The 57,671-nt window shown below is 35.3% G+C and carries 52 protein-coding genes; 34 read left to right on the top strand and 18 right to left on the bottom strand.

All coding sequences use genetic code 11. The features are described 5' to 3' along the window. Positions 1-332: 332 nt before the first annotated feature. From AAC073_RS23320 to AAC073_RS23305, 4 genes are all read right to left on the bottom strand, one after another. Entirely contained in the window at positions 333-3,080 is a 2,748-nt protein-coding gene (locus AAC073_RS23320; RefSeq protein ID WP_339926194.1) for a substrate-binding domain-containing protein, read from the bottom strand. 508 nt (positions 3,081-3,588) lie between these two features. After that, positions 3,589-4,845, bottom strand: coding sequence for a site-specific integrase (locus AAC073_RS23315; protein ID WP_339926193.1), 1,257 nt, complete (start codon positions 4,843-4,845; stop codon positions 3,589-3,591). A 445-nt stretch (positions 4,846-5,290) separates the two neighbouring features. Next, positions 5,291-6,184, bottom strand: a complete 894-nt coding sequence (locus AAC073_RS23310; RefSeq protein ID WP_225604105.1) for a nucleotidyl transferase AbiEii/AbiGii toxin family protein — start codon at positions 6,182-6,184, stop codon at positions 5,291-5,293. After that, positions 6,177-6,941, bottom strand: coding sequence for a type IV toxin-antitoxin system AbiEi family antitoxin domain-containing protein (locus AAC073_RS23305; protein WP_339926192.1), 765 nt, complete (start codon positions 6,939-6,941; stop codon positions 6,177-6,179). Before AAC073_RS23305 ends, AAC073_RS23310 begins: the two co-directional genes overlap by 8 nt. A gap of 213 nt (positions 6,942-7,154) precedes the next feature. Between AAC073_RS23305 and AAC073_RS23300 the strand changes: the two genes are divergently transcribed. The 6 genes from AAC073_RS23300 to AAC073_RS23275 are packed head-to-tail and all read left to right on the top strand — an operon-like array spanning position 7,155 to position 17,661. Next, a complete protein-coding gene (locus AAC073_RS23300) occupies positions 7,155-8,621 on the top strand; it encodes a DUF3375 domain-containing protein (RefSeq protein WP_225604103.1) in 1,467 nt (488 codons plus the stop codon). Further along, entirely contained in the window at positions 8,618-9,202 is a 585-nt protein-coding gene (locus AAC073_RS23295) for a DUF4194 domain-containing protein (protein ID WP_225604102.1), read from the top strand. Before AAC073_RS23300 ends, AAC073_RS23295 begins: the two co-directional genes overlap by 4 nt. Further along, positions 9,180-12,581, top strand: a complete 3,402-nt coding sequence (locus AAC073_RS23290) for an ATP-binding protein (RefSeq protein ID WP_339714913.1) — start codon at positions 9,180-9,182, stop codon at positions 12,579-12,581. Before AAC073_RS23295 ends, AAC073_RS23290 begins: the two co-directional genes overlap by 23 nt. Beyond that, entirely contained in the window at positions 12,578-13,729 is a 1,152-nt protein-coding gene (locus AAC073_RS23285) for a Wadjet anti-phage system protein JetD domain-containing protein (protein ID WP_225604100.1), read from the top strand. The genes AAC073_RS23290 and AAC073_RS23285 overlap by 4 nt, the downstream gene beginning before the upstream one ends. A 6-nt stretch (positions 13,730-13,735) precedes the next feature. Next, positions 13,736-15,865 carry an AAA family ATPase gene (locus AAC073_RS23280; protein WP_225604099.1) on the top strand — a complete coding sequence of 710 codons (2,130 nt, stop codon included), beginning with the start codon at positions 13,736-13,738 and terminating at the stop codon, positions 15,863-15,865. Between the two features lie 2 nt (positions 15,866-15,867). Then, a complete protein-coding gene (locus tag AAC073_RS23275; protein ID WP_225604098.1) occupies positions 15,868-17,661 on the top strand; it encodes an ATP-dependent helicase in 1,794 nt (597 codons plus the stop codon). Between the two features lie 581 nt (positions 17,662-18,242). Here AAC073_RS23275 and AAC073_RS23270 read toward each other — a convergent pair. Continuing rightward, positions 18,243-18,443, bottom strand: a complete 201-nt coding sequence (locus AAC073_RS23270) for a hypothetical protein (RefSeq protein WP_225604097.1) — start codon at positions 18,441-18,443, stop codon at positions 18,243-18,245. Between the two features lie 86 nt (positions 18,444-18,529). Here AAC073_RS23270 and ssb point away from each other — a divergent pair, with 86 nt between their 5' ends. The 14 genes from ssb (at position 18,530) to AAC073_RS23200 (ending at position 30,012) form a co-directional block, all read left to right on the top strand. After that, positions 18,530-18,865: a single-stranded DNA-binding protein gene (gene ssb, locus AAC073_RS23265; RefSeq protein ID WP_225604096.1), complete on the top strand. Its 336-nt coding sequence runs from the start codon at positions 18,530-18,532 to the stop codon at positions 18,863-18,865. Positions 18,866-18,935: 70 nt separating this feature from the next. Next, on the top strand, positions 18,936-19,385 hold the full coding sequence (locus AAC073_RS23260; RefSeq protein ID WP_225604095.1) for a JAB domain-containing protein: 450 nt from the start codon (positions 18,936-18,938) through the stop codon (positions 19,383-19,385). A 124-nt stretch (positions 19,386-19,509) separates the two neighbouring features. Further along, positions 19,510-19,707, top strand: a complete 198-nt coding sequence (locus tag AAC073_RS23255; RefSeq protein WP_225604094.1) for a hypothetical protein — start codon at positions 19,510-19,512, stop codon at positions 19,705-19,707. Positions 19,708-20,213: 506 nt separating this feature from the next. Next, positions 20,214-20,750 carry a BfmA/BtgA family mobilization protein gene (locus AAC073_RS23250; protein ID WP_094998145.1) on the top strand — a complete coding sequence of 179 codons (537 nt, stop codon included), beginning with the start codon at positions 20,214-20,216 and terminating at the stop codon, positions 20,748-20,750. Position 20,751: 1 nt separating this feature from the next. After that, entirely contained in the window at positions 20,752-21,786 is a 1,035-nt protein-coding gene (mobB, locus tag AAC073_RS23245) for a MobB family relaxase (protein ID WP_094999274.1), read from the top strand. Beyond that, entirely contained in the window at positions 21,783-23,222 is a 1,440-nt protein-coding gene (locus AAC073_RS23240) for a type IV secretion system DNA-binding domain-containing protein (protein WP_094998144.1), read from the top strand. The genes mobB and AAC073_RS23240 overlap by 4 nt, the downstream gene beginning before the upstream one ends. Before the next feature lie 88 nt (positions 23,223-23,310). Continuing rightward, a complete protein-coding gene (locus tag AAC073_RS23235) occupies positions 23,311-23,907 on the top strand; it encodes a TetR/AcrR family transcriptional regulator (RefSeq protein WP_339926191.1) in 597 nt (198 codons plus the stop codon). Between the two features lie 2 nt (positions 23,908-23,909). Further along, the gene (locus AAC073_RS23230; protein ID WP_225604091.1) at positions 23,910-24,650 is read left to right on the top strand and encodes an outer membrane lipoprotein-sorting protein; all 741 of its coding nucleotides are present in this window, start codon (positions 23,910-23,912) and stop codon (positions 24,648-24,650) included. A 17-nt stretch (positions 24,651-24,667) separates the two neighbouring features. After that, a complete protein-coding gene (locus AAC073_RS23225; protein WP_225604090.1) occupies positions 24,668-25,879 on the top strand; it encodes an FtsX-like permease family protein in 1,212 nt (403 codons plus the stop codon). A gap of 17 nt (positions 25,880-25,896) precedes the next feature. Then, complete coding sequence (locus AAC073_RS23220; RefSeq protein WP_339917123.1) at positions 25,897-27,108, top strand: FtsX-like permease family protein; 1,212 nt, start codon at positions 25,897-25,899, stop codon at positions 27,106-27,108. A 22-nt stretch (positions 27,109-27,130) separates the two neighbouring features. Continuing rightward, positions 27,131-27,814 (top strand): ABC transporter ATP-binding protein, encoded by a 684-nt coding sequence (locus tag AAC073_RS23215; protein ID WP_094998139.1) that lies wholly within the window; start codon positions 27,131-27,133, stop codon positions 27,812-27,814. Positions 27,815-27,876: 62 nt separating this feature from the next. Next, positions 27,877-28,995 (top strand): hypothetical protein, encoded by a 1,119-nt coding sequence (locus AAC073_RS23210; protein ID WP_339926190.1) that lies wholly within the window; start codon positions 27,877-27,879, stop codon positions 28,993-28,995. A gap of 87 nt (positions 28,996-29,082) precedes the next feature. Beyond that, positions 29,083-29,574 (top strand): SRPBCC domain-containing protein, encoded by a 492-nt coding sequence (locus tag AAC073_RS23205; RefSeq protein WP_339714946.1) that lies wholly within the window; start codon positions 29,083-29,085, stop codon positions 29,572-29,574. A 15-nt stretch (positions 29,575-29,589) separates the two neighbouring features. Beyond that, entirely contained in the window at positions 29,590-30,012 is a 423-nt protein-coding gene (locus AAC073_RS23200) for a hypothetical protein (protein WP_339714949.1), read from the top strand. 168 nt (positions 30,013-30,180) lie between these two features. Here AAC073_RS23200 and AAC073_RS23195 read toward each other — a convergent pair whose 3' ends face one another. From AAC073_RS23195 to AAC073_RS23155, 9 genes are all read right to left on the bottom strand, one after another. Then, positions 30,181-30,384 carry a hypothetical protein gene (locus AAC073_RS23195; RefSeq protein ID WP_094998135.1) on the bottom strand — a complete coding sequence of 68 codons (204 nt, stop codon included), beginning with the start codon at positions 30,382-30,384 and terminating at the stop codon, positions 30,181-30,183. 118 nt (positions 30,385-30,502) lie between these two features. Next, positions 30,503-32,869, bottom strand: coding sequence for a TonB-dependent receptor (locus AAC073_RS23190; protein WP_094998134.1), 2,367 nt, complete (start codon positions 32,867-32,869; stop codon positions 30,503-30,505). A gap of 9 nt (positions 32,870-32,878) precedes the next feature. Further along, positions 32,879-33,211, bottom strand: a complete 333-nt coding sequence (locus AAC073_RS23185) for a hypothetical protein (RefSeq protein WP_158657180.1) — start codon at positions 33,209-33,211, stop codon at positions 32,879-32,881. A gap of 5 nt (positions 33,212-33,216) precedes the next feature. Then, complete coding sequence (locus AAC073_RS23180; RefSeq protein WP_094998132.1) at positions 33,217-35,415, bottom strand: peptidase domain-containing ABC transporter; 2,199 nt, start codon at positions 35,413-35,415, stop codon at positions 33,217-33,219. Between the two features lie 9 nt (positions 35,416-35,424). Then, positions 35,425-35,928, bottom strand: a complete 504-nt coding sequence (locus AAC073_RS23175) for a hypothetical protein (protein ID WP_094998131.1) — start codon at positions 35,926-35,928, stop codon at positions 35,425-35,427. Beyond that, complete coding sequence (locus AAC073_RS23170) at positions 35,928-37,226, bottom strand: hypothetical protein (RefSeq protein ID WP_094998130.1); 1,299 nt, start codon at positions 37,224-37,226, stop codon at positions 35,928-35,930. The genes AAC073_RS23175 and AAC073_RS23170 overlap by 1 nt, the downstream gene beginning before the upstream one ends. Positions 37,227-37,474: 248 nt before the next feature. Next, complete coding sequence (locus tag AAC073_RS23165) at positions 37,475-37,615, bottom strand: hypothetical protein (RefSeq protein WP_188669484.1); 141 nt, start codon at positions 37,613-37,615, stop codon at positions 37,475-37,477. 24 nt (positions 37,616-37,639) lie between these two features. After that, complete coding sequence (locus tag AAC073_RS23160) at positions 37,640-37,771, bottom strand: hypothetical protein (protein WP_262494254.1); 132 nt, start codon at positions 37,769-37,771, stop codon at positions 37,640-37,642. Positions 37,772-37,919: 148 nt separating this feature from the next. Beyond that, positions 37,920-38,603, bottom strand: a complete 684-nt coding sequence (locus tag AAC073_RS23155; RefSeq protein ID WP_094998129.1) for a hypothetical protein — start codon at positions 38,601-38,603, stop codon at positions 37,920-37,922. Positions 38,604-38,764: 161 nt separating this feature from the next. Here AAC073_RS23155 and AAC073_RS23150 point away from each other — a divergent pair, with 161 nt between their 5' ends. Continuing rightward, positions 38,765-39,523, top strand: coding sequence for a LuxR C-terminal-related transcriptional regulator (locus tag AAC073_RS23150; protein WP_094998128.1), 759 nt, complete (start codon positions 38,765-38,767; stop codon positions 39,521-39,523). 45 nt (positions 39,524-39,568) lie between these two features. Here the strand turns inward: AAC073_RS23150 and AAC073_RS23145 are convergent, their stop codons facing one another. Beyond that, complete coding sequence (locus AAC073_RS23145) at positions 39,569-40,324, bottom strand: ThiF family adenylyltransferase (RefSeq protein WP_094998127.1); 756 nt, start codon at positions 40,322-40,324, stop codon at positions 39,569-39,571. 118 nt (positions 40,325-40,442) lie between these two features. Here AAC073_RS23145 and AAC073_RS23140 point away from each other — a divergent pair, with 118 nt between their 5' ends. The 6 genes from AAC073_RS23140 (at position 40,443) to AAC073_RS23115 (ending at position 50,418) form a co-directional block, all read left to right on the top strand. Continuing rightward, on the top strand, positions 40,443-41,267 hold the full coding sequence (locus AAC073_RS23140) for an RteC domain-containing protein (RefSeq protein ID WP_158657179.1): 825 nt from the start codon (positions 40,443-40,445) through the stop codon (positions 41,265-41,267). A gap of 276 nt (positions 41,268-41,543) precedes the next feature. Further along, complete coding sequence (locus AAC073_RS23135; protein ID WP_094998125.1) at positions 41,544-41,822, top strand: helix-turn-helix domain-containing protein; 279 nt, start codon at positions 41,544-41,546, stop codon at positions 41,820-41,822. Between the two features lie 7 nt (positions 41,823-41,829). Further along, a complete protein-coding gene (locus AAC073_RS23130) occupies positions 41,830-42,516 on the top strand; it encodes a hypothetical protein (RefSeq protein WP_188669483.1) in 687 nt (228 codons plus the stop codon). Then, a complete protein-coding gene (locus tag AAC073_RS23125; protein ID WP_339714971.1) occupies positions 42,513-43,175 on the top strand; it encodes an ATPase in 663 nt (220 codons plus the stop codon). The genes AAC073_RS23130 and AAC073_RS23125 overlap by 4 nt, the downstream gene beginning before the upstream one ends. Before the next feature lie 156 nt (positions 43,176-43,331). After that, entirely contained in the window at positions 43,332-49,784 is a 6,453-nt protein-coding gene (locus AAC073_RS23120; RefSeq protein ID WP_339714973.1) for an ATP-binding protein, read from the top strand. Next, positions 49,738-50,418, top strand: coding sequence for a hypothetical protein (locus tag AAC073_RS23115; protein ID WP_339714976.1), 681 nt, complete (start codon positions 49,738-49,740; stop codon positions 50,416-50,418). Before AAC073_RS23120 ends, AAC073_RS23115 begins: the two co-directional genes overlap by 47 nt. A 16-nt stretch (positions 50,419-50,434) precedes the next feature. On the opposite strand, the gene AAC073_RS23110 is transcribed toward AAC073_RS23115, so the two are convergent. Beyond that, positions 50,435-50,983, bottom strand: coding sequence for an N-acetylmuramoyl-L-alanine amidase (locus tag AAC073_RS23110; protein WP_225604069.1), 549 nt, complete (start codon positions 50,981-50,983; stop codon positions 50,435-50,437). Positions 50,984-51,247: 264 nt separating this feature from the next. On the opposite strand from AAC073_RS23110, the gene AAC073_RS23105 reads away from it, so the two are divergent. From AAC073_RS23105 to AAC073_RS23075, 7 genes are all read left to right on the top strand, one after another. Next, positions 51,248-51,535 carry a hypothetical protein gene (locus tag AAC073_RS23105; protein ID WP_225604068.1) on the top strand — a complete coding sequence of 96 codons (288 nt, stop codon included), beginning with the start codon at positions 51,248-51,250 and terminating at the stop codon, positions 51,533-51,535. After that, positions 51,535-51,819, top strand: coding sequence for a hypothetical protein (locus AAC073_RS23100; protein WP_225604067.1), 285 nt, complete (start codon positions 51,535-51,537; stop codon positions 51,817-51,819). Before AAC073_RS23105 ends, AAC073_RS23100 begins: the two co-directional genes overlap by 1 nt. Then, the gene (locus AAC073_RS23095) at positions 51,806-52,021 is read left to right on the top strand and encodes a DUF3875 domain-containing protein (RefSeq protein WP_339926189.1); all 216 of its coding nucleotides are present in this window, start codon (positions 51,806-51,808) and stop codon (positions 52,019-52,021) included. Before AAC073_RS23100 ends, AAC073_RS23095 begins: the two co-directional genes overlap by 14 nt. Before the next feature lie 27 nt (positions 52,022-52,048). Beyond that, positions 52,049-52,870: a hypothetical protein gene (locus tag AAC073_RS23090; RefSeq protein WP_339926188.1), complete on the top strand. Its 822-nt coding sequence runs from the start codon at positions 52,049-52,051 to the stop codon at positions 52,868-52,870. A gap of 329 nt (positions 52,871-53,199) precedes the next feature. Further along, the gene (locus AAC073_RS23085; protein WP_339926187.1) at positions 53,200-53,709 is read left to right on the top strand and encodes a hypothetical protein; all 510 of its coding nucleotides are present in this window, start codon (positions 53,200-53,202) and stop codon (positions 53,707-53,709) included. A gap of 12 nt (positions 53,710-53,721) precedes the next feature. Beyond that, on the top strand, positions 53,722-54,699 hold the full coding sequence (gene traM / locus AAC073_RS23080) for a conjugative transposon protein TraM (RefSeq protein ID WP_225604065.1): 978 nt from the start codon (positions 53,722-53,724) through the stop codon (positions 54,697-54,699). A 10-nt stretch (positions 54,700-54,709) separates the two neighbouring features. Beyond that, positions 54,710-55,510, top strand: coding sequence for a DUF4138 domain-containing protein (locus tag AAC073_RS23075; RefSeq protein ID WP_225604064.1), 801 nt, complete (start codon positions 54,710-54,712; stop codon positions 55,508-55,510). Between the two features lie 37 nt (positions 55,511-55,547). Here AAC073_RS23075 and AAC073_RS23070 read toward each other — a convergent pair whose 3' ends face one another. Together AAC073_RS23070 and AAC073_RS23065 are read right to left on the bottom strand one after the other, a co-directional pair. Beyond that, a complete protein-coding gene (locus tag AAC073_RS23070; protein ID WP_225604063.1) occupies positions 55,548-56,081 on the bottom strand; it encodes an ORF6N domain-containing protein in 534 nt (177 codons plus the stop codon). 29 nt (positions 56,082-56,110) lie between these two features. After that, complete coding sequence (locus AAC073_RS23065) at positions 56,111-57,370, bottom strand: site-specific integrase (protein WP_225604062.1); 1,260 nt, start codon at positions 57,368-57,370, stop codon at positions 56,111-56,113. Positions 57,371-57,671: the final 301 nt, after the last annotated feature.

Genomic DNA, 57,671 nt, shown 5'->3' with positions numbered 1-57,671 from the left:
GTTCACAAGATATATTGAAAGACTGCTTCTGTATTTTAGATTTGTATCAAATAAATATGAAATTGTTAAGCCTATGTTAATTATTGTATAACTAATTGTTTATCAATAGTTTAAAATATATATTATTATTGTAAAAATATTACATTTCAATATTGTTACATTTTTTGTATAAAATTGTTACACGAATAGGTGAGTCTGTTTGTTGAATTGACAAAAAGAAGATTGTTAATTGTATAACTAAACAAAAAATGGGGTTGAATTCAACAATTAAGCAATAAACATTCGTAAATATTACGAAAATGCTAATAAAAAATTGTGGTTTTTATTTGAATTTACTCTTCTCTAAATTCTTTGGGTGATTTTTTGAATTTAGATTTAAAGCTAGTAGAAAAGTAATTTGGAGATGAATAACCAGTAGCATAGGCAATTTCAGAAATTGTTAGATGCGTTTCTTGTAGCAATGCTTTAGCTTTTTCAAGTCGTATACTTTGAATATAATCACTCACATTTACCCCCATAATTGCCTTCATTTTTCTATAAAGTTGAACTCGGGAAATATTAAGATTAATGGCTAAATTTTCTACTGAAAATTTAGAATTATCAATATTTTCATCGATTATTTTATTCACTTTTGAAATAAACTCTTGCTCAAAAGAACCAAAATTGTTGGTAGAATCTATATTATGAACATTGTTTACGAAATAATAGCGAAGTTTTTCTCTATTATAAATAAGAGTTTTTATTGACTGTGATAAAATTGCGAAACTAAACGGTTTCGTTAAGAATAAATCTGCTCCAACTTCCAGGCTTTTTATATAAGATTCTTTATTATTTAATGCTGTAAGAATAATGGTTGGAATGTGAGATGTTCTTAAATCCTTCTTCAAAATTTCACATATTTCAAAGCCACTTTTTTCTGGCAAACTAATGTCACATAATATAATATCAGGGATTATCTCAATAGCCTTTTCAATTCCATCTGTACCATCAGAAACATATACACTATATTCTGGAGATAATTTACCTTTCAAATATTTTACCAAATCAGGATTATCTTCAATTATTAAAACTGAATAATGTTCATCATCATTTAAAATTAATTGTTCGCTAAAAGCATCGTCTTCATAATCTAAATTGGAATGTAAAATGTCGTTATCAATAATGTCTGCTTCATATATGATTTCGTCTGCATTTAAATGAACATTATCCTTGTAGAGCGTTACAATAAATTCGGTACCATGTTTTGAACTCACTTCAATGCTTCCTTTGTGCATTTCTATAAATTCTTTAGACATATGTAACCCTATTCCTGAACTTGCTTTATTATTATTTGACCCTTGATAAAAAGCTTGAAACACATTATTCATTTCTTTTTTTGGGATACCTATTCCTGAATCCTTAAAATATATTTTTACATAATTACTGTCAAAATCATCTTGTATATCTATAGAAATCACGCCGTTGTTGGGCGTAAACTTAAAGGCGTTAGATAGCAAATTAAAATACACTTTGTCCATTAAATTTCTATCTAAAAAAATAGATAAATCTTTGTTATTGGAGTTTATTGTAAAATTAATATTCCGTTTTTGTGCTTCTCTCTCAAAATCTTTAAAAATTTCATTTGAAAATTGAAATAAATTAGTTTTTGAAGCTCTCAATACAAACTTACGGTCTTCTATTTTTCTGAAATCTAGCAACTGATTAATTAAACGAAGTAACCGTTTAGAGTTGTTAAAAATTAAACCAACCTCATTCAATAATTTATTATCTCGTATTACTTTATTTTCTGTTAATGACTCTGTTGAAGACAAAATAAGTGTAATAGGCGTTTTAAATTCGTGCGACAACCCAGTGAAAAAATTAACTCTGGCTTCGTTACTAATTTTAACTTCTTCAGCTATCTTTTTAATTTGATTTCTTTGAATAGTAATTTTTTGATTTCGTAGTTCAAGTTCGCGTTTTTTCTTTCTTATGTTGTATACCGAATAGATACTAAAGGCAGCTAAAAGCAAACTTGTAATTAACAACGCTAAAAGAACCTTTAGAATGTTTCTTTGGGTTGAATAGGTTTCTTCCTGTTTTTTGATTTTTATATGTTGATAATCTATATCTTGTTGTTGATAGTATATTTTATCAAATTGTTTACTCATAATATCGGCATTACGAGCATCTATAACAATGGTACTTAAAATATTGTTTTTTGCAACTCTCTCTCCATTTAATATTTTTAAAGCTAACCGAATAGCTTCATCACCACCTGTTGGATATAAAATGGTGGCTAGTAATTTTTGGTCTTTAACCAATTGAATACCTCCATTTGGTCCATTTAATCCATCAACGCCAACTATTTTTATCTGGTTTAAAAGTTTTTTTTCCTTGACAATTTCCCAAGCACCTAAAGCCATTCTATCGTTATGCACAAATATATAATCAACGTCTTTTATATCATCTAATGTTATGCGCAAACTATCTTTTATAGAATAACTTTCCCAATTTCCTTCAATGGTTTTAACAACTTCTAAATTAGTATCAGAATTAATTACATCATTAAAACCTAAACTTCGCTCTAAAGCAGGTGAAGAACCAGTTAACCCTTTAATTTCAATTATTTTTTTATCTTCATTTGATAATGACGCTAAATAATTGGCTGCATTCGTTCCCACTTCATAATTATCTGCACCTAAATAAGCTGTGTAATTATCTCCATCGGTTTTTCTATCCACAATTAAAACCGGAATACCACTTTTAAATACTTTTTCAACTATTGGAGTAATGGGTTTTGATTTTATTGGTGAAACAATTAAAATATCGACCTTTTCTGAAATTAGTTGTTCTATATCTTTTATCTGGTTATCAATATTATCTTCACTATCAAGAATTATTAGTTCTAATTTTGGATAAAACCCAACTTGAATCTTCATCGCTTCATTCATCGATTTTCTCCAGTCGTCATTAATTCCCGTTTGAGAAAAGCCTATTTTGTACTTTTTAGTTTCAGAATTATTGGAGCATCCATAAGCAATAAAAAGGCTTATTAGTAAAATAGACTTTAAAAAATAGTAAATACGAATCTTTATCATTACTTATATTATAGTGTAAATTTCTAAAGTATAAATTTTTCTGATTAGATACTATTATATTATTCCAAAGTTTTCCCCAATATAAAATTACTTATTACGAGTACTTACTATCATATATACTTCTCTATGTAAAGCGTGTTCGCTAAACTAAGAGGAAGAGCAAGAGGGTAACACGCTGCGCGATGTTACTGATTTGTATTTGATTGATTTATAACAAGTTAACATACTAATAGATTTCGTTTTTCCGTGAATTTTACTAAAAAAGCTTCGAACACCCAGTAAAATCAAGGAGTTTTTTAGTAAAAATCACGGAAATCTTAAAATTTGACTCAATTTGATAGAATTTGTTAATAGGGATTTTCGTGTAAATTAAGTCCTTACTACCGCGCTCGCTTGGGGCGAGCTTGGTTCATTTTTAAAGCAATGGATTCCCCGCGCACACTTCTGAACTGTTAAAAAAACATTTTTAAATACCCAGCCTCTGAATCCATCCCTTTAAAAACGTTTTTCAGCCCTCTAAAACTTCAATTGCATTTTTCTTTTTTGTTTCAAACCTTATGAGAAGGTTTTGTATATCCTCGCTTATCTTGGTCTCCACTACCCGCGCATAGAGCTGAGTGGTGGATAGTTTAGTATGTCCCAGCAGTTTGGATACTGTTTCGATGGGAACGCCGTTGGATAGCATCACCGTAGTGGCAAAAGTATGCCTAGCAACGTGGAAAGTAATGTTCTTGTGTATGCCACAGTCCTTGGCTATTTCCTTTAGGTAACTGTTTGCCTTTTGGTTTGAGCAAAGGGGTAACAGTGGGCTGTTTTCTTTCTTTTCACTGGCATCCCTGTATTTATCGATAATAGCCATGGCTTGGGGCAGGATGGGTATCTTTACCCTTTCGTTCGTTTTTTCCCGTTTGGTGAATATCCAATGGGTCGCATCTATTCCTATGGTGATTTGGTTTAATGTCAGTTCCTTGACATCGACATAGGACAGTCCCGTATAGCAAGAAAATATGAAACAGTCTTTTATTCGCTCTAGCCTAAAGTTGTTGTAATAGGTGTTTTCAATTTGCTCTAGTTCCCTATCCGTTAGGTATGCCCTATCATATTTATCAAACTTCATTTGGAATTGGGCAAATGGATTTTTCAATATCCATTCCAGTTTTACCGCTAGGTTTATCATTTTCTTAAAGCGTTCCAAATGTTTCATGACACCATTGTTAGATAAGGACAATTTCTTTTTATTGTTCTTATAGTGTCTCAAATACTGTTCGAAGTCAATGATAAAGCGATAATTCAATTGTTTTAAATGAATGTCGTTTGTGTTTAGTTTGTGGTTTAAGAATTTTTCTAAATATTTTTCTGTAGTAGCATAGTTTTTCATCGTACCATGTTTCAAAACGGTAACCATATTAGTGTTATGGTAAGCAATTAATTCTTTTAAAGTCTTATGGTTATCGTCCTCTCCCAAGTACCTTGCTTTTATGGCATTGGCTGTAATCATCTTGGATTCTTCCAACAGTTGTTTGTGGCAATCCAATAATTGGCTATAAACTTGATCTAGATAGGCGTTCAAAACTCTTATTTTATAAGTGCTTCCTCGTCCTCTGTTTTTGGAACTGTCCCATTCTTTAAACAGAATCGTTCGTTTTAGACTAATTTCTGAACGTTGTCCAGATACGGTAATGCGAACATAGATGGATAACTCGTTCGCAGTACTTCTTGATTTTCTTGTATAGAAAATAATTGAAAAGGTGCTGTTTGTCTGCATTTTAAATCGCTTTAGTTTGACATTTTTTTGTAAAAACGAAAGTCAAATTGCTTTTAAATGCTCTTTAAATTTACAACAATTCTGGTGAGAAAGTGCACACCTGATTGTACACCTTTTTATTGAGTTTAATTGCTTTTATTTGGCATCAAATAAAATGCCTAAAAACAAAAAACACTGATAATCATACGATTAACAGTGTTTTGATACTTCCTATTACTAGGTTCGTCGGGGTGGCAGAGTTTGAACCCTACTACACAATGCTTTATATATCAATCAGTTACAGCTTTCAAGAAACAACTGTTATCCGATTTGTTGACGATACTTAAATGAACTCAAAGTAAATTGCTTTACTTTCTGACCCTACAAATATAAAATTTGTTAAATATTAAATCAACCCATTTAGTAACAAAATTTTATAATAACCCATGTACTTTATATATTATAATCAATACAATACTTTCTTCAGTGAAGCAACAAAACTTTCATGCTTCTCTGGATTGCCATTTTTTAGTTTTGTAAGGTTCTGTAGTTTCCATTGGACGGCAGGAAACCGTTCAAAATCATAAATATCCCAATTGGGTGTTCCTTCTCCAAAACTCAATAAGAACTCCTTGTCTTTGTCTGTTAGATTTTGATGGATTGTTTTTATCAATTCCCCTCTGGTCTTTTCAAAATCTTCATAGGTAAAGGGTTCCTCACTCATACCTTCAAATTGATTGACCAAGGTTTCTCTTTGGTCGATAAAATTGGGATGCAACATTTCGTGAAGGGGGCGATTACTGCACAAAAGGAACAATATGAAACCTTTTTTGATTTCTTCGGTAAATCCTTCATTTTCCAACAGATATTTTACATCGAACAAATCCCTAGGATGCTGACGGTCCAATGCAGCACAGATTTTTCCACCATACAACTGACCTAAAGGAACCACAGGTATGGCACAAAAAGCATCAAATTCCTCTTGGGTCTTTTCGCATAGTGGTAGCGTTACTGTATCATCCATAATTCCTCTGTTGATTTGGTTCACTTCCAATTTTATCTGTGCGTTTACGGTCGTGATTTGAAGCTTCAATGTTTCCTCTTTAAGGGTAATTGTAGCTTCCAGCAGAATTTTTTCGAGTTTAGTTTTTATCTGGCCAAGACTTTCAATAATGTTCTTAAAAGATGTCTTTCTGTCCTCAATGGGAATGTAGGTCAAATCGATGTCCACAGATAATCTGGGCATATCCCGTACAAACAGATTGATGGCCGTACCTCCATGCAATGCGAAAACTGGTTCTTTTGCCACTTCCGGCAACACTTGTAACAATAGGGAAACCTGTTGCTTATAGTTACTCATAATTCTCCAATGCTTTAGGGACAGTAATTTGATATTTGGATATATAAACACCATCCTTTACCAAGGAGCGCTTTCCTTTTCCAATATCTATATTTTCCAAACTCATATATTTAAACCAATCGTGTCCGGCTTTTTCTGCCATGTATAGGAATAATCGTTTTACCTTTATTGAATTGCATGCCTCCAAAAGTTCACGTACCTGGTTTGGCCTAAGGTTGTTTAACCCCTCCATGATTTCATAACACTCGACCAATTCTTGTTTTTTTGGCGTTAGGTAGAGGCATTCCATCAAAGCCCTCGCCGGGTTGGACACCAACAAATTAAAAGCTCCCTGTTCTATAGCTTGCATCCCTATATTGGGTGGAAGAAAGGAGGAACTAAAGTAATTTACTTTTACCTCCCAATCGTATTTTGAAAACCAAGCGGGCAATTTTTCTTCGCTACCCCCGAATAACGTTACTTGTTTTGTGGATAGCTCCAAATAATGGGCCTTTCCTATTAAGGATAAGGCTGTTTTACCTCCTGGATGTATATTCAGGTCAGCTTGTTCTTGCAATGCAAACAATGCTCCCTGATAAGTAGGCATATCACCCACTCTCATCCAAGCTCCAGGACCTACGGAATATATCCAATTGCTCTTTTTATATCGATTAAGCAATTGTGTGGAGAACCCATTTTCCGTTAACCATGAGCTTAAATAGACAACTCCCGGAGGCTGTAAATTAAGAAGGTGGTTTATTTTTTGTTCTTTTTCCAAACTAATAGTTTCTGTTTTTAACTTTTTTTAAACCACACAAAGTTATCGTAGTTTATTTTTTTTCAAATATACAAACTATTAGTTTGTGATTTTATATTTTTATAAACTTTAATATTCAACAAAATTCAGCTATATTTAAACCAACTTTAACACAACCATTATTCGGCACAATTAATTTTATTTTTTGGATAATTTGAAAGTGCTTTACCTATTTTGAGAACTTTTGAGTTAGAAGAAATAAAAAGAATTCTTGAACACGCACCTAGTGTCAAGATTTTAAAATCCCGAAATCGGGAATTAATACTGCTGTTTCTACTATCGACTTTCCCAGATACCGGCAAAAGCCATTCTTACGATTTTATTCATACCAAACTTGCAGACCACCTTGAAAGTATTGAACTGGAAGAAGATGAGGAAAACGACCTTCAATTTGCAGATACGTATGAGGTAAAAGCCAAAAAACTCATTAAACGATGGACACAACTGGGTTTCTTGACCAGTTTTAGAAATGAGAGTGGCACACCGCATTATCAGCTTACCAATCACACCACTAAAACCCTTATTTGGTTGGAAAGTCTTAAGAAAAAAGAGTTTGTAGGAACCGAATCAAAATTCAAGGAAGTCTTTAATCAGCTCAAAGAACTTGTTGAATGGACCAATGACGATGTTGAAAAACGTATCGAAATCCTTGAAGTGAAAAAGCGTGAACTTGAGAATGAAATCAACGAGTTAAAAATTAGCGGTAAGGTAGATACCTATCAGGAATATGAAATTATTCCAAGGTTTCAGAATATCAATGATACTGCAAAAGAATTACTTTCAGATTTCAAAGAAGTTGAAATCAACTTCAAAGAAATTTCAAAAGAAATTTATCTTAAGCATACCGATTCAGACCTGTCCAAAAAAGAAGTACTGTCATTTACATTTGATGCCATTGACAAGCTCAAAAAAAGCCATCAGGGAAAAAGTTTCTATGCGTTTTGGCAATTCCTCATAGACAGAGGCCTAAAAACCGAGTGGAACAGTTTAATAGATGAATTGTTAAGCAAGCTAAAGGAAAAGGAAATCGAGGTCGATGATGACTTTCTCATAGGTATAAAAAACAATCTTTTTGAGACTGGCCAGCACGTCTATAGGGCAAATGATAAAATGGCTGAAAAAATCAGTCAAATCATTAGGGAGAGCGACTCTTTACAAAGAGAAAGCCTCAAAAGACTTTTGGCGGAAATAAAGAACCTGTTAATACAAACCAGTAGGGTTTCAAAATCACCAGATATATCCATAGAACTAGAAAATGAACCGGAAATCAATCTGGATTTTGATAAGAAGCTCACGCTAGAAAAGAAGAAAGATAGAACATACAGCCAACGACCGCTGGTCGTCCCGAAAGACATTGAACAATCTTCGCAGTTTGAGAAAATAGCTGCAAAACGAAAAATTAGTAAAAAGGTTTTGAATGCGAATATCCTTCGAACCCTTGAAGAGAAAGGACAGGCTTCTTTGGCCGAAATTATTGATGACAATGGTGGCGTTACCCAAGGACTGCCCGAAGTGTTTGGATATTTCAGCATTCTGAAAAACTTCAAGCATACCTTCAATAGTGATAAAGAAACACAAATCCTGTTCGATGGTACAGCGAATAAAATAATAAGAATTCCAGAAATAATAATCACAAAATGAACAGTTTGAGTTCCAATCTAAAAGAATATTCCTTGGCAATTGTACGATTGTTAAAGGGCACGATAAATAGTGACGACAAGGTTTGGGACGACGTGCTGTTGTATAGAAAACCCATTCAAGAATATGTTAATGTAATAGGGTTAGAGCTCATCATTAAGGAAAATGATGGCTATGCTTTTTTAAAACAATTTCCCATTGATGATGATGACAATACCATAGGATTGGTCTCACGAAAACAACTAGGTTTTGAAACCTCTGTACTCTTGGTGGTATTACGACAGATTTTGGAAGATTTTGAAACAAACCCATTGGATTTCACCGGGTCGGAAAAATTTATTGATAATGAGGAATTAATCAACCAGATAGAACTTTTTCTTCCCGAAAAATACGATAAGGTTGGCTATTTAAAGAAGCTTGAAGATTACATCAAGCGGATAGAAAAACTGGGGTACATAAAAAGAGTGGATTCCGATGACCCCAATACCCGATACCGAATCCATAAAATCATTAAAGAAAAAGTGAACATAGATGCACTAGAAGAATTTAAAAACAAATTGAATGAATATGTTGAGTCTATTTAGTACACGGTCAGATACCTCTGGATTTAGGCTCAACTATCTTGAGGTCTATAATTGGGGAACATTTGATGACGAAATTATAAGGATTGAGCCTAAAGGAAATAATTCACTACTTACAGGTGCCAACGGTTCCGGTAAGACAACTTTTATAGATGCGCTATTGACTCTTTTGGTACCACAGAAAAAGGACAGGTTTTACAATCAGTCATCAGGCTCAGAGAAGAAAGGCGACCGTACCGAGGAAAGCTATGTATTGGGTGCGTATGGTACAATATTGAAAGAAGGTGCCAGTAGCGCAACAGCCCAACGGCTACGGAATAAAGACACTTATTCTATATTATTGGCTTCCTTTGGGAACGAAGACCAAAAAACGGTAACCCTCTTTCAATTAAGATGGTTCTCAGGCAACGAGATGAGACGTAGTTATGGTATAGCCCACATACCCTTGACCATTGAGAATCACTTTCCAAAATTTGATGACAAAAACCTTTGGAAACATCGGTTAGAGCAAGAGTTCAATAGCAATACCCAGAAAAAAAGAGTTGAATTTTTTGACGATTACCCTACTCGTTATGCAAAGCGTTTGATAGCTGTATTGGGGATGAAATCATTAAAGGCTCTGAAGCTCTTTAATCAAACTGTTGGTATTAAGGTATTAGAGGATTTGGATGGCTTTATCAGGATTAATATGCTTGAGGATAAAAAGCCTGAAGCAACTTATGTTGAACTTCGAAATAGTTTCGTAACTCTTAGTAGCGCCAAAAACAAAATCGATAAAACGCAAGAGCAACTCAATCAGCTTGAGCCCATCAATAATCTAGCTGAAAAGCTTAAAGAAAAAACTAGCAGAAAGGAAAAACTAATCCATTCCAGAGATCTTGCAGTACTATGGTTTTCCAAAAAAGGAAAAGAGCTTTTTGATACCGAGAAAGAGAATTTGGAAGGCGAAAAGGAAAAAGTTGAGACTCAATTAAAGGAACTTGATGCCCAGGAAGAAACGCTTAGTGAAGATTTGAACGAGGTAAATAATCAAATAAAAAATGATGAAGTAAGTGCCCAAATCGATAAGCTTACCAAGAATGTAAAAGAATTGGAAGTCAAAAAGTCGCAACGGCAAACCAGGCTGGATTTGTACAATGCTTTCGCTAGAAAATTAACCCTCGAAGAAAACCCGACAGAAAGTGATTTTGATGAAAACAGAAACAATGCTATCAAAAGAGCTAAAGAAACAGATGATGAACGAACTCAAAAAATCGAAGGAAAAACAGCTGTTGAAATTAACATAGCAGAAAACAAAAAGGCAATTGACTCAATTGTTGATACGATAGAAACGCTTCGTAAAAACGATAACAACATTTCTGGCCGAGTGGCATCCATTAGGGAAGACATCTTAACTGTAACTGGTGCTTCAAAAAAGGAAATTCCTTTTGTTGGTGAACTCATTATGGTGAAAGACGAGCAATTAAAATGGCAATCTTCTATTGAAAAGGTGCTACATTCATTTGCCCTTCGATTGATTGTTCCCGAGAAATATTACAAAAAAGTAAATACCTATGTAAACGACACGAATTTACGTGGTAAAATCACATATCTGCGCCATACCGATTCCTTGTTGAGTGGTTTCAACACACCATTCCAAGATGATGATAAATTGATCGGTAAATTGGAATTTAAGAAAGATTCTCCCTATTCAGACTTCATCGAAGACAATATAGTATCGCGTTACAATTATCTGTGCGTTGAGGACTTGAACACTTTCGCGAAAGCTGAAAAAGCAATTACCATCAACGGGCTTATCAAAAGAGGGAAGGGAAACCACGAGAAAGATGATAGAGCTAAAATTAATTCTAGAAATAACTATGTTTTGGGATGGGATAACAAGGTCAAGATAAATGCACTAAAGGATAACTACACTAAACTTCGGGAAAATGGCGACAAACTTTTAGAAGACAAAAAACAACTAGATGCTGGTATAAGTACACTCGCAGATTTGAATAAAAATTACAATACATTTTTAACGAGTTTTGAGGATTACGACCTTATAAATTGGAAGAAGTATGCGCTGGAAATACAAGAGTTGAACGACATAATCAAAGAACTGGAAGAGGGAAACGATACCGCCAAAACTTTAAGAAAGCGGAAAAAAAGTCTGGAAGACAAGATTGCTGAAAATAAGGCGGAAAAGAAACCCAAATCTGAAAGGATATTCAATATCAATAGGATATTGGGTGAAATTCAAGGGGAACTTAAAACCTTTGAATCTCAACTCAAAATACTATCTGAGAACAATATTGATATATCAGATTTTGATGCCGAAAATCCATTGTTGAGCAATTTGTCCTATCAGAATTTCAAGCAGGTACGGTCAACATTTCAAGAGGATAACCAGAGTAATTTAAAGAAGGTTGAAGAATCAATTTATAAGACCAGAGATAAGCTTACACCGAGAATATCAAAATTCAAGAACCCAGATATGGATACCCTTGAACGATTTCCTGATTGGGGCTCAGATGTTAGCGAACTGACGAGCAATCTTGACCATCTTTACCAATACCAAGACCTTTACAAAAAACTCAAAGAAGATGATTTGCCAAGCTTTCAGGCCAAGTTTGATACCTACTTAGAGGATACTATTATCGATAAGGTAGGTGCTTTTAATTTTTTCTTTGAAAAATGGATTGAAGAAATCAAGAATACCATAAAGACCCTTAATGCGTCCTTACAAGCCATAGACTTTGAAGTTGCACCTAGAAGCACATACATTCAATTGTCAGAGCGAATGGCTCTGTCCGAGCAAGCTGACGATTTCAGAAAACTGCTTCACGAAGCCTTACCTGACGTTGCGCAAATAACAACTACCGAATCTAAAAGAATTCATTTTGAAAGCTACATAGCACCTTTAATCGAACAACTCGATAATGAAAAGTGGCGTAAACAGGCTCTTGATGTTAGGTATTGGTTTCAATATAGAGCAGAAGAATTTGTTAGGGAAGACGACCAGAAAATTGCCACATTTGAAAGTATGAGCCATAGGTCTGGTGGTCAAAAAGCCCAACTTACCTATACCATCTTGGGTGCGGCGATTGCCTACCAATTCAATCTGACTTCGCAGGGGTTAGAAGCCAATTCATTTAGGTTCGTGGCCATTGATGAAGCATTCAAGGCTCAGGACCAAGACAAATCAGAATATTTGTTGAAGTTATGCGAACAACTTCACTTACAGGTGTTGGTAGTGACCCCAAGTGATAATATAGAGATAGTTGAACCTTATATTTCCTTTGTGCATTTTACGGAAATTGAAAATGGCAAAAAGAGTTCGTTATACGATATGCCAATCGAGCAGTTTCAAAAGGAAAGCGAAAAATACTTAATGACCAGTTGATATCATCTTCAGAAATAAAGAAAAAAGCACTTAGAGCATACGCTTCATTTTTGTCCTCTCTGGTCAATCAAGAAGAGCTTTTTCCTATGGAAATTAGAGGGAATAAATCGCCAGGAAAGTCGCTTGAGGTTTACAGGAAGGAAATGGATGATTTATTAAGCGATTCAAATGACGACAACAAATACGGCTACACTATCGAGTGTGTAAAGACCAAAACCCGTTTTATAGGTTCACAGAGTTTGCCTAAACGAATTTACTTCGAAAATGAGCTTGACTACGTTGGCTATCTGGGAAAGATTAACGAGGTCAAGACCTTCAAACGATTAAAGGATGAAACGTTAAGCCTCTATCCAGAGCTCAAAAGTTGGCTCTGTGCCAACCCTCTGAAATTGGTTGCCATGATAGAACATTGGCAAGATATCCTAAAAGTGGTCGGCTATTTTAAATCCAATCCCAAACCAGACCTTTACATTCGGGAACTTCCAATAAAAGTTCACACCAAATTTATAGAACTGAACAAATCACTACTTCGGGAATTGTTGGATATAATACTTGCCCAATCTCTAAATTTTGACGAACACAATCACTTTGAGACACGATTCCACCTAAAATACAGCGAACCTTTGGTGCGTTTCCGCTTGCTTGATAGCCAAATAACACAGCAGTATTTTTCAGGGTTAGAAGATATTTCGATAAGACTAAGTGATTTTTCGAAAATTGAGTTACCAATAAAAAAAGTCTTAATTGTAGAAAATCTTATGAATTTACTCACTATTCCTGAAATGAAAAGTACCCTGTCGATTTTTGGTAAAGGCTTTAAAGTACTATCGCTAAAGAATATCGAGTGGTTAAAAAGCTGCCAAATTTGGTATTGGGGTGATTTGGATGCCCAAGGCTTTGAAATTCTTTCAGGCTTTAGAGGGCACTATCCTCAAACGAAGAGCTTAATGATGGATAAAGCCACATTTGATAAATATTATGAAGATGACTTAGAGACTAAATCGAAAGTCGCATCGCTTCCAAATCTGACTGAAGATGAGTACCAAATGCATCAAATGCTATTTAAAAATAAATGGAGATTGGAACAAGAAAAAATCCCAATAGACTATGCTCTACTAAAGCTAAAACCATTAACCGAACAAACATAACAACCAATGTATATATCAAATGTTTCCATAGTCAATTACAAAAGTTTTAGGAATGCCAAATTTTCGTTCAAGGAAGGCATCAATACTATCATAGGCGAAAATGGGTCTGGAAAAACTAATCTGTTTCGAGCCATCCGCTTGCTTTTGGATGATAACTTATTGCGAATGTCTTATAAGTTGGATGAAAGTGACTTCAATAGGCATTTGGGTGCTTGGAAAGGCCATTGGATAATCATCAGCATTGAGTTCAGCAATCTATCGCCCGATGAAGAAATTCAGGCATTGTTCGTACATGGCACGGGTGATGTGACTGAAGAACCTCTGACCAAGGCAACCTATACACTTCTGTTTAGACCAAAGCCAGATATTCGTATAAGACTTTCAGAATTAGCGGATGGCGATACAGTTGGTTTAGAGGCAATCCTAGATAGTTTATCCATAGATGATTATGAAACAAAATTTACAGGAAAGAGTACGGTGGATTTTAATGACGAGAATGTCTACAAGGATATTGTTGGCGATTTTGAAAATGTAAAGTTTCCTTTTCCAGATGACACATCCAAAATAGGTATCTTGATACCACATCAACTATCAATTTCGAGAGAGGTTTCCTTTACGTTTATTAAAGCATTAAGAGATGTGGTTTCAGACTTTCATAACAACAGGACGAACCCACTTTTGACTTTATTGAAAGCCAAAAGTGAGGATATTGATGAAGATGAATATGCAAACATTTCAAATCAAGTATCTGAATTAAATGAATCAATTGAGCAGTTGCAAGATGTCTTGGATGTTACTGACAATATTTCCCAAACGATTAAGGAAACTGTAGGTGAAACCTACTCACCTTCTTCGCTTAGTATTAAATCGAGTTTATCGGATGAAGCCAACAAACTTCTGCAATCTTTAAAACTGTTTATCGGGGAACCCGGTGAAGATTACGAAGGTGGTATCCACGAGTTGAGTCTTGGTGGCGCCAACCTCATTTATTTGACTTTAAAGCTATTGGAATTCAAGTATCAAAAGGCCAATGAAACCTTTGCGAACTTTTTGTTAATAGAAGAACCCGAAGCGCATATCCATACTCATATTCAAAAATCGCTGTTTGATAAACTGAACTATGGAGATACACAAATAATCTATTCGACACATTCCACTCAGATTTCAGAGGTAAGCAATCTATCAAACATCAATGTGCTCAGTAAAAAAGAAAATTATGCCGTTGCCTACCAACCTGCAAATGGTCTAGATGAACCAAGAATTATTAAGTTGGAACGCTACCTAGACGCCATACGGACAAACCTACTATTTGCCAAAGGTGTCATTTTGGTTGAAGGCGATGCCGAAGAAATTTTAATACCATCGTTGATAAAAAAAGTCCTTGGATTTAGTTTGGATGAGATTGGCGTGAGCATCATAAATATCAGAAGTACAGGTTTCGAGAATATAGCTGATATTTTTCACGACGACAGAATACAACGTAATTGCGCTATCCTAACAGATTTGGATACATCGATTGCAGATGTTGCCATTCAAGATGGGGATTCCGATGCGATAAAAAAATACAAAACCAAGTGTTACAACTCTGAGAAGAAAGGTAAAGAACGGCAAGAAAAAATAGCAGAATATATTAACGACAATAGATGGATTGAGGCTTTTTATGCACACCACACATTTGAGGTGGACTTTGCTATGTTGAATCAACCCGAAGTTGTGACAGGTATCGTTGAGCAGGTATATTCTGACCCAGATACCATCGACTTGGCCAAAGAGCAATTAGCATCTGATGAGGTGGCCATTGTTGGCAAAAGAATATTGACTATGGCAAAACAAGAAGGTAAAGGATGGTTTGCCATTCTGTTGGGAAGCAGTATTGACCATAATACAAAAATCCCAAACTATATTTTAAACGCGATACGTTTTGCGACACCTAAAATGAACCGAGAGATTATAGCAGGAATTTTTAATCATAGAATTAAAACACATTTAAAAGATGCCAATGGTTTTAATTTTAATGATTTAGAAATCAATTTGAGACGTTATCGAAATAATGAGATAGAGCTTCCAGAAATTCTAGATGAATTTGAGGCCTTAGTTCTGGATGATAGAGGTTTGGATTTTTTAAGACTATTGTAAAAATGTTTGTTTGGACCGATAAAGAACTAAATGAAGAGCAGAGTGCCGTTGTAAGGGACAATGACAACATTTTATTGGTGGCTTGTCCTGGAAGTGGTAAAACACGAACGCTTACCTATAAGGTAGCGAATGAACTTTCCAAATTAGATTCCCACAAAAAGTTTGTCATAGCTATTACCTACACCAATCGTGCAGCTAACGAAATAAAAGAAAGAATTGAATTGTTAGGTGTTCCAACCGACCAATTATGGATAGGTACTATCCATTCCTTTTGCAATGAATGGATTCTCAAACCGTATTCTTCACTTTTAGAAAAGCTCAAATTTGGATACCGAATTATGGATGCCAATGAGTCTGAAAACTTACTGAATGATATATGTGCTGCTTACCAAAAACCAAGAATTTCCAGTTGGGATTGTGGTCATTATGCAAGCATCAATGGTATTGTTCAAGTGACTAATTCGGGTTATAAGTATGATAATGTTAGCGCTGCATTACAAAGCTATTTTACATATCTAAATGAGCATAACTTCATTAGTTATGAACTGATTCTGTTATATGCCCATAAACTTCTTGAAGAAAACCCTATTATTTCGAATACGCTGTCCAAACTATTTGAAATCATTTTGGTTGATGAATACCAAGACACTAAAGAAATTCAGTACCACATCATTTCCAAAATATGGAATTCGGCGCAAGGAAATACAAGGGCATTGATTGTCGGTGATCCGAATCAAACAATTTATGGTGGTCTTGGTGGTTATCCTATTAAAAAAGAAGAGCTCGAAGCACTTTCTGGCCTCGAATTTAAAAGATTAGAACTTGAACAAAATTACCGTAGTTCTGTATCCATTGTTAACTATTTTGACAATTACAAGACCATAGAAAATAGTGTTGTGGCATCAGGAAATGAAAAAGATTATGTTAGTGTCATATCATTTAATAATCAAGTTCACGTAGATAATTTAGTAAAAGAAATGAGCAGATTACTCAGGTACAATATTGAAGAACTTGGTATTGACCCAAATGAAATCTGTATTCTTGGACCTCAATGGATTCATTTGGCATCTATTTCACGAAGTTTAATGATAGAATTGCCAGAATATAGTTTTAATGGCCCAGGGATGGCACCTTTTTCAAGGGATTTGGATAACTTTTGGTATAAACTTTCTCGCATTGTACTAACCGAAGCTTCGCCAAATATGTATTTGAGACGTTTGCGTTGGGCAAGTGAAGTTCTTAGAGACTTAGAAGATTCGGGATATAATGTCGATTCAATCAATCATAAACTTATTTTGAGAATTTGCAATGGGATTTATATCGAAGAATCTAATGGCTTACTCTATCTAGAGTCTTTTTTTGTATCATTCTTGGAAGAATTAGGAATTGACCTAAGTACAAATGTCTCATTAACTGAAAGTTTCACTTCTTTTTTTGATAGTTCAAAAAAACGCATCGAGAGAATAAAAAATGATGGTAACGACTTCATTGAGCATATAGACAGCTTCAAAAAAGTTTTCCAACAAAAGGAAGGTACTACGATTTCCACTATCCACGGTGTAAAAGGTGCGGAATTCGATACGGTTATAGCGTTTGGCCTACTTGAAGGTTATGTGCCTCATTTTATGGATGCTAATGGTGTTGAGTCTGCAAAAAGACTACTCTACGTAATTGGGTCAAGAGCTAGAAAGAATCTTCATTTAATTTCTGAAACAGGAAGAAAAAATAGGCAAAATCAACTCTATTATCCCACAAACGTCCTATCCCAAGTAGTTCATCAGTACGATGAGATTTAAAAGTTTTTGAATTCTAATATAGTTTAATAACTATAGAAGTTACCTAATCAATACTCTGCTAGGGTAAAATCGAAAAACATCCCCTCAAAAGGATATATATAATTATTTGGAAAATAGTAATTGAGAGCTATCAAGACTCAATTAACATCAATGAATAAATTAGTGTTTTCATAATACCCGCTCAGCACATTCCCCTACGTTCCACGGCTCCCCGCAAAAGTGCGAATAGCCACTCCATTTCGGAAAAAGAGCTTCACTAAAAAAGCCTTGAACACCATCCCCGTTTTTGGCTTTACATTCCACTACCCTTTCCCGTATGACTGGGAAGGGATGTTTCAATCCCGAGCCAAAAAGAGAATGGAGTCCGCTTATCAACGGAAAGCCACCGTCTCGGTTTTCCTAACGTGATTTTCGGCAAGAACTTCTTTGGCCCTTGCTCGAAATCCCTAAAAACCAAACTGCTGCCTTACACATTTTAAGGGGTTTATAATGGATAAAGCCTTTGTCGTTTTTCGGGGCATCGAAAAACGGGCACAGTATAACCAATTCTATTCCAAACCCCATCCCCTTCACTCGCTTAACTATCTGTACGCTCCCTTGTGTACGGCTTTGGAAGAATTGCTAATACTCTTATGGAACTTGTCAAGACCATAGCTGGTTTCAGCGAAAAATAAGGTTTCTACTTCCTTGAATCCGCCGAAAAGGCGGATTGCTACGTCGCAGACACTCCTGATTTGTTCCCCGAAAGTCTTGACAAAACCCACTTTATCCATTGGTGCCATGCACGTAAGAAATCAAACAAACACCCCTTAAAATTTAATCACGATTGAATGGAAAAGGGAATTATTAATCTTTTAAATATTTAGTTATGAGCAGTATTAAAAATCATGTACAGCTGATCGGGAACGTTGGGCAGGAACCGACCATTACGAACCTTGAAAGCGGCAAAAAAGTAGCCCGTCTGTCATTGGCGACCAATGAGAACTACAAAAACGGCAAGGGAGAAAAACAGACCGATACCAATTGGCACACCGTTGTCGCTTGGGGCAAGGTTGCCGACATCATCGAAAAATATGCCGAAAAAGGCAAGGAAATCGGTATCGTGGGCAAGTTAAAGACCCGAACCTACACTATGGACGATGGTAACCAACGCTATGTTACCGAAGTGGTAGCCGATGAAATCCTGTTAATGGGCAACAAGTAAAAAAGTAAAGAGGGTGTTACCGTCGAAAGCTGCACCCTCTTTTTCATTATCAATCTTAATTAGAATAACAATGAGAAACAAAGTTAACGAAATACAGATACGGTACCGAGAAAAAATAAGCGTCTCGAAATCACCACAAATGAATAATTCCGAGAATGTGGCAAAATTGCTATACGAAAATTGGGACAAGGACACTATCGGGTTGCACGAAACCTTTAAGGTACTCTTGCTTAACAACTCCAACAAGGTCAAGGGTATTTATCCATTATCCACAGGTGGTATTACGGGCACTATAGTCGATTTACGGCTATTGTTCGCCATCGCACTGAAAACCCTGTCCGTTGGCATCATACTCACCCATAACCATCCATCGGGGCAGTTGAAGGCATCCAAAGCGGACATTGACCTTACCGAAAAAATCAAGAAAGCGGCACGGCTTTTCGACATTCGGGTACTCGACCATTTAATCATTACGCCAAATGGTGACTATTACAGTTTTACCGATAATGGACTGGTTTAAAATCCCGCATCATGGAAAACAAGGAAAAGACGGCATTTGAAATATGGTTGGAAAATGGGCAGGACTTGGGGGATTACCCCGATGGTTTCAATCCCGATTTGTACGACCTATAATATTTTGAAAAATGGTACATCTAAATTATAACAATCTCGATGACGAAACCCAACAACGGTTGCTATCAATGTCAAAAAAGGACATTGAAAAGCGGTTTGGGGAACAATTAAGGAACTACGCCAGGGAACACTTTGAAAATTACCAAACCCTGTTGGAAGAGGAAGCGATACGAAATCTATACAATTACAAGTATATTTTTAGAATCTAAAATGTTAAATAACACCAAACAAGCCCATTTATTATGATGGGCTTTTTTTATGTCCAATACCCTAAATTCCATATCTTTATAGAGTTGGAACTGAATATATTTCCAACGGTCATCACCCCTTTTTGATTTGACTTTCCTTGATGACCATACCCATTATAAAAGCAATTTGAACGGAACGCAGTTTCCGTAAATCGGCAACCGATTTTTAATCGGGTTGTTCGGAAAATTTTGGTCCCTGCGGGACGAAATTTGGAGAAGCAAGAGGGTAACACGCATAGCGGTGTTATAATTATTTGTTTGCTCATAAAGCATTGTTAATCAATATCTTAAAAACATACAAGTATTTGATTAGCAAGGCCTTTTACAGTAAATGCGGCCAGATCGCCCGAAAACAGGGAATTTTTTACTGTAAAAAACCACTGGGATGAACCCGTAAAGAATTTAAAGGAAAATAATTCGGAGACAGGACAAATCTCGAATACTTAAATCTCGATTATCTAGTAAAAATGGGAGATACCTATCAAAAATATCGCTTTTCGGCCATCAGCATCAAAAAGAAAACGGCCGTGCGCTTTCGGACATTTTCCCGTCTGGTGTCGGATTCCCATACCCGTACCCTAGAGATCGTGATGGACTTTTTTGAACGGAACGACCTTTCTCCAAACGATGACCTAGGAATCCGAAATAATCGTACCAACAAACGTATCAATGCCGTGATTGCCATCCTGAAGAACATCGAAAAGCAACAGACCCTGCCCACCAAGGTCATGTTGAATACCCTGTTCCAGGAAATGTCACAAGTGGAAGACCAAGAAAAGGAAGAAAGCTTTGATTTCGGAACGCCGGAACCTTTTAGCAGGGACAGGGAACTGGAGCATTACCAAAACCGCTATGTGGAAATGCGGCAAGAACTCGGGCAGTATAAAAACCGTGTTCAGAATGTAATGGAACAAATGACCTATGTAAAAGGAACATTTGGCAAAGGGCATTTTAAGCTGGATATGGGCAAGGATGAATTTGAAAAACTCAAAAAAGAATTATAGGATGTACATTACCATCACGGCACAAAAAACTGATGGCAACTATGCCCAAAGTTCAGCAGACTTCGTTTCCTATCTGGAAAAGGAAAACGAGGGCAAGACCGTAGAAGAAATGAAACACTTCTTCAATCAATTTGGGGAAGAAATATCCACGGAAGAGGTCATCAGGGAAATAGACGGGAATACGGCCAAGCTCAAAAAGACCGAGCCCAAGTTCTATTCCATCACCCTGAACCCAAGTGCCAGAGAACTGAAAGCCATACAGGATTCCCCCGAAGCGCTCAAAAACTATACACGGGAAGCCATGAAGGAGTACGCCAAAGCTTTTAACAGGGAAATAGACGGAAGGCCAATCAATGTGGATGATATTAAATACTATGCCAAGGTAGAACGGCAACGCACGTTCAAGGGAACAGACAAGGAAATCCGGGAAAACCAACCCTATGCCACACGGATATTGGAATTAAGGAAAGAGATACGTGGCATCGAGGCCGGACAACAATCGGGCAATATCCGTAAACTGAACAAAGAAATCCAAAAACTGGAGGCAAAGGCCCCACACCGATTGAACGGCAAACGTATCGTTCGGGGAATGGCCAAACCAGGACCACAGAGCCATGTACATATCATCGTCAGCCGTAGAGATGCCTCTAACCGGCATGGTCTTTCCCCGGGGAGCAAGCACAAAGCCTCCGAAGTGGAAATGCACGGCAAGTCCGTAAAACGGGGCTTTGATAGGGACACTTTTTTTAAAAATTCGGAAAAGACATTTGATACCTTGTTCAAATATCGGCGCAATTATGTGGAGACCTATACCGCCCGTAAGACCTTTTTAAAAGACCCCAAACTATATTTTTCTATGATAACCAAATTACCGACCAACGAAAAGGCCGTAGCTTTTAAACTACTTCAAAAATCCGGGGTGAACACCACATTGTTGAGTATCCCTACGAACAAGCTCCAGCTCACCATAAAGGCCATCAACCAACTGAAAAAGGGAATCGGCAAGGCTATTGAATCAGGCTCCATCGGGATATGAACTGGCAATGGGAACATATCGCCCTGTATATCGTTGTACCTATTTTGTTTGCTGGAACTGTACTCTATGGTTTGTTCTTTGCAGAATGGAAAAAACCAATGGATAAAAAGTATCAGGTACATTTTAAATTGAAATATGGGAAGTTTAAAATAGACAACATCAAAAGAGGTGTGTCTATTATAGGTTCTGCAGGTAGTGGTAAAACAGAAAGCGTTATCTATAATTTATTGCAGCATTTTAGCAAACATCAATTTTGCGGTATTCTTCATGACTATAAAGATTTTGAATTGACGGAAATAGCCTATCCTTTATTTAAGGAGAATGGGGTGAAATTCTACACCATTGCTTTTGACCAGATCCACTATCGGGTGAATCCCATAGCACCGAGATATTTACCTAATGAGGAAAGCGTGCATGAAGTTTCAAAAGTCTTGATTGAAAATCTTCTGGGATTAGATGAGTCAAGTACAAACAGTACTTCTAAATTTTTCAATGATGCTGTGGAAGGCTTGTTGGGTGGAATGATATGGAAGTTAAAAACGAGCTATCCCCAATTTTGCACCCTGCCCCACATCATCGCTCTGTTCCAATCGCTCAGCACCAAAAAACTGGTTGCCTTCCTGAAATCGGATTTGACTTCCCAAAGTATGGCAAGTGCTTTTTTAAATGGTATCGAATCGGAAAAACAGACCGCCGGAGTAAAAAGCACTCTGGCCAATGCCTTTAAAAAAATCAGTTCACAAAAACTGTTCATGGCACTGTCAAAAGATGAAGTGCCTCTTAATGTCAATAATGAAAAAAATCCTGCGGTACTTTCCATAGTGAACCACCCTAAATATGAATCCGCATATTCGCCTATTATTGCCGCAATCATTCATACAGTAATTAAACAAATGAGCATCAGGGGGCAGAAATCCTCATTTTTGATGATGGAAGAAGCACCTACTATAAAGTTGCTCAATATGCACCGTATTCCGGCTACACTTCGAAGCTATGATATTGCTACCATTTATGTAATGCAGGATAAGATCCAGAACGATATGCTCTATGGTGAAAAAGCGAGTAAGGCCATTTTGAGCAACCTATCTTATCAATTCTTTGGTAAGGTCAATGACCCGGATACTGCAAAATATTATGAACGATTTTTTGAAATTATCAAAACGCCGACCAAAAGCATAAGTAAAAGCAGTGGGTTGAGTTTTGAGAGTCGAATCACCAAAGGCGAAAGAGAGGTATCCAAACGGAGGGCAGACGCTTTCTTTAGATTGAAACAAGGGGAATTTATCACTTTTGCGGATGGGAAGGATAAGAAACTTCATTTCAAACTGCAACCAATTCAAAAGCTATTTCCTAAAAAAGCAAATCTATTTTCAACTGAAGATTTAAGATTGAATTTTGAGAGAGTTTATAGAGAGACTCAAAACATAGTAAAATAATAAGTTATAAACTTAATCTAAAAACAATTCTTTTATTTTTTTTCTTTGGATTAATTTTTTAATTTTGACCAATCGTTTATTTTAAAATATGAGTCCAAGAACTGAAAAACAATTAGAAGCCCATAAAAAAGAAAAGAAGGAAAAAATCATACGAGGGGCACTACGGCTATTTGCAACCAAGGGGTATTTCAATACTTCAATAAGTGACATTGCCAATGAATTGAACATATCAAAAGGATCTCTTTACAACTATTTTGATAATAAAGAGCGATTGTTAAATGAGGCTGTTGATTTTGCTTTAAAAGAGGCGTCGGAATTAAACCTGTCAGAAGATGATTTAAAAAATTTAAGCCCTGAAGAAATATTTATAGCAGTAGTTGAAGGGTACTTTAAGTTACTTGAAGAAAAGAAAGAACTTTGGAGTCTTATAGTGTCTTTGGCCATACATGTAGGTTCAATACCATCAGTTCATAAAACAATTTCATCCATATATGAAGAACTCACCAAACAATTGAGTGAGCTCTTTACCATGATAGGTCACCATGATCCTGAAAATGAAGCTGTCAAGCTAGGGGCGTTAATGGATGGCATTGGTATTCAATATATGATTTTCGGTGAATCATATCCTTTAAACACGATTAAAGAAAACATTATAAAAGATTATATAAATTCTAAAAAAAATTAGCTATGAAATACAAGTTACTATTATTGTTAATGGTTGTTTCTAACTTCTCTTTTAGTCAAAATGCTGATGAGATTGTTAAAAATGCTGATGATAAATTTAGGGGGAAATCGTCCTATTCAGAGATCACCATCAATATCAATAGACCAAAGTGGTCCAAAGAAATGAAAATGAAAGGTTGGTCAAAAGGTTCAGATTATTCAGTTTTAGTAATAACCAGTCCAGCAAAAGAAAGGGGTACTGTTTTCCTCATGCGAGAAAAAGAGGTTTGGAATTACCTGCCAACAATTGAAAGAACAGTAAAGTTTCCGCCTTCAATGATGTTGCAGAATTGGATGGGCACCGATTTAACAAATGACGATTTAGTAAAACAATCCTCATTGGTGACAGATTATGATAAAAAAATTATTGGTGAAGAAGAAAAGGAAGGTTACATGTGCTGGAAAATTGAGTTGACCCCAAAGCCTAATGCCGCTGTTGTTTGGGGAAAAATAATCATTTGGATAGATGAAAAAGAATACATGCAGATGCAGACAGATTTTTATGATGAAGATATGTTTTTGGTCAATCAAATGATAGGATCGGACGTAAAAACATTTGATAGCAAGTTACTTCCTTCAAAACTAACTGTTGTGCCGGTCGATAAACCGGGACAATCTACGGTAATTAGTTATAGTCAGTGGAAGTTTGGTATCGATATACCTGATGAATACTTTACCACCAATTACATGAAACGCATCCATTAATTATTAATTAGTAAACAATGATTCTAAAAATTGCCTGGAGAAACATTTGGCGTAATAAAAAAAGGAGTCTAATTACTGTAGCCTCTATACTCATAGCAATATTCCTTTCCTTAATCATGCGTTCTATGCAGTTGGGTACTTATAAGGGTATGATAGACAATGTGGTAGGTTCATATACAGGATATATACAGCTACATCATAAAGGATATTGGGATAATCGATCAATAGATAATTCAATAATTGTAACTAGTAACTTAATTAATCAATTGTCAAACACAGAAGGTGTTGAAACGATTTTACCAAGATTGGAAAATTATGGTTTATTGTCCTTTGGCGACCTTACTAAAGTAATTAGTCTCAATGGGGTTGATTTTAAGAAGGAACAAAAATTACAGGATATAAATTCAAAATTGATAACAGGTTTCCTTCCTCAAAACCCAAAGGATATTATTATAGGAAAAGGAGTAGCCTCTTATTTTAAAGTAGAAACCAATGATACTTTGGTTTTTGTAGGACAGGGATACCATGGAATGTTGGCTGCTGATAAATTTCATATTTCTGGAATTATAGACTTGAAAAACCCTGCCTTGAATAAAGTTACGGCTATGATGTCCTTGGAAGATGCCCAAAATCTTTTTAGTGCATCTGGCATTGTTACAAGTCTTGTGGTAGATAAAAATGACAATGTCCAACTTAAGTCGTTGCAAAAAGCAATCTCAAGCAAGTTGGACAGTAACTATGAAGTAATGAACTGGCAACAAATGATGCCTGAATTGCAACAAACCATTTTAGCAGATAGTGTTGGTGGATTGTTGATGATAGCTATCCTGTACATGATTCTCATCTTTGGAATTTTTGGCACCGTACTAATGATGACACAAGAAAGAAAATATGAATTTGGTGTGCTCGTCTCTATTGGGATGAAAAAAGGCAAGTTAATGTTTATGGTGTTTATAGAAACCATTATACTATCATTGTTGGGAGTAATTATGGGTGTTCTTCTTGCGTATCCAATCATGTTGTGGAAACACTACGACCCTTTGGTACTACCTGGTACACAAGCCGAAATGATGGAGAACTTCGGGTTTAATGCAGAAATTCCATTTTACATACAACCTGACCTGCCCTTGGTGCATGCTTCACTAATTTTCATAATAGCCTTGTTGGTATCTCTATATCCTATCTTAATTATTAAAAAACTGAATCCTCTGCATGCTATGAGAGGTTAACTTTTTAAAGTAACAAAATGAAAACATTATTAATGATTGCTTGGAGAAACGTTTGGCGTAATAAACTACGAAGCAGTATTGTCATTGCTTCGGTAGTTTTAGGCATCTGGTCTGGGTTGTTTATCATGGCCATGGTCTCCGGTATGAACGATCAGCGTTTGAGTAGTTTTATAAATACAAATTTGTCCCACATCCAAATTCACAATGCTGGTTTTCAGGAAAATTTTGATAAAAAAGATACTATCATTGGAAGTAATACTCTTTTAAAAGAGATAGACACCATGAGTCATGTAACGGCTTATACGAAACGGTTGGTATTACAAGGAATGGCATCTACAGCTCATGGTAATTATGGTGTGAAGATTATGGGAATATTCCCTGATAAAGAAAAAAATGTCACAGATATTTCAGAAAAACTGGTGCAAGGAACCTATTTGTACAAACTAAAAAGAAATCCAATTATCATTGGGGAAAAACTAGCCAATAAATTAGGTGTTAAAGTCAATTCCAAGGTGGTACTCAACTTTCAAGATTCCAATAATAATACCGTTTCAACTGGTTTTAGGGTTGAAGGAATTTTTAAAACCATAAACAGTTCGTTTGATGAGGAAAATGTATTTGTGAAGTATGATGATTTAGCTCCACTAGTTAGTTTAAGTGGCAAATACCATGAAATAGCCATCTTGTGTGATAACATTACTGAAACTGAAACTGTAGAGAACCAAATCAAAACAAACAATTCCGTTGAAAGTTGGGATCAACTTTCACCAGAATTGGGCTATGCCCAAGAAGCCATGAGCAACTTTATTTACATTTTTATGGGGATTATCTTATTAGCCTTGGCTTTTGGCATTGTTAATACTATGCTCATGGCGGTTCTGGAACGAAAACGAGAAATAGGGATGTTGCTATCTGTTGGTATGGATAAACGAAAAGTCTTTACCATGATTATTTTGGAAACACTTTTCTTGGCTTTTATAGCGGCGCTTCTAGGTGTATTGTTGTCAATATGGACGATTGAATATTTTGGTAGGAATGGCATCAATTTATCGGCTGTGGCCAAAGGACTGGAAAGTTTAGGTATGGGTGCAAGAGTATTTACCAAACTGCCATTTGCTATGTATGTTGATATTACCTTAATGACACTTTCTGTCGCTTTGATTGCGGCCGTAATACCAGCAAGAAGGGCTTTAAAATTAAATCCGGCAGAGGCCGTGAAAGCTATTTGATAAAATTTAAAACTCAACAAAAATGAATGTTATAAAAACAGAAAACCTAATAAAGGTTTATAATGAGGGTAAAGGTAACGAAGTGAAAGCGCTTAATGGCGTTTCCTTGGATGTAGAAAAAGGAGAATTCACTGCTATTGTTGGACCTTCTGGGTCTGGAAAAAGCACCTTGCTCAACATTATTGGTGGGCTGGACAGACCCCATTCAGGAGAGGTGTTTGTCGACAAAATTGATATCATTGGAATGAAGGAAAACGAACTTATCAATTTCAGATTACAAAATATTGGTTTTGTATTTCAGGCCTATAATTTAATCCCAGTCCTTAATGCCAAGGAAAATGTAGGTTTCATTATGCTTTTGCAGCATAAGTCAAAGAAAGAAATTGATAATAGAGTTGAAGCCCTGTTAAAATCGGTTGGTTTGGATAGTCAAGCATCAAAACGCCCCAATGAAATGAGTGGTGGTCAACAACAGCGCATTGCAGTGGCCAGAGCATTGGCTTCTAAACCTAAATTTGTATTAGCTGACGAACCTACTGCTAATCTAGATTCAAAATCCACATCAGATCTTCTTGACATTATGGAGCAACTCAATGAAAAAGAAGGAATAACATTTGTTTTTTCAACGCATGATCAACGCGTTATTGATAGGGCACATCGTATAGTAACATTGGAAGATGGTAAAATAATTAAGGATACCAAGTAATTAAGTTGAAGTTAACAAAGCACATAGTATTCTATATTTTGGTTATTGCATCAATAATCAATATGACGGCACAGGAAAAGCAAAATTGGGTTTCTGAACATGTAGACTTTTCGGGTTATGTAAAGTATTTAAACACTTCTAGTTTTACTTCCTTGGATAGTATAGGAAATGACAACCTAATTCATAATAGATTAAACTTTAAGATGTATGCCAACGATAATCTTACACTAGCAATCGAATTACGTAACAGGATATTTTGGGGTACTTCAGTTAAATCAATTCCAAACTATGCGTCAATGGTTGAAAATTCAAACCAAGATATTGATATGACTGCTTTATTAATAAATCAACCAGCACTTATTTTGCTTTCAAATATTGACCGGTTGTATGTAGATTATCATTCAAGTAAATGGCAGTTGGTTTTAGGTCGTCAACGTATAAATTGGGGTAAGAATTTAGTTTGGAATCCTAATGACCTTTTTAATGCTTACAGCTTTTTTGATTTTGATTACGAAGAGCGACCAGGGACAGATGCTTTAAGAGCAAAATATTTCACTTCTGGAAATTCTAGTTTCGAATTTGCTATTAATTATACAGATGAATGGAAAAATAATACAGTGGCTATAAAGTATAATTTCAACAAATTTCAATATGATTTTCAAATGATAGTCGCCAAATATTTGGAAAATTACACCTTGGGGTTAGGCTGGGAAGGTGTTATAAAAGATATGGGTTTCAAAGGAGAATTAAGTTATTTTATGCCCTATGGCAATTCCATCGAAGACAATGCTTTTGTAGGTTCCATTTCGTTTGATTATTATTTCAAAAATGATATTTCCTTAAATGTTTCTACATTATATAATAGTGATGGTATAAGTACCACAAATGCTTACGATGCTTCTCAATTATACAGTGAATCTATTGACGTAAAACACCTGATGCCAAATAAATGGTCCTTTTTTGGTCAAGCTTCTAAAACATTTACACCAGCAATAGCAGGTTCAATGGCTTCTATATATGCTGCTGATATTGATATGATTTTTTTTATGCCACAGTTTACTTATAGTATATCCCAAAATTGGGATTTTGATGTTACTGGGCAACTTTTTTATGGTAAGCAAAAAGATAATTTTTCTAACCTTGGAAATAGTATTTATTTAAGGTTTAAATATAGTTTTTAAGTAATAAAACGATAGTGTAAGGATGTTTCTTAAAAAGAAGTAAATCAAAAATTAGATAAAGTTAAACCAAATTACAAACTGTTTATTATGAAAGTTTTATTAGTCCTATTTGCTAGTGCCTTCTTTATTAATGTTAATGCTCAAAAAATGAAAGAATATAAAATTGAAATAGCTGTAAAAGCTTCAAAAGAAAAAGTCTGGGAGGTGATAACAAATTTTGAAAATTATCCTAGTTGGAATTCTGTTTTAAAAATGGAAAGTAACAATAACTTAATTGTGGGGAATAAATTCAAAGTAACAATTACACAACCAAATGGCAAAAGTTCAAATTTTAAAGCTAAGGCAGTTAGTAAAAATGATTTTAAATCATTTTCTGCTACTCAAGTTGTTATGCTGAATTGGTTTTTTAAGGCAACACATAGTTTTATAATTGAAGAGGTAGACGAACAGAATGTTGTTTTTATTCAAAAATGGGAATTAAAAGGCATTATTGCCTCTCTGTTTAGAAAAAAGATTTTTAAAGAACTAGAAATTTTTAAAAAAATGAATAGAGAACTTAAAGAATTAGTAGAACAGTAGTAAAGTAGAATTGTTATGTTAAGACTTGGTGGATATATAAATATAATAATAGCATTTGCTCACATTATCGGTCTATTTTGGGCAGAAAAAATATTTGAGATAACAGGGATAGGAGAAGAAATGGTTAAGCTTTCTCAAATACATTTCTCATTACCTTACCTATTGACGATTTTTGTTGCTATTGTCTTTTTCATTTTTGGACTTTATGGACTTTCCGCAGATGGAAAAATTAAAAAACTCCCAAATTTAAAATATGGAATATTTATAATTTCAGGAGTGTATATAATTCGCGGTGCTGGAGAATTATTGTTTGGTATTCCTCAACAAAAGGCTGTATCCAGTTTAGAAACAATTTATTCTATTGTTGCTTTAGGCATAGGGTTACTGTTTTTATTTGGAGGTTTAAAAAAATGGAAGTTTAAAAATATAAGAGTATAATTAAAACGGGGTGTAAAATTCGCTTAAAATTAAATGGCAGATTTAATAAAAGAAACTTCAAAAAAAGAAATATCAATTTTTCGTACATCAGTAAATTCACAAAACGAAGTTAGGAAATTAAAGCCTTTACTAGATGTGATAATTGGTTCTAAAAATTGGAACTTCGACTTAGAAGATTGTGCATTCATATAATTCTATGACGTCTGAAGCTATTTTAAAATATTCATCTCCATCCAAAAGAACAAGGATTGATAAACTGCCTTTATGTTTTTCAAAATCAGTTGGAAATCTTAACCAAGTTTCTATTTCTTCATTTAGTATTTCTGATTTTAATGCTAGCTTCTTTCCAAATACCAAAGAAATTGTATCCAATTGTGCTTTTGCAGAAATACAGATTATTAAAAATAGAATACCTTAAAATTTCTTTCTTATCATATTATTGTTCATACACCCAGAGCTTTATCTAAAAATAGGTTAGTAAATTTTAAATTCAATTATTATCCTTTATTCTGCCCTGCTCTTCTTCAGAAGGGTTTCTTTTATCCTTTTCCTTATTAAAATTCGACCCAAAATTGTATGTCAATTGAAAATAGACATTTTGACGGGACCAATCGCTTATAATATCGGCATCAATATTATCATAAATAATATTGCCATAGAATTTGCGATTCAAAATCTCCTCAATACCCAAATTGATTTTGAATTTATCATCCATAAACTTTTTGCTTATGGCAAAACTAAGTCCGGCCAACCAATCGTGTTCTATTTGCCCCTGAAGTCCGCCGGTGGTATAGTATCCCGTCAATTCTGAATTCATATCCCAGGGAAGTTGATACTCCAGGTTTGTGTACCATGTCAAACTCCATTTATCCAAATCGAGTTTTGGGGTCAAATTTTCTGATTCGTATTTATTATAATTTACTATAATTCCGGTATAGCCATCCAAACCATCAAGAAAACTTACAGGTGCAAAACCCCTAAAGCTCCAATTTTCCCTCTTGGCAAGATTGATTACCGACCTGGAGGTTTGGGCCGTGGCATCATCTTGAGATATAATTTCGAATAAGGCGTCGTCTGTATTCTTGTATCCTATGCTAAAAAAGGGTTGATTATCATAAGTAAGATTAAATTGAAAACTATTGGTGAATTCAGGTTTTAAGTTTGGATTTCCTTGCTCAAAAGTATAAGGGTCGTAATAATAGACAAATGCATTTAGGGAATTATAAGAAGGCCTTAAAATTCGATAGCTATAAGATAGATTAGCTCCAAATTTGTCATTAATTTTTCTATCGATGCTAGCACTTGGAAATAATTTCGAAATTCTCCTGCTCCTTACTTCATTTGTATTGGTGGAAGTTCCCTTTGTATTACTGTTTTCCCAACGTAACCCACCAGAAAATGACCAATTTTCCCACTTTTTCACCATTTTTAAGTATATGGCCAAGATGTCTTCATCTACCAAAAAACGGTTACTTTGGTCAGCATCCAAAGTGAAATCCCCATTCGTATTTTGTACAAAAGAACGTAAGTCACTATCCGTGGAAACCCTTGAGTATTTTGTTCCGAACATCCAATTAAAATCTTGATTTAAAGTACGTTTATAATCTCCTTTATAAGTCAATATTTGATATTTTCCATCTTGAAAATATCGTTGGTCATCGTATGAAATTGGACTCTGTCCGACTTTATATAAATTGTTAATATTATCATTGTTGTAATCAACGTAATCAAAATCTAGAATGAACTTATTTTTTTCATCTTCAAACTTATAGTATGGGTTTATATTATAAGTTTTTCTATTACGATCAAAACTATTTTCAGTGAGTAAGGATTCTGATGAACCCGTTTCAATAATTTGGGTACTGTTAGATGCTATCCTGTCGGAATCTGTATTAATAAATCTTGTTCCAAATCCTATGGTATGATGCTCATTTATGTAATAGTCTAGCCCTCCATTGAATCTATAAGTTTTTGGATTATATGGTGAAATAGTCGATTGGTCATAAATTTCTCCATTTACCCTTCTAGTTATAAAAAGGTCTTCTCTCCATGCTGATTTTCTATACCCTGCACCTAATTGCCAATTAAGTTTATTCTTATAGCTTGCAATTGAGCCACTCACCCCATATTCAGGTCGATTATCATATCCCGTATAAAGTTTAAGGTTTCCATTAGTGCCTAGTCTAACATTTTTTTTGAGGATAATATTGATTAATGGACCTGACCCTTCGGCATCAAACTCAGCACCAGGTTGTTGAACCAATTCAACCTTTGAGATATTGTCCGCTGGGAGGTCTCGCAATAAGGATGAAATATCCATATACTCGGTTGTTTTTCCATTTATTAAAATGGTTATGCCTTGTTGTCCGCCATAAGTAATATTTCCATTGGTAACGATAATACCCGGTACTTTCTTCATGACATCCTGTAAATTGGAACTCACCATTTCAGATTGCTCCAAATTAACTATCAATTTTTCCGCTGTTTGCCGAATTATCGGACGATTACTTTTAACAACAACTTCGTTTAATGCTTGAGCTTCTTCCTCTAAGGTAAAACTATATGTTACATTTTGGTTTTCATCAGAAAGGGTAAAGGAATCTGATTTTTGGGTCTTAAAACCTAGGACAGAAACCTCCAGTAAATAATTTCCATTAGGAATATCCATAAAGGAATATACCCCTTTATCATCACTCACGGCTCCTGTTACCACCTTATCAGTATCAGCATGATATAAGACAATATTTGCAAAAGGTAATGGCTCTTCTGATTTATCAACAATCTTACCAGAAATGCTATTTTGAGAATACAATAATCCCGTATTCAGCAAAACATATATTATTATACTAATTCTCATAAATTTTCTTTATTTCACTATATTTTCAATCTTTGACTTGATTGAATTTATTTTGTCATTATATCCCTTATCACTACTATATTTCATTTTGAAGTGATTTTTTTTCAATCTTATTTGAAACGAATAATCTTCATTGTGTTTTTCATAATTAATTTTCCTATTACTCTTCTCTGGAAAATCATCAAAATTGCTCTTAAGTATTTGATAGATTGAAGAATACTCATCATTATCTATGGTTGTAGAAGATACCGTTTCATACTTAGATGGTACGATAGAGTTCGTTGTGCTACAACTAACAGCAACCATCATTAACAAACTGATTTTTAATATTTTTAAATTCATAATTTCTATATATTTAATTGATTTTTAACTAATGTGTAATAAAAATTTTTCTTATCTATTAACTCTGTATGTGTACCTTGTTCTACCATTTTTCCTTCAGATAAAACTATTATCTGGTCTGCCTTTTGAACGGTACTTAAACGATGAGCTATTATGACAACCGTTTTATTCCTAAACAACTTCTGCAAATTATTATGTACTTCTTTTTCATTAGTAGCATCTAAAGCTGAAGTTGCTTCGTCCAAGAAAATATACTTTGGATTTTTATAGATTGCCCTTGCAATTAATATTCTTTGTTTTTGGCCTCCTGAAAGATCATTTCCCCCTGAACCTATTTTAGTGAATTCTTTAAGTGCTAATGAATTGACAAAATCAAATAGATTGACAGCTTTTAAAACATTATTCATTTTTATTTTGTCAACATTTGTATCGTTCATAGCAATATTTCTTTCAATAGTATCATTGAATATATATCCGTCTTGCATCACAATTCCCGAATTCTCTCTGATACTCTTCGCCGATATTTCACTTATTTCATCCAAGCCATATAAAATCTTTCCAGATAATGGAGGAAAAAAGTTCAATAACAACTTCATTAAAGTTGTTTTTCCACTTCCACTATGGCCTACAATTGCTGTAACCTTCCCTTTTGGGATCATCAAATTGATATCCTGAAGGATATATTTATGAGAAAGTATATTGTATTTGAAATTGACATTTTGTATTTTAATATCAACTGGAACTATTTCCGGATTAAGTTTCTTATCTGACTCTTTTTCCTCATTTTTTTGAGTATATACTTCGCTCAGTCTATTAAAACTTAAAAAAGCATCTTGTTGAGATTTTATAAAGTTCAATAGTTGGTGTATTGGGGAATTCATTTGACCAATTATAAAAGAAACACTCAATAAAGCCCCCAATGTCATTGTATCTTTTACAACATAATTAGCCGCCAAGAACGTGACCAAAATATTTTTGAGTTGATTAAAAAATGTAAATCCAATAGATTGGAATTGATCAATCTTAAGTGATTTAATATTAATTTTCAATAAATTGTTTTGAAGGTCAATCCATTCATTTTTCTTATAATCCTCATATTGGTTAAGTTTCATCTCCTTGATACCATTATAAAACTCATAAACCGCTTCCTGGTTTTCTGATTTTGCCCTAAATAATTGATAATCCAAAGTTTTTCTTCTTCTTAACCAAAAGAATGACCATACTACAGATAAGGAAGTAAGTCCTAAGTATATTACAAACAGGTAAATGTCATAGTAGAATAGAATAATGGAATAAATAATTAACGTTAAAATCGAAAAAACAGTTAATATGCTGTCCGAAGTAAAAAACTCTTCAACTTTTACATTGTCCTGTATTCTTTGATTAAAATCACCTGAATTTTTAGTATCAAAGAAACTGATGGGAAGTTTTAGAATCTTATCCAAATACGAATAAATAACATCAATGCTAAAGTTTGCCCCAATGACTAGAGTGTACCAATTCCTCAGAATATTGATTCCCATTATTCCAAGAAAAACAAACAGTTGAGCCAAGAGAATTAAGGTAATAAAGTTTAAATCCTTCTTGCTTACTCCTTTATCTATCAAAGCTTCCGTCAAAAAAGGGAGAGCTATACTTAAAAGGCTGCCTATTAATACAAAAAACATCAACAAGAAAATCTTTTTCTTGTATGGAAGAAATAATCTTAATATGTGATTTATCCGTTCTTTGAAATCGTTTTGGTCCTTTAAAGAATAAAACTTGTCAGTAGGATCGAGAAATAGAGCAATTCCTTTTTCTTCCCCTTTCAGCCATGATTGTTTAAATTGTTCTTCATCCAAAGTAACTTTTCCATGAGCTGGATCTGCAATCTTAAAAGTCCTATTTTCACCTGTGAAAGAGATTGCCTCTAAAACCAAAAAATGGTTTTTGTTCCAATATAGTATGCATGGCGAATTAAAATTATTTACGAGCTGTCTTAAATCCAATTTAACAGATTGAGTCTTAAATCCAATTTTTTTTGCTGCATGAATAATTCCTAGCATAGAAACACCATCCTTACCTATTTGACAAAATTCTCTAAGATTGTGAAGTGAGAATTTATTTCCAAAATAGCTAGTCACCATACTTAATGAAGCTGGCCCACAATCCATTAAATCATGTTGACGGATTAATTCGATATGCTGGTCTTTTTTTCTGAACATTATTATTAATCAAGAAGCCGTTTTGTACATCTTAGAGTAACAGAATCTATAAAAGTTCGTTACGAATTGCTTAAAGTAAAGGGAGTCCTTTTTTATCAGGATACTTAAAATATCACTATTCTTGTTAGGACTAAGAATTAAATTTGTTAGCAGTATATAATTACCATAATATCTTGATATTGAACGATTCCAAAGTTTAACTCTTGACAATCCCCTTCTTTCAATTTTGCCATTATTAATACTTTCTGGTTGATTGTGTATTTGCATATAAATAGCATCATACATACTAGAAACTTCGGCATAGAATTTTGCTAGAGTTTTCACGGTTTTGTAATCTTTACTCGCTGTATTGATATCACAATTAAGAGCCAGTTCAATAACATTTTTATTAGCTCCCTTTGAGTCTTTGTATATAATTCCAGAAGGCTTTATCACTAACTGATATTCAACATTATCATCAGTCACAAAGACGTATTTGTTCCTTCCTTCCTTATTAATGTTATAACTATTCATTATGGTAATGGTTCTATTAATTCCAGTTCTTTCACCCTAACCCCTTTATTATTGATCAAGACTTTTAAGAAATACAGTGTTACTTCTTTTGGTAAACTCTTATGTTCATCAATAATTGATTTAACTTCAACGCCAACTTTGCATGTGTTGATAGTATCTAGTATGGATACGAGTTCTGGAAAATACTTGAATGATAATCTTGAACCTCTGACATAGACATATAATCTATCTTCTATTTTTTCCGAATTAATTTCAAATAAATCGTTTGGAATTATGAATTTGGTTTCAAGATTCGGGAAATACTCTTTTTGACTATCTATTTTTTTATGGTAACTAAGAGGTATATTTTGCCACCCTCCATTACTGATTAAGCATTTTTTGTACTCATTATAAGTTAGCTTTAAAAAATCCAATAAAGGCTTTTCTAAAATGTCTTTATCAATATTTAGGGTATTAACAAAATCAGTAAACGTATTTTCGTTACTTAAATAATCTAACTGACTTTCTATAATACTTTGATCATTTTTGAGAAATAAATTTTTAATGGTCTCAATCATTAATTTGGAAAAATCATACCTGGTAGGATTATTAAACCATAATGTTACTCCAATTGAGAAATCCCCGGAATACCCAATATGATGTTTGTTCCAAGGCATATAATATAAATCCCCAGAGCCAAACTCATATTTTTTTGCATATTTTAGGAGTGGGTCAACATTTTTATTATTAGAAATTCCCTTTCCTACCTTTTCATACAAATCTTCATCCCACACATACATACTCTTATTACCAGGACCCAAATGATAGTGTAATACATTTTCCCCTCTATTATCAGTATGTATTCCCAGTGGTGTCCACCCATAGTTTCCTATAAAAGTTGTTAACTCTAAACCCCACGGTGGAATTCCAACAATATCGAATAGAGGACGAATCGTTTTTAAAATAGTACTTGCAAGAATTTCTGAATGCTTTTCTCCATAATTGGTGATTATTCCAAATTTTTTGCCAAACACACGGGTGCAGTATGATTCGATACTTTCCGAATCGTTAAGTTTATTATCTTTAATCAGCCTTCTTATTTCTGAGTCACTCAACTCCTTATCATCTATATAAAGTCTGAACCCATTCGTAATATCAAGTCTATTTATCCTTGATCTTAACATTTCTCTAGCTCCATTGTTTAATGCATCTAAAGTATCTTCAGAGATTGCCTTTTTATAAACTTGTGTTTCTGAGAAAGAGAGATTTTTCTCGATAAATGAGAACCACCAATCCTTTGTAAAATTTTTTGTCTTCATAATATATTTTTAATTGATCATTTCTTCTGTCATTATTATTTAACTATGGCTACTCTCTTTCCAACCCTCTTATCATCCTGTTCATCAATACCATCTCTTATAGTCAACTTCTCAAGTGCTGATAGTTTTTCAGTTTCTAAAAAGTTATCTGGTGCCTTTATCTTATTTTCTATTTTTAAGTGATTTTTTGGTTATTGGTAATAAGGAGGCGTATATTTATAAACACCTCCTTAATAATCAAAGACTCCCTACTCGGAAGCTTTCTCCTTCTTCTTTTCCTTTTTTACTTCAACATCATCAACAGCGGTATTTCCACCTTTTAAGGTTTCGTTTTCCAAAGCTGATAGTTCTTGAGTGTCCAAGAATTTTTCTGGATTCGAATTTTTCATTTTTAAAAAATTTAAGATTGGTTATTACTCTTGTTTTTTCTCCTTTTTCTTTTCTACCTTAACATCAGTTTCGGCATTTCCACCCTTTAAGGTTTCGTTTTCCAAAGCTGATAGCTCCTGAGTGTCCAAGAATTTTTCTGGATTCGAATTTTTCATTTTTAAAAAAATTTATAATTATATAAGATTCAATTTTAGTTTCAAGACATTAATTGCTCTTCGGTCTATCTCTCGGCCAAGAGTATATTGTTTGTTTTTACAATCAACTCTTCGTGTATAAAACTATATTTTAGTACTTTACTTAATGCTACACTAAAGAGTAGTTGTATTGATGAACAGGAGAAACTACCCTTTTGGGTAGTTCTGAATTCATGGTTGAAGTCAAAAAATCTACAGGAACCAAAGACTTGTTTTTATTATAGAAGCCAATTAAGTCTTTATACCGCATACTCACGGGAATGGTTTCGGAACCTAAATAATTGATAGGTTTATCTACAGGAGTGGCCTTAATTCCCAACGCTAGCATGACCCTTAAAAGTTTACTGTCGCACTCTGCATAAGCTACAGCGTTTTTATCTTGACATATAGGAGCTATGGCACAAACCATAAGCCTCTTAAATAAATTGATATCCTTAACTCCTTTTTTTATGGCGAATCTGCCAATATGCCAAATGGATTTATTAATGTCATAACCATTTAACAGTAATGGATTAATACCGAATATTTTCTGGATAGGCAATATGTCCTTGTAATTCCACCGTAGTACCCTAATCGATCCTATTATGGAATTATCCTCGTCTTTGGAAACAAAAATTCCAGCATTTTTAAAATAAAGCATCTCTTCCTGGAAAATTGAACTTATGTCATTTTCATAATTTTCAGGGTAAATACTACTTGTGTGATGCTTGAAGTTTTCATTGACTACAAACTTGGCCAGGTCAAATAGTTGTTCTAACTCTAATCTTTTTAAATAATTTTTTGGAAGTATCATAATTCTGGTTTTACTTCCAAATCTATTGGGACTACATAGCTTTATTTTTACACAAAATGGTAGTTGTTAGTTAGTTACATAAAAACTATACTAAAGTGTAGTTTTTAAAATGTTAAGAAAAAAGTTACATTTGTAACAGTAAACACTTATACCTACACTATATGGCAGACATGAAAGACTTCTTTTCCTTTAAGAATTCGGTTAATGAAATTCCAGAGGGAAGTCAAGGACAAACATTAGATTATTTAGAAGCTATAAAAGCTTTCTCAAGGACTACATACAAAAGCATCTATGTGATTGATTATCAGAAAAGGGGCTTTGAGTATGTATCGGACAACCCATTGTTTCTTTGTGGCCATACTGCCGAAGAAATTAAGGAGATGGGGTACGCATTTTACTTTAAATATGTAATAAAGTCCGATTTGGATCTGCTGATTAAAATCAACACGGCAGGGTTCGAATTTTATGATAAAATCCCAATGGAGGAAAGAAAGAATCATACTATCTCATATGATTTTCATATAAAAAACCAAGAAGGAAAAACCATTTTGATAAATCAAAAATTGACCCCCATGTTCTTGACCAATAATGGCAAAATATGGAAAGCCATATGTATTGTTTCCTTATCTGCAGAACGACAAGCAGGAAACATAAAAATTTACAAAAAGGGGGACAATAAAATTTTCAAGTATGATCTTGATGGTGACTTTTGGAAAGCCGATGAAAAAATAAAACTTTCATCGAGGGAAAAAGAAATATTACAGCTATCGACCAGAGGTTTTACCATAAATGAAATATCCGAATCAATTTATGTGTCTCCGGATACAGTAAAATTCCATAGAAGAAAGTTATTCGACAAACTGGAAGTGACCAATATATCCGAAGCTATTATGTATGCCACCAATAATAAACTCATTTAGATTGTAAGGCTCTGGCAAACAAACATAATTATGTTAGTCCATTATTCAAGAATTCAATATCGTCGATAAATAAAATTCAGGAAATTTTTTTACTGCTCTTCCTGTAGCGATATCAAAGAGGATATGGGTACACATGGCGGCAACTTTCCAAGAGGCAATTGAAAGTTGTGGAGGTGGCAAATTTTCCTTTTCGCTTTTGTATTTCTCGATGATTTCATCGATCCAATCTTGAGGATTTCCCCAAAATCTCATATACGTTGACATGTATTCAACCATATTGACCTCATTAAATTTCTCATTTGGTTTTGCAATAGCAGATAATGACATACCATCTGGAGCAATTACCGTAACAAGTCCTCCCCAACCTAAATTATACGGGTGAATTACAGGAATATTATTTTCTTGACAAACTTTGTCAAACTGTAATGGGATATCTGTTGTAAAATCCAAGGCATTAATAGCAATTGCATGGCCTTTTATAAACTTTTCAACATTGGTTTCAGTTATAAAACTGTTATAAACCTCAATATTAGCTTCTTTATTGATAGCCTTCAATCTAGCATTTATGGACTCTACTTTCTCGGAGGCGATATCCTCTTCAGTATAATTCTGTCGGTTCAAATTGGATAGCTCTACCTTGTCGCCATCTATAATAGTGATATTCTCAAACCCCAAACGTAGGGCACACTCGGCAATTACACTTCCTATTCCGCTACCCCCCAATATTATGGGACAATCCTTAATGATTTTTTGCTCTTCATCACTAATGTATATTCTATTTCGCAGGTATCGTTCTTGCATTCCTGTTTATTGTTTTGATATCAAAATTAGGGTTAATAGTTGAATTGAATCCTACCCATAAGTGTAGTTTCAATCGGGCTCATTTTTAATAATTTTAACAGAATCCATAACATTCTCATTGAAAAAGTACGCAAACATATTAAGCGACCTTGAAAGGCATATTGAATTCTTGGAGTTTGACAATAGTACCTCAATAATATTCAAAGCTGAAAAAATTATTGAGAAGGCTAAGGAAAGTCTTAAAAAGGCTCGGAAAATCGTGCTTTCTCAAGGGTTTGACAATAAGGAAAGTGAGATTTACTTTTTTAAAATAATCAAGCCCAAGCTCTACAGTAAACTCATTTACCATCTTAAACTATTTGATATTGAAAACAAAAGACCAAGAGGAAGTACGAAATCACAAATCAAATATTTTAATTCCCAGATAAATAAACTGCAAACGTATCTGAATGACAATCTGGATTTCTATACTTATTATCGAAGGGAATCATCTATTTTCGATGAGTATTACTTTTTGAGAGGTAACGCAACAATTAAGCTCTTCCCTGGAACTTTCCACTTTTTAACAGACGAACAATTTTCAACAAGCCATGATAGCATGGTAGCCCAGATTATGGCTTACGACTTGCTCATTATATATATAAAAAGAGAGATAGATAGATTAGAAAATAATGGGTCCCTTCGAGAGTCTCGAATGATGTGGACCAACAATAAAATAGATTTGATAGAACTTATTTATGCTTTGTACAGTACCAATTGTGTAAACAAAGGAAGGGCGGATATCAAAGATATTGCATACGCCGCTGAACGTATTTTCAAAGTCGATCTTGGTGATTATTACAGAGCTTTTTTGGAAATACGAATGCGAAAAAAAGGAAGGACCAAATTCCTTGATGCACTAAAGGAAAATCTCGAAAAACGCATGGATGAAATCGATGAATAAAAACACCAAAGTTCGATAACTTGGGTGTTTCCGTTTTAAGGGACAACGCTCATTTTCTTTGATACCTTTTAGCTAACTATCAAAACTTGCAAACACCCAAACGAATACAATATAAGTCATTTAAAATCAACAAAAAATAATACCCAAGATGTCCTGTCTTGTGAATAAAACTCACCAAAGCCCATCAATTTTGTAAAACGAAAGTCAAATCAGCAAAGAGGCCATCAAATTAGGTGACAGTAATGCGATGGTCTCTTTTATTTAAATCGTTTTATTATGGCAGCAACCATCATTACCACCGAAGATCTTCGGGAATTCAAAACAGAATTGCTCGATGACATCAAACAACTTTTACAAAACCAATCAGGACACGTTTCTAAAAAATGGCTAAAATCCCCAGAGGTAAAAAAGCTTTTGGGAATCTCTTCCGGCACCTTACAGAACCTAAGAATCAATGGCACATTACCCTATACCAAAGTGGGTGGTGTACTCTATTACGATTATGAGGAAATTATGAACGTGATGGAAAAGAACAAAATCCATAACAAATTCTGATATTTCTTTGGAGCAGATAAATTACATCAAGCACCTGAATGCCGTGTTCCTGCAATTCTCGAAAGACGGCCGTTTGAATCCCACGCACATCAGTCTGTACGTGACCTTGTTCCAGTTGTGGAACAATTACCACTTCCCCGTTAATTTCCATATCAACCGGGAAGAAGTGATTCAGTTTTCAAAAATCGGTTCAAAGACCACCTACCACCGTTGTATCAAAGAACTGCACCATTGGAAATACCTGCTATACGAACCTTCCCACAATCCATTCCACGGCAGCAAAATCAAGATGTTCAATTTTGGGACAAGTGATGGACAAGTTCTGTACCCAAGCCATACCAATATCGGGACAAGCAATGGACAAGCGGTGGTACCTATAAACAAACATATACAAACAGTAATAAACAATACAAACGGGAATAAACTTGACCGGCCCAAAAATGAAAATGAGGTCATCGTTTTTTTTCAAGAAGAAAATTGGCCGGAACTGGAGGCCAAAAAATTTTACAACCATTACCAAGGCATCGGCTGGAAAGTAGGCGGTAAAACAAAGATTATCGATTGGCAGGCTACCGCCCGCAACTGGATGCTAAAAGCCGACGAGCTCAAAACAGTTAAGACAGTGGTTGCAGTTAGCCAAAATACGGACAACCTAAAGACAAGTTCCAATAAAAATTATAGTGATCCCCTATGAGTTCCCATAAACCACATATCATCATCGAGGGCAGTGTTCAATATACCTTAGGAACATTTAGGAACAATGAAATCATTTACGATTTTGATAAAATGCTCGTTTATCTCAATGCCAAAGGGAAATTGCTCTTTGGCAAAAAATTCAGGATCTATGAGGAAGACCGAAACATACTTTTCAAGCTGTGCAATTATTACATCAAGGACGAAGCAAATTGTAAAAAACTCGGTATCGACATCCATAAGGGCATTTTGCTTTCCGGTCCTGTGGGTTGTGGCAAAACCAACCTGATGAAACTCCTACGCCATATTGTACCACACCGTAAACTTTATGAGGTTATTCCCACCCGGAATATTGCCTTTGCCTTTAACAACATCGGCTATAAAATCATTGAGGATTATAGTGATAAAAAATTCTACTGCTTTGACGACTTGGGTGTAGAACCTACCGGACGGCATTTCGGGAAAGACTGCAACGTACTTGGCGAAATATTGTTGTCCCGTTACGAGCTGTTCTTGAACCATCATATCCAGACCCACGCCACCACCAACCTTAATGCCCAGGAGTTGGAGGAACGCTACGGGAATCGGGTTCGTTCACGGATGCGGCAGTTGTTCAATTTGGTGGCTTTTGACAGAGGGAGTAACGATAAGAGAGTATAGTCTTATAAAAGAGATAATTAAATGTAGGAATCCGCAAGAAAATATGTTAAAAAATTAATATATTTATGAGCGATTACACATAGAACAATATATAGGAGAGCTAATGAGTATTCATTGGCTTTTTTTGTTTATTAAAGTCTTAGTACATCAAAACAGATGATTAACAATACCTCTATACCGGATGCTGATCTATCCAATGCTGGAGATGATTACCATATATTATGGGCAATTCAAAAGTCTTTAGATCTTTTGAATTTTGACAAACATGGTTTGAAAGCGGTTCTTATTGAAGGAATTGAGGCTCCACTTTCTCATAGAATTGATCCAAGTGGGGGGAAACTATTAGGAATAGATTTAATCGAATATTATTCTTCTGATAATTTCGAGAAAGCTAACCGAGTAATTATATCTCAATTAAAATATAGTACTCGAAATGCCAATAAGAATCTTACTTTTTATAGTCTTTATAAAGGGAAAAAAGCTAAATCATCGCAAGGATCCATAATCCATAGGTTAGCTAATATCTACAAAGCATTTCGTCAAAATTATGGAAGAGACTTGGTTCAAAAAAAGATTAAGATAAAATTAGTTAGTAATCGAAATTTCAATCCTGTCCAATTAAGTGCTATTCAAGAAATACAAAAAGAATTACAGCTCATTGGAAAGAAAGTAAGTTTTAATCAATTATTAAAAGGAAATAGGAAATATATAGAGGCTTTTCAGAAACTTATGGATGCTTCTGGTTTAAAGGTTACAGAATTTTCAGATTTTATAAGACTTCTGGATTTTGAAGACTGCGGTTCAAACTCAAGGGATAATTTAAGGAAAGAGTTAATTCAGGCTATTAGTAATACCAGTGTTGTATCCAGAAACCAATTTAATGGTTTAACAAGGCTAATTTTAGATAAAATGATGCCCGAATCTAAAACTAACATTAGAATAACACTTACCGATGTCATTGCTACTCTGGGATTTAATAATGGAAGCCTTGAGAATTTATTCCCTGTGCCCCAGAACTTTGAAAAGTTACCAAAAAGTGTCCCAAGGGAGCAATTAGAGACGATACTTCAAGAGATAGAAAAAAATACAGGTAACCCCATATGTGTTCATGGTCCTGCAGGTATTGGAAAATCAACAATATCAATGCAAATTAGAAATTCCATACCTGATTTCTGTGAATGTATCGCTTTTGATTGTTATGGAAATGGGTCGTATTTGGATCCCACAGACAGAAGACATTTACATAAGAATGCTTTGGTTCAATTATCCAATGAAATTGCAAAACGAGTAGGTGTAAACTTTTTAGTCTTTAAAGAGGATTCAGAGGATGTTTACATTAAAGAATTTAAGAGAAGGGTTTTAGATGCGATAGAAATTCTAAAAAAAAGAAATGAGAATGCATATTTAGTAATCATCATTGATGCAGCTGACAATAGTATAACTGCCGCAAATAAAAGAAACGAAACTTCCTTTATACATGATTTATTGGAAGAGCCATTTCCTCCTGAATTCAAATTAGTTGTAACAACCAGAACCTATAGAAAAGAATCACTGCTATTGCCTAAGAATTACTTGGATATTTTATTGAAACCCTTTACGGAGATAGAAAGCGAACAACACTTAAAGCACTTTTTTCCTAAGAGTTCTGACGATGAGGCTCGTCACTTTCACGACCTTACCCAAGGTATTCCAAGAGTCCAATCTTATTCAATTGGGTTAAAAAAAGAGGGGGTTCAAGAAGTCATCAATTATCTACGTCCAAATGGAAAAACTGTTGAGGATTTAATTGATGAAAGGATTTTGGAGGCAGTAAACAAAATTGGCAATAATGGTTGGGTATTGGTAGATCATCTATTTATAAATTTAATAACATTGCCCCGTCCAGTACCAGTGCTGTATTTGGCAGAGCTTCTAGAAACGGATAAAGATCTAATAATAGATCTTGCCTCTGATATATGGCATGGATTGATTTTGTCAAATGGAAACCTGAGTTTCAGAGATGAAGATTTTGAAAATCACATTAGAAAGAAATACCAGGCCAATGACCAGCAAATAACAAAGATTGCTAATCTCTTTCTTTTGAGGGCTGTTAAAGAAGATTATGCTTCCATTAATCTTGGGAATTTATTATTTGAGGCAGGTCTTGGAAATGAACTAAAAGATATTGTATTAAATGAAAAACTAAGGAAATATCCATTAGATCCAATAAGAAATAAAGAAGTATATGTTGAGCGTGCTAAATTGGCTATGAAGATGACGCACCGGGAAACAGATAATCTAACATTTTTTAAATTATTGTTTATTGCAGCTGAACAATCCAAAACGGACAAGGCATTAAGCGATTTATTAATTGAGAACCCGGATTTGGTCATACAATTTGGAGATGAAGCATCATTAACTAAGCTTAATGCCGTATCAGATAGAAAGACATGGGGCGGTTCTTTCCATCTCAAATTATCAGGAATATATTCAAGGGAGAAATCAACAATAGAAATAGCTAAAAAACATCTAAAAACAGCCAATGATTGGTTGGATTGGAGGCATAAAATCAGGAATGATGAAAACTTGGATAGATATCCTATTAGCAGTTTGGATATTGCATTTGAAACAGAAGCAATACTAAGATTACTAGGACCATATAAGTCTTATCTGTCCATTTCTCGTTGGAAACCAAAAAGTGTACGCTATACCGCTGGAAATTACTTTGTAGATAATGTTTTGCTTCGCTCGTCAAGCAATCAGGTAAAAGGTTGGTTAACAGATTTGAAACTCCCCATATTAGTACAGGTTTTTTTGATTAATAAATTGTTCAAGGCCAATTTTAATACGGATAGTTTTAATTTCAAACAAATTATAGAATACTTATCCAAAGTCATTTCTGGTAAAGAGAAGTATAACAACTCATTTTACCTTCTTATTATTGATTTCATTGAAGTATTGGTTTTTCAAAATCTTTTCTCAAAAAAGGAAATCCTTGCGGTCCTTAGTAAAATAGTATATAGTTTACCAACTAGGGTGCCGCATTTTTCCAGCAACAATTTTGATAAGTCCTCAGAACTGGAAATGCATTTGAGTCTTAAGGCAGAAACGTTAATACAGTCAATCAATAGTAGAGAAATGACTGTAGAGGATATTTATCCTAAGAAATATATAGAAGCTGAAAAATTGAAAGATCCAAAGAAGAGGAGGAGTCTTGCTGACGAGAAAAGGGAATTTAAAAGATTCTTTAAACATGCTGTGCCTATTTATAAATTAAGGGCTGATAGATTGACTTCAAGGTTAAATGAAAAAGATTTTACACCCAAATTTGAGCTTGTTTGTAAAAACATTAAAGACGATTGGGATTTAAGATATTATTCCCATTGGGCAAATGATCAACTTAACTTTTTGGCTTCCATAGCTATTGAGGTTTTAATGTTAAATAAGTTTTCCGATGATCAAGTTGATTTGATACTGGATTCATTCTCAAACAAAACTTCGAATCGCATCTCGATTAGATTGATAGCTTTGGAGAAATTAATCAATCGAAGGGATAAACATACTCTATGTCTTAAGCTGCTCAATGAAATAGATAGTTTTATTAGCGAGAGCAAGATATCTGCTTCCGAAACAACTGAACTATATATTAAGTGCTCAATAAAAGGCTCTAAAATTGATAGGGAAACTGGAAAATATTATTTTGATAAGGCAATTGAAGCAGTCTCAGATGTAGACTATGAAGCATTTTATCAGATTAGATGTGTTTCAGAATTAAGTGAAATGGGAATTACTCAAAGTAATCCTCAAATGTCCTATAGATTAGCACAATTTTTGGAATATGCGGATGAAAAACTCAGCTATTATGATAAAAAACATTTTCCATACGGAGAAGGAATAAAAGGTATTTTCAATCTAGATCCTGCATCCGTGTTTTCGACAGTTTGCCGTTGGCACCACCGAGATGTCATTAGTTTAAATAAGTATATCCCTATTTTATTAAAAGCAACATTAGAAAACAATATTATAAATCATAAAGTCGCCAGTTCACTCCTTCCTTTGAACAGTAATTACTACCATGAGGATATAATGGGATTGTATAGGACTACAATTTCTAGGTTCAATTCAGATGGAGATTCTGAAAACCTAAAATATTTTGTCAAAATAGTCTCAAGAGATTTATTATTGGAGCAAAATTTAGAACACATAAAAGCATTGTATTCTGAATTAAGTAATTGTAAAATTATTGCTAAAGAGTATCTTAACCAATTAAAGGAATTTATTGAGTTTAGAACATATAGTAAGAGGAAGAAGGAGTCCAAATATAGTAACAATTCTTCTAAAGAGGATTACGCCCATGAGATCAACTTAGACAACATTGATTTAAGTTCCTCAAAGGACCTTGAAATTGCTATAAGGAATATTGTTAGTCGTGATAATGACTATCAACAGAGATGGAAAATAGAAAACTTTCTTTCAGATATAAAAGCGAATTGTGTCCCACAGGAATACGTTGGACATTTAAATGCCTTGGTAGATGTTTCAAATGAGGTGTTGAACTATTATTCCTTAGAAAAAGCACTTGATGAAAGGTTAAAGGAATGGAGAATTCATCCTGGAGTGAGAAAATGGAGTCAAGAAAAGTTCAAATATGTTCTAAACAAATGGTTTAATAAATTAAATGAAGATGACTACCTCTTTTTAGCTCATGTCAGAAGCTTTTCAAAGATATTCTCAGTTTCTGATGATGTTTTGTTTGATGCTATTATTCATGTTATTCCGGATAAGATAGAGCAACTTACTGACGAGTCACTTTATGGATTGAGCTTGACGATAAATAATCACTTAACTATTGAAGAAAATGAAAATCTAATTTTCTGGGCCTTAGAACGATGGACCTCAAAAATAGAGAAAGAAGCGGGCGATGGTTCATGGTATGATAAACTCATTCCACCTTCCAATCCTGAACAAATTGTTTGTGATGTCTTAAGATTCATACTTGGTCATCCCGACAAAAGATTAAGATGGAGGGCGGTACACTGTATCCGAAGACTTATAAATTTTGGAGAAATAGGTATAATAAAAAAGCTCTTTGAATTCCAAAACCATAAGGAGTGTTTCCCTTTTCAGGATAAAGAATATATGTTTTATTGGATGTCAGCTAAACTTTACCTGTGGATTGCTATTGAGAGAGCCAGCCAAGAATCTCCTATAAAATTGGTTTCATTAAAAAACGAAATATATCAAGAGCTTTTAAACCAAGACTTACCACATGCTCTAATAAAATTCTTTATTAAGAAAGTCTGTATTAACCTATATAAACATGATACTTCAATATTTAGCCCGGAAGAAAAAATAAACATTGATAACTCTTTGATAAGCGGGTTAGATATGATTAAAAATGACTATGGTGGTAAAGCCGAATTGAATTCAAAAATTTCATTTTCTAGAGAAAGGAATTTTCATTTCGATCCTATGGATACTCTACCTTATTGGTATAGTGGAGCCGCTCGACCTTTTAACCTTTTAGAGAATGATGTCGCCAATATTGCAGATTATTTCATAACCAACAAATGGGGCTATACAGGTAACCCTAATGAAGACGATTATATTAGAAATCAAATGAGTGATAGGGATTACCATTTGATGAGTAAAAGACACGGAAGCGACCCCGTTGTTGAGGATTTGGAAACCTATTTTGAATATCATGCTATGTTTTGTGCGGTAAATCAGTTATTGGAATTTCAGCCAACCGTGGAACCTGAATATAAAGACCAATGGGGTACATGGGATTATTGGATAAAATCCAAGGGAAACACTTGGGGAAATTATTGGTTATCCGATATTGCGGATACTGTTCCCTTAGAAGATAAATACTGGAACAATGAGTTTGAAAAATTTGACGAAAATTGGAGAAGCATAATAGACGATGAAAAATATGACACTGAAGTGGGGTTCGATCATTTTTTTGATAATAATCAGATAATGGCATTTTCATCCGTACGTCGGAATTTTGGGGAGAATTATGAATCCATTTCTATTCGGTCCGCTTTGGTTTCTAATAAGGGTTCAGAAGCCTTGTTAAGAGCGTTTCAGTCAGCTGAAGATTCCTATGACTACGCAATACCTTTTGAAAAAGATGAATATGATTTTGAAATTGACGTAAATGGTTTTCAATATATAGGATGGTTAAGAAATCCATCCTCAGATTATGAAGGATTGGACGTTCAAGATCCCTTTAAGAAGGATATTGGAAGAGACTATATCTGTTTTGGAAAACAAATTGAAAGCATATTTGATATTTCATACAGTGAATACCATAAAGAAGCATTCTTTGAAAATAAGGTGGTTTCAGAATATAGGCAATGGAACGAAACTACGGAATATAAATATCACGATAAAGTTGAAAGCAGCGGTGTAATTTTCAAAGTGAATATTCATTTTATTTTAAATTTTTTAAAGGAGATGAATATGTGTTTGATTCTTAAATGTGAGATTGAAAGACAACTAAATGAAAAAGTCTATGGTTTAGAAAAACGAGATCTAGGATTAGCGAACAACACAAAAATTTATCTTATACGACCAGATGGAAAAGTTAAAACACTCAGAGGACGCAATTTTAAAATTGGGTAAAAAAATAATTAAAGAACTACAGCTAGAACATACCGGAAACACATTAGTAAGATGGATGATTCACTATATATCCGAGTTAATGGAAAATGCTGATAAAGCCCCATCAGGAAAGAAAAAAGAACAATTGAGAAAAGAATGTTGCCAAGCAATATTAGAGTTATGGAGAAATAGAGAATTTCTTCCTATGAAGAAGCCTCTACAAAATGTAGCTCCAATACTAGAAATTTTAGAAGTATTTAAGGAACGTGATTTTTTAATATCCCCTCGTTGGCTTGAATACAGGGCACTTCCACGTGATAATAAATGGGCGAGTTTTGTAGATCTGGTCAAAAATAATTCTGAAAAAATTTTCAATCAATGCATGGATGTAAATTTTAATGAAGAAATCATCTTTAAAGAGAAAGAATGGTACAATGAACATGGTGAGTTTCTTTCCAAAGAAGAAAAGGAAATTATTAGTCATTTGGATATGATGATACAACTGAAGAATACCAGTTCTATAGATACCAATGCCATTGAAAAGACTTCTAAAAAGGAAAAATTTGATTATATTTTTAATGAACTTGAAAGTCTAATTAATGAACAAAAGAATGAGTTGATAAATTTAAAGAAATCAATTTCCAAATCTTTGTAGAAAGATCCGGAATAGACTATGATTTTATTCCCATCAAAATAGCCAACGCCATAGCCCTGATGTTTTTTGGATTCAAATAATAATCTGCTTCATCGGCATTGGTAATAAATCCCATTTCAACAAGTACCGTTGGGCAATACACAACAGTCTCCCGAAGTATCTGAAAATTGGCAAATTTCACGCCTCGTTCCTTAAAACCGAGCTTTCCTGTACTTTCTTTTAAAATGGAGAGTCCTATGGCAATGGATACCTTGATATGTTTTACTTTTTTTCTGGAAGTATGGACATACACCTCTATTCCTTGTGAGGTTCTGGAAGATGCATTGCAGTGCAACGACACAAACACATCTGCTTTAAGTGACCCGGCCAATCGGCCCCTATCTTTTAGGGAAACCAGGGTATCGGCATATCGGGTCAAATAGATAGCAAACCTATCATCAAAAAGGGTTTTGTTAAGTATGGTAATTTCTTTGGCTACATTCAAAACCACATCTTTTTCCAATATATCATTTCTACCTATGGCACCGGAATCGGTTCCACCATGTCCGGGGTCGATGATAATCACTTTTTGCTGACCAAAAACAAAGCAGAATTGCAGGAGCGAAATCCAAAAACTGACGTTTTTGAGGCCCAGGCACTTCCAAAATTTTAGAGTTATCAACATAGTCTTTTCAGATTTCCATATGATTTAATGCCAATTGGCATCAAACAAAAACAATCGGATTTAAAATTTATTTTATTCACAAACAACTGATTATCAATTATTTGAATTACAATATACAGTATTTTTCAAATATCAAAATCAGGCAAATTTTAAATCGATTTCATTATGAAAAAATCATTGTATGTAACCACCCTACTCTTGCTCATTTCAAGTACAACCTTTGCCCAAATAGGGGGCATCGAAGATTCCGTCAACGATGTTTCCGATACCATCCGTGCCATTTTCCCGATTATCCTTGGGGTCATCTTCCTTATCGGCTTCCTCTTCAATGCGGGACATTTCTTCGGTGAAAATGCCGATTTGAAAAAAGGGATTACACGAGTACTGGTCTTTGTCCTCATAGCCGGAGCTGTAGTGGGCATCTTCACCTATTTAATAGGCATAGTAGTGTAATGAAACGGTTCGAGGTCTATAAAAACATACGTAAGCGGGCGGTGATTATGGGGTTGCCCATATCCCTGTTCGCCTTGATGATGACATCCGTTATCGGCTCTTTATTGTTTATCATCTTTTCGTTCAGTTTTGTGGTCATCGTTTCCATATTTCTATGGAACGGAGCATTATATACAGTGCTGACCCACCTTACCAAAAACCCTGCTTTGATGCACATCAACAGGGTGTTCCCACAGACCATTAGTAACAAAAGAAGCAGCCACTTATACTATGAGAAGGATTAACCTATCGGCATACCATCCCATTTTGGACATCCAGGGGCATATCATCTTTGCTAACAATGGCAATTTGGTTTTGGGTTACCAAGTGGATACCCCTGAAATATACTCCTTATCTGAGAAGGATTTTGAGGACATACACGGTTCATGGTTCCAGGCGTCCAAATCACTGCCCGTGGCCACGGTTATTCACAAACAGGACATTTAAAGAAAAAGCCTTTATACGGCGAACGAATTGCCCAACGATACCTTTCTCCAAAAAGCGACCCACGATTATTTTAAAGGGCGTGGTTATTTAAAACATAGTTCATATCTGTTCTTTGTTCTCCCATACAACAAGGCATTGAACGCCACCAAGTTTACCTACCCGTTCCGTAAGGTCGAAAAGGGCATCCATAAACAGATGGACCATACTGTACAGGAGTTCATCGCTTCGGTAAACGATGCCGTTTCCTTTGTCAACAATAGCCGAAAGGTGTCCCTTACCCAATTAAAAGAGAGCGAAATATTAGAGCTTACCAACACTTACTTTAACGGGTTCAACGAGGGCGTAGCGAACAACGAGGGCTATACCTGGGGGTTGACCCCTGCGGAACTGGCCAAAAACTTAGCTGTGGTCATTTTGGTCATTTTTTCTACACAGGTATTGGGCGTTTTCGATGCCATTTTGGTGGCCATCGAGACCCAATACCGGGACACGGCTCCGGCACTCCTCCCGTTGCAGATGCAGGATATTGACATCGAACAGGATGTGGGTGCCTTGGAAGCCGCCAAAAAAGCAATGGCCATACTCTACGAGGCTCTGGTCACCCCTTTGTACGGGTTGAAGATGCTAGCCTTTATCATCGGGGTTTTTCTGTGGTTGTTGGATTTGTTCATCTATCCCTTGTTCTTGGCGGAGCGGTTTTTCCTTTTGGGCATCATGCAGGCGTTTTTTCCATTGGTCATCAGTCTGGCCGTATTTGAAAAGTTCCGGTCCTTGGCCTACAATTTCTTTAAGCTCTATGCTGGGGTGTATATGCTGGTGCCGCCTTCTTTTTGGTCAATGTATTCCTGAACAACCTCTATACCGAAATCAACACCAATTTTTGGAGCAACCTATTCGGAACGGATTGGGGAAGTAGCTTTTTTGCCCCGTTGCTGCAACTGGGCTCCATCGGGTTTATCGTATTCCTGAAGTTCAAACTGTACCGTAGGGCCATCTCGTTCACCCTTAAACTTTTCACTGGTGGATAATCCACATTAAAAGGCACATTAGACAATTAATCATCCATACTTAAAATGAAAACACCTTATAAAAACATATACAACATCCTTAAGCTGAACCGCTTTATTGTATTGACGGCCGTTGTAGGGGCTGTGCTCACCTGTATTGTTTCCATGCTGATGGTCATCAAACTGCACAAGGAGACCGTGGGCAGTGCCTTTGTGGTCAACTCAAACGGTAGTGTAATTCCCTTGAAGCTCGTTTCCCAACAAGAAAACCTGAACGTGGAGGCATTGGCGCACCTGGAGCTGTTCCATACCTACTTCTACAACATCGATGCGAGCAATTATGAAAGGAATCTGGAAAAGGCATTATGGCTGGGCAACAGCTCAGTGGATGCCCTCTATCGACAGAAAAAGGCCGATGGGGTCTATAACCGTTTGTTACAGTATTCATTGGTGCAAAAAGTGTTGAGCATCGAATCCAAAGTGGATATCCAAAACGAGCCTTACAGGTTTGAGACCAGGACCGTTTTTGAAATCAACCGGGGTTCCATAACCGATACCTACGAGCTTATCACAACGGGCAACCTTATCAAGGTGGATAGGAACTTTCCGAACAATACCCACGGATTGCTGATTACCGACTTTTTTGAAAAAACATTACGAAAAATCAATGGTGAACGATAAAACCCGTATAAAATGAAAGTAGAAAAAAACAAAATCATCTTTTCCATTGTATTGGTATGTATCCTACTTTTTATAGGAAGCTATGCCATGCTGGTATTGGGAGAGGATGAAGAACCGACCCTAGAGAACAACCAGGTTCCCGTGCCAGAATTGGAGGACGATCAAAAACAGTACGATTCAAAATTGGATGCCCTGAACGATTTGAAGGAGGTTAGGCAAACCAATGCCCCAAGCATCTACGATGAACGGCTACTGGATTCTACGGGCGTTTATGACCCGGATTTGTTGGACAAGGAAAAGATGCGATTGGTGGACAGTATCTACAAACAAGGGCAGATAAAATATTCAGAACAATCCTATGAACATATCAATCCGAGGTACAGGCCATCAAAACCGACCATTAAGAAGGAAAAGGACACCATCGACGTCAAGGATGAGCAGGAAACCGAAGTCGAGGTCAAGGAACGTGCTTTGGAGCACCAACTCTTTTTTGCTTCCCACCCCATCGAGAATGACGATTTGAATGCAAAAAATACGGACGGTTTTATCTACGTCCGTGTAGATGGTACGCAGACCGTCAAAAACAATTATCGCTTACAGATGCGGCTCCTAAAGGATGCCATGATTTATGGGCAACGTTATTCCAGGAATACGCCCATTTATGGATTTATCAGTTTTAAGCCCAATAGGGCCATCATCGATATTGAAAACATCAACCATCAACCCGTAAGATTAAGGGCACATGACTATCAGGACGGTAGCGAGGGAATTTATGTGGAAAACAGTTTTAGGGCAGAAGTTACCAATGAAATCGTTGGGGATATGGTGGACGACATTAACATTACCGGAGTGCCTCAGGTCAGTGGTTTCAAAAAAATTTTCCAGCGTAACCATCGCAATGTCAAGGTTACAATAACTGATAACTACAAACTCATTTTAAAAATATCCAAGACCAAATTTCAAGGAAAGCCCATGATGGGCAATTATTAAACTTACTCTTATGAAAACTTTTATCACATTACTGCTATTGGCCTTTACAACATCTATACAGGCACAGAAACCACTCGACACCATTTATGCCAATGACCAAAAGAACGTTGCCCTGTTTTTTCCCAATCCCATAAGGCAGGGCATTACAGGAATTTCCCATTTTGTGTTCACCTACAACCGTGAAAAGGAACAGTATTTTGGACTGTTACAGGCAAAACCGGGAACCGAGAGCAATCTTTTGGCCGTTACCAGTGACGGTAAGGTGTATTCCTATATCTTGAAATATTCCGAAAAACTTACCAAACTGAACTACTTCATCGACGAGGATGAAAGCATTGGCAATGAAAGCCCCACAATGGAAATACTCAAAACTGAAAATCCAGCAACCGCCACCAATAAGGATAGAACCGCTTATTTTCAAAGAGCTAGTGAATATTTACTCAGATCCGGTTCTGAAACCATTGCCGTAAAACGTAAAAAAGGAATCCGATTAAAGTTACAGAAAATGGTCTACGATGCTTCCGAGGTGCATCTGGTAATGGAGGTCAAGAACAAATCCGGAATCGATTTCGAAATTGACTATCTCAATGTGTACCGGACCAATGGCAACAATAAACGGAAAGCCTCTTACCAACGGTTGAGACAAGAGGTTGTTTATAAATATAAAATGCCCAACGCTATTGCTGATGGGAAATCGCAACGGTTTGTATTTGTGCTTCCAAAGTTTGTCCTAGGCGATAACGAAAAGTTGATGCTGGAACTGATGGAACGGAACGGGAGCAGAAAAGTGGTATTGGAGACAACTCTTTAACAAAATTACTGTACTATATAAACCTAAAAACCAAGCTTTATCGGCTTGGTTTTTTATCATTGGTTTTAAACCCAATTCGTTCCCTATTCTGTTGGTCAATCTGTACTTTATCTTTTTGCAATAGGTAGTTCAACGCTTGGTGGATGTCCTTGAATTTAACGTTCATTTCTTTTTCAAGTTTGGCTATTTGTTCCTTTAAATCCCCATAGTCCGCAAGATGCTTTCTATACATTACAAAAGCCCTAACAATGGAAATGTTTACCTGTATGGCCTTTTTACTCTTCAGTACACTGGAGAGCATGGCAACCCCTTGTTCAGAAAATGCAAAGGGAGCATATCGTAATCCCATTTTGTTAGATTCATTGGACATCACAAATTGTGACCTCCAATTCTCCAACTCCTCTTTGGTCAGTTCAAACATAAAATCATTGGGGAAACGGTCGATGTTCCGTCTCACTGCCTGTTTCAGCACTCTTGTTTCAACTCCATAAAGTTCGGCCAGGTCAAAATCCAACATGACTTTATATCCTCTAATCGTAAAGATTTTTTCTTTTATTATTGATAGTTCCATTTTATAGTTTTTGGTTATTAAAGTGCCTATCACATATTGTGATAAGCTTTGTTTGAATCATCTTTCTGTTCAGAAAATTGCACCCTTAATTTTTGCATATCATCGCTTACTTTACGCTCAATGACCTTGGCATAAATCTGGGTGGTCGAAATTTTCGAGTGACCCAACAGCTTCGATACCGTTTCAATAGGTATACCATTGCTCAATGTAACGGTAGTAGCAAATGTGTGCCTGGCAATGTGAAAGGTCAGGTTCTTTTTGATACCACAGACATCCGCAATCTCCTTTAAATAAGAGTTCAGCTTTTGGTTGGATATTTTGGGAAAGAGTCTACCCTGGGCAACGGCTTTGTAATTGTTTCTGTATTTTTCGATAATGGCCAAAGCTTTTGGAAGCAATGGTATACGGATGGGTTTGGTTGTTTTTTCACGTCTGTAATGAATCCATAATTCTCCATCAATGCCTATACAGATGTTATCTTCCGTCAAATGGATGACATCGATATAGCTCAAACTTGTATAGCAACTGAAAACGAACAAATCCCTTACCATTTGTAACCTTGCAATGGTCAGTTCCTTATTTTCGATTTCCTGGAGTTCGTCCAGACTCAAAAACCCGCGTTCCTTTTTTATGAACTTGGATTTAAAGTTGATGAACGGGTCACGTTCTATCCATCCCAATTTTTGCGACAGGTGTACCAACTTTCTGAACCGCTCGATATGTTTCATTACGGTATTGTTGCCCATCGGTTTCTGGTGGTCCTCCGGAACGTAGCTCCGCAGATACTTTTCGAACTTTATTATAAAATCATAATCCAGTTCCTGTAAATACTTATCGGTAGTCTTATATGCTTTTTTTAGGAACTTGAAAATATAGCGTTGGGTAGTGAAATAGTTTTTTTGGGTGCCCCATTTCAGCTTGCCCTCCATATCCTCATTATGGTAATTAATGATGTCCATAATGGAATGGCTATCGTCGTCCTCTCCAAAATACCTTGCTTTTACGGCTTGTGCGGTAATTAGTTTGCGTTCCGTTTTTAATTCCCGGTAGCATTCAAAAAGAAAGGTGTAGGTTTCGTCCAGATAGCTGTTGAGCATTCTGGATTTTTGGTTGTTTCCCTTTGCCCTGTTTCTGTGGATGTCCCAATCGGAGACCAGAGTTTTTCGTTTTAGGCTAATGGTCGCCCGTTTTCCGTTTACGGTAATTCTGGCATAGAGGGAAGCTTGCTTGTCTTTTGCCCTTGCGAAGTCTGCCCAGAACAAAATACTGAAGGTGGTCGATGTTTTCATTTGTTTCGTCTTTTAGTTAACAACAGGTGTTGTCAGACGAAAGCCAAATCACTTATAAAGATACATTTATTTACCGAACCAAAAAGGCTGCTTTAACAATTAGGTCAACACAAATGTTAAAACGGTTTTGTTATCCGATTTGTTGACTTTTGTTGACGCATTAAATCGAATCATTTGATTTCTCTAAAAAATAAAAAACCTGATAATCATTCGATTAACAGGTTTTTAGTAACAATTGATATGTTAAAAAGTCGGGGTGGCAGGATTCGAACCTGCGACCTCCTGCTCCCAAAGCAGGCGC

It is taken from the genome of uncultured Cyclobacterium sp., from assembly GCF_963977555.1.
Lineage (GTDB): Bacteria > Bacteroidota > Bacteroidia > Cytophagales > Cyclobacteriaceae > Cyclobacterium.
The sequence above is the reverse complement of the archived record's forward strand: the minus strand, read 5'-3'. Positions and strand labels throughout refer to the sequence as shown.

Excerpts from the sequence above, each read along its gene's own strand:
- AAC073_RS23320 (WP_339926194.1), bottom strand. The coding sequence starts at position 3,080 with ATGATAAAGATTCGTATTTACTATTTTTTAAAGTCTATTTTACTAATA.
- AAC073_RS23315 (WP_339926193.1), bottom strand. The coding sequence starts at position 4,845 with ATGCAGACAAACAGCACCTTTTCAATTATTTTCTATACAAGAAAATCA.
- AAC073_RS23310 (WP_225604105.1), bottom strand. The coding sequence starts at position 6,184 with ATGAGTAACTATAAGCAACAGGTTTCCCTATTGTTACAAGTGTTGCCG.
- AAC073_RS23295 (WP_225604102.1), top strand. The coding sequence starts at position 8,618 with ATGAACAGTTTGAGTTCCAATCTAAAAGAATATTCCTTGGCAATTGTA.
- AAC073_RS23290 (WP_339714913.1), top strand. The coding sequence starts at position 9,180 with ATGAATATGTTGAGTCTATTTAGTACACGGTCAGATACCTCTGGATTT.
- AAC073_RS23280 (WP_225604099.1), top strand. The coding sequence starts at position 13,736 with ATGTATATATCAAATGTTTCCATAGTCAATTACAAAAGTTTTAGGAAT.
- AAC073_RS23275 (WP_225604098.1), top strand. The coding sequence starts at position 15,868 with ATGTTTGTTTGGACCGATAAAGAACTAAATGAAGAGCAGAGTGCCGTT.
- AAC073_RS23270 (WP_225604097.1), bottom strand. The coding sequence starts at position 18,443 with ATGGCACCAATGGATAAAGTGGGTTTTGTCAAGACTTTCGGGGAACAA.
- ssb (WP_225604096.1), top strand. The coding sequence starts at position 18,530 with ATGAGCAGTATTAAAAATCATGTACAGCTGATCGGGAACGTTGGGCAG.
- AAC073_RS23260 (WP_225604095.1), top strand. The coding sequence starts at position 18,936 with ATGAGAAACAAAGTTAACGAAATACAGATACGGTACCGAGAAAAAATA.
- AAC073_RS23255 (WP_225604094.1), top strand. The coding sequence starts at position 19,510 with ATGGTACATCTAAATTATAACAATCTCGATGACGAAACCCAACAACGG.
- AAC073_RS23250 (WP_094998145.1), top strand. The coding sequence starts at position 20,214 with ATGGGAGATACCTATCAAAAATATCGCTTTTCGGCCATCAGCATCAAA.
- mobB (WP_094999274.1), top strand. The coding sequence starts at position 20,752 with ATGTACATTACCATCACGGCACAAAAAACTGATGGCAACTATGCCCAA.
- AAC073_RS23240 (WP_094998144.1), top strand. The coding sequence starts at position 21,783 with ATGAACTGGCAATGGGAACATATCGCCCTGTATATCGTTGTACCTATT.
- AAC073_RS23235 (WP_339926191.1), top strand. The coding sequence starts at position 23,311 with ATGAGTCCAAGAACTGAAAAACAATTAGAAGCCCATAAAAAAGAAAAG.
- AAC073_RS23230 (WP_225604091.1), top strand. The coding sequence starts at position 23,910 with ATGAAATACAAGTTACTATTATTGTTAATGGTTGTTTCTAACTTCTCT.
- AAC073_RS23225 (WP_225604090.1), top strand. The coding sequence starts at position 24,668 with ATGATTCTAAAAATTGCCTGGAGAAACATTTGGCGTAATAAAAAAAGG.
- AAC073_RS23220 (WP_339917123.1), top strand. The coding sequence starts at position 25,897 with ATGAAAACATTATTAATGATTGCTTGGAGAAACGTTTGGCGTAATAAA.
- AAC073_RS23215 (WP_094998139.1), top strand. The coding sequence starts at position 27,131 with ATGAATGTTATAAAAACAGAAAACCTAATAAAGGTTTATAATGAGGGT.
- AAC073_RS23210 (WP_339926190.1), top strand. The coding sequence starts at position 27,877 with ATGACGGCACAGGAAAAGCAAAATTGGGTTTCTGAACATGTAGACTTT.
- AAC073_RS23205 (WP_339714946.1), top strand. The coding sequence starts at position 29,083 with ATGAAAGTTTTATTAGTCCTATTTGCTAGTGCCTTCTTTATTAATGTT.
- AAC073_RS23200 (WP_339714949.1), top strand. The coding sequence starts at position 29,590 with ATGTTAAGACTTGGTGGATATATAAATATAATAATAGCATTTGCTCAC.
- AAC073_RS23190 (WP_094998134.1), bottom strand. The coding sequence starts at position 32,869 with ATGAGAATTAGTATAATAATATATGTTTTGCTGAATACGGGATTATTG.
- AAC073_RS23185 (WP_158657180.1), bottom strand. The coding sequence starts at position 33,211 with ATGAATTTAAAAATATTAAAAATCAGTTTGTTAATGATGGTTGCTGTT.
- AAC073_RS23180 (WP_094998132.1), bottom strand. The coding sequence starts at position 35,415 with ATGTTCAGAAAAAAAGACCAGCATATCGAATTAATCCGTCAACATGAT.
- AAC073_RS23175 (WP_094998131.1), bottom strand. The coding sequence starts at position 35,928 with ATGAATAGTTATAACATTAATAAGGAAGGAAGGAACAAATACGTCTTT.
- AAC073_RS23170 (WP_094998130.1), bottom strand. The coding sequence starts at position 37,226 with ATGAAGACAAAAAATTTTACAAAGGATTGGTGGTTCTCATTTATCGAG.
- AAC073_RS23165 (WP_188669484.1), bottom strand. The coding sequence starts at position 37,615 with ATGAAAAATTCGAATCCAGAAAAATTCTTGGACACTCAAGAACTATCA.
- AAC073_RS23160 (WP_262494254.1), bottom strand. The coding sequence starts at position 37,771 with ATGAAAAATTCGAATCCAGAAAAATTCTTGGACACTCAGGAGCTATCA.
- AAC073_RS23155 (WP_094998129.1), bottom strand. The coding sequence starts at position 38,603 with ATGATACTTCCAAAAAATTATTTAAAAAGATTAGAGTTAGAACAACTA.
- AAC073_RS23150 (WP_094998128.1), top strand. The coding sequence starts at position 38,765 with ATGGCAGACATGAAAGACTTCTTTTCCTTTAAGAATTCGGTTAATGAA.
- AAC073_RS23145 (WP_094998127.1), bottom strand. The coding sequence starts at position 40,324 with ATGCAAGAACGATACCTGCGAAATAGAATATACATTAGTGATGAAGAG.
- AAC073_RS23135 (WP_094998125.1), top strand. The coding sequence starts at position 41,544 with ATGGCAGCAACCATCATTACCACCGAAGATCTTCGGGAATTCAAAACA.
- AAC073_RS23125 (WP_339714971.1), top strand. The coding sequence starts at position 42,513 with ATGAGTTCCCATAAACCACATATCATCATCGAGGGCAGTGTTCAATAT.
- AAC073_RS23120 (WP_339714973.1), top strand. The coding sequence starts at position 43,332 with ATGATTAACAATACCTCTATACCGGATGCTGATCTATCCAATGCTGGA.
- AAC073_RS23115 (WP_339714976.1), top strand. The coding sequence starts at position 49,738 with ATGGAAAAGTTAAAACACTCAGAGGACGCAATTTTAAAATTGGGTAAA.
- AAC073_RS23105 (WP_225604068.1), top strand. The coding sequence starts at position 51,248 with ATGAAAAAATCATTGTATGTAACCACCCTACTCTTGCTCATTTCAAGT.
- AAC073_RS23100 (WP_225604067.1), top strand. The coding sequence starts at position 51,535 with ATGAAACGGTTCGAGGTCTATAAAAACATACGTAAGCGGGCGGTGATT.
- AAC073_RS23095 (WP_339926189.1), top strand. The coding sequence starts at position 51,806 with ATGAGAAGGATTAACCTATCGGCATACCATCCCATTTTGGACATCCAG.
- AAC073_RS23085 (WP_339926187.1), top strand. The coding sequence starts at position 53,200 with ATGGTCATCAAACTGCACAAGGAGACCGTGGGCAGTGCCTTTGTGGTC.
- traM (WP_225604065.1), top strand. The coding sequence starts at position 53,722 with ATGAAAGTAGAAAAAAACAAAATCATCTTTTCCATTGTATTGGTATGT.
- AAC073_RS23075 (WP_225604064.1), top strand. The coding sequence starts at position 54,710 with ATGAAAACTTTTATCACATTACTGCTATTGGCCTTTACAACATCTATA.
- AAC073_RS23070 (WP_225604063.1), bottom strand. The coding sequence starts at position 56,081 with ATGGAACTATCAATAATAAAAGAAAAAATCTTTACGATTAGAGGATAT.
- AAC073_RS23065 (WP_225604062.1), bottom strand. The coding sequence starts at position 57,370 with ATGAAAACATCGACCACCTTCAGTATTTTGTTCTGGGCAGACTTCGCA.